The following is a 53,270-nucleotide window of genomic DNA, read 5'->3' as shown; positions in this document are numbered from 1 at the left end:
GAAGGGAATGATACAGTCTATGACGGCTCAGGAGATGACTATGCCCATGGCGGGGCTGGGAACGACCTGTTTCACGATGGGCTGGGGGATGATTTCTATCGCGGCGGCGACGGCAATGACTGGTTTGTCCTGACAACTTACGGGGGCAATAACGTCGTTCAGGGGGGAACAGGCACTGATACGCTGGTGCTCAATGGCAGCGCAGATCAGTGGAACTGGGACTATGTCCGGGAGGTTCGCCAGGTCACCAGTGGCGATGGTATTACTGCCACTGAATATGGCGTCGGGCAGTACATCTTCTGGTCTGCTGATGCCTATATCCAGGTACAGGATATTGAGCGGGTAGAGTTCAGCGGTACGGGTAGCGAGACCTACTGGTCTCATCTGGACCAGCAATCGAGCCAGGAGTTCAGCCTCGCCTATATCGCTTCCTACGGGGATCTCATTGATGCGATGGGGACGAACTGGACGCACGGGAGCATCCATTGGGACAACTACGGCCAGGGAACCAATCGCGAAGTCACCTTCAATGCGTTGCAGTATATGGCCGCCAACCCCGATATCTATAACGCTTACGGAATGGATCTTGTTCGAGCAACTGAGCATTACATTCGGTGGGGCAGGACCGAAGGGCGCAATACCGGTGATTTTGATGCTGAACAGTATCTTCGCAACTACAGTGATTTGAGAAACGCCTATGGCTCAGACCTGTCAGCTGCGACGATGCACTACATTCGGTGGGGCAGGACCGAAGGGCGGACAGACGACCCACGGAACGGAGCTCTGACAGATGCCCAATGGGCCTCCTGGTTGCAGAATAATGCCGCAGCGAGTTCAGTTGTCCTTCTCAATCATGTCAATGCTCAAGAGGACAACTCTGACACGTTCTACTGGGCAACCCATCTCGACGAAACCGACCCCAATTCCGTTATCTACGGATATGCGGGCACCGCGAATACTATTGATGGTGGCTCTGGAAACGACACGATTCAGGCAGATAACACCGGGCATTGGTACTATCTGAACCAACCTCACGGGAGCGTCGGGCGCAATGATACCGTAGCCGGAGGAGATGGTGATGACGTGATCCTGGCGGGGCTCGGGGCGGATCAGCTGGCCGGAGAGAATGGGAATGACGTTCTTCTTGGCGAGGGTGGCAACGATCGTCTTGAAGGCGGGAGCGGGTCTGATTTGCTGCGCGGCGGCGAAGGACATGACAGTCTCTTCGGTTTGGACGGGTCAGATGTTCTGGAGGGAGGCAGCGGCAACGATCAGCTACACGGCGGGGCCGGAGGGGATATCCTGAGAGGAGGAGAGGGCCTCGACATCCTCAACGGAAATGGCGGCTCAGATGCGCTCCATGGAGGGGACGGAAGCGATACCCTCAACGGTGGTGAAGGCGGAGACAGCCTTTCTGGTGACGCTGGCGCAGATCAGCTGAACGGCGGAGCTGGCTCAGACCTGCTGCTCGGCGGTGGTGACAATGACCTTCTAGACGGCGGCCTTGGTGATGATCAGCTGTTTGGTGGTGACGGCAATGATACAGTGCTGGCCGGTGCTGGCAACGACTACCTGGTTGGCGGTGCTGGCGCCGACAGCATGGATGGCGGGGCCGGTCAGGATGTGCTGATCGGGGACGGCGAACCAGGTGCGGACGGCGTTGTGATAGGTGGGGCCGATACGCTGAGCGGCGGCGATGGCAATGATATTCTGATGGGTGGCAGCGGCAACGACCTGCTGCTCGGCGGCGATGAAAATGATGTGTTGAATGGTGGCTCCGGGGCGGATACTCTGAATGGCGGCAGTGGTGTTGATGCAGTGAGCTATGCCGATGCCACGGTGGGCGTGTATTTTTCTCTAGATAATTCGGGTGCGGGGAACTTCACCGGCGAAGCCGCTGGCGATAGCTTCACTGATATCGAAAACGCCTATGGATCTGATCATAACGACCGCATCTACGGCAGCCATGGAAGCAACGTGATCTGGGGGGCAGACGGAGACGACCAGATCTATGGTCGAGGTGGCAACGACGACCTATTCGGCGCAGAAGGCAATGACTTGATCAATGGGAATGATGGAATTGACCGGCTCGATGGCGGTGCAGGGGACGATATCCTGTTCGGGGGGGCAGGTGCTGATCACCTCATCGGCGGAGAAGGGGTCGACAGGGCTCAGTATAGCAATGCGACATCGTCTGTCGTGGTAGACCTTCAGTATGCTCAGCTCAACACAGGCGAGGCAGCAGGAGACACCTTCGAGAGCATCGAGAACCTGTTTGGTTCCGCTCATGCCGACAACCTTCGCGGTGACATTGCGGGCAACGTGATCTGGGGCGGGAATGGAAATGATCATATCCATGGCCGAGGAGGGAACGATACCCTTCTGGGGGGGGATGGAAATGATATAATGTGGGGAGGCGCAGGAGCTGATCACATGGATGGAGGAGCAGGAACCGACCGTGCTCAATACTACGGGTCTGACACGGGCTTTGTAGCGGACCTGCAGTATTCGCAGCATAATACGGGCGTTGCAGCGGGGGACACCTATACCAGCATCGAAAATCTCTATGGTGGTGGCGGCAATGACAATTTGCGCGGGGACTCTGGAAACAACGTGATCTGGGGCGGGAATGGTAATGACCAAATCCATGCCCGGCTCGGCAATGACTGGATGTATGGAGGCGAGGGATCAGACTCTTTCAACTTCAATCGCGGGTGGGACCATGATCGAGTCATGGATTTTGCGGATGACGAGGACACTCTGATCTTCCGAAACTTCGGGCTAACCGATGCCCAGGACGCCCTGTCGCATGCTACTCAGAGTGGCTCAAACGTGGTGTTTGACTTCGGAAACGGGGATACGCTGACTGTCCTAAACACAGATCTGGCCGCACTAAGCGATGATATTCTAGTATTTGGGTGACGAGAATATAACCAAAAATTTCGGACTCAATTTGGACCATCTTCAGGGGCAAAGACCAAAAAACTTGGGGAACTCTCGAGCACTGTATCCTGCGCAAGGCTACGTATCTTTCACCACCGATACACCACATAATAAGAAGCAATGTTCGATACACAGCATCCGGCATTTTGGTAAATTCGGTGAGTTCGCCGAGCGACGTACGAACTGCCGCTTCCGTTGCCGGCCGTGTCGAATCCCGAAAGCGGAACCATTAAGCCGGATGAACAAAGCATCGCGCTCATGTATGATGCTATTGAGGTTGGGAAACAACGTAAGCGTCCGGTCTGGGTGCTCTGACGGTCGATAGAGTGCCTTGATAATGTCCACCATCGATAGTGGACATTATGAGGCGCATTATGGGGGCGAAGAGGGGCAGCAAGAAGCGGTTCTGGTCGGACGAGGAGAAGGTGTCGCGTTGACCACGAACCGAAGCATGTACCCGAAGGGCCTGAGCCGAAGGCCGCCAGAAAGCAGAGGCAGGCATACTCGATCCGATCTAACCGCCTTGGTGGATCAATTTGACTGCGCAAAATCGCTTGACTGAGGTTGCCCCGTTACCGAAGCCCAGATCCTATATCCACCGATGTGGAAGCGCTCGATCCGCGAATGACATTATGTCAGATCTCAGTCCTACATCACATTCGAAGACCGCTTCCCAATTGCCTGACACATAACAACAGAGCGCAAACTATATGACAGTCTCTAAATATTCACTTCCTGAAAGCGCGACTCGCAGCTATGATTTCCTCAGAAATCACTGTCCGAATGAGAACTCATCCAGGTAAACGCGTATATGGATGAAGGAATGGTCAAGATTCCTCCATCTGAATGAACTGCCAGGCGGGGAAGCCCGGCAAACCACAACAGCGGCAGGATAGCCGTAAAGGGAAAGAGGCAGAACATGTCGTTTTGTGCAGAGGGGGAATTGATTGACCTCAACAGCAAGTTCAGCTTTGGTGGTGGCGGCGGCAGCTCTGGCGTCGGGGGAGGTGGTGGCAGCTATTCTCCCACACGCAGCTACCCTGCCGAGCAAACTCAAACCGGTGCTGTTTAAGAAAAACCACCCCAATTCACAGAATGTGACACGTAATGAGTTCCCTCAAGACATTGTATGATGCTAGCTCCTACATCGATGCTACTCCATCCGGATTGGATTTTTTTGTTTTCTCGGACAGCCGGTTAATCGATGACCTGGTGGCACTGGCGCATGTGGCGCATCAAGAAAGTCTGTTTTCTGAGTATCGGTTTAGTGGAGCGAAGGTCGAGAACGCGATCAAACACGCGTTGGATAATCCTTTGACACATGGGATCCTGATCGCGAAGAAGGGCGACAGGATCGTTGGTGTGCTCTACTGCACCGTTGGCGATTACTTTCTGTCAACCAATGCCTCGATGACAACGATTCGCGCATTCTATGTTCGCAAGGACGAACGTCAATCCCTCGGGGGAGGTCGGGCGTCTCTCGGGTTGCTCAGTGGAGTGGAATCCTGGTCTCGCGCCAGAGGGATCGACAGGATCCTGTTTCATGTGACTTCAGGGGTCAATCTACACACGACCCACAGGCTCGCAGGCCGAGCCGGGTTTCAAATGCTCGGAGGAAACTATGTTAAGACTTTGGGGTAAGAAGACGCCACTAGCCGGGAGAGGCCTGATGGCCACTCTATTTGCGCTTTTCTTCACTCTGTGCAATGGCAACCTTGCCCATGCCTGGCAGGAAAATTCACCAGGCTGTTTGCAAAATGCAGACCTACTCGACTATAGGGTCGATGCAGAAGAACTTCCGACGCCGTGCTGGCCGGAAGGATATCTTTTTGGAATGGGAGTGTGGGGTGAAGAGTTCGTTCTCGCACATCCATTAGCTTCCGCCGACATCCAAGAGACAAGAGACGTAATTCAAGCGTTTGATGGTGGTGGAGGATACTATCAGAATACTAGATACTATCTATTGATTGAATCAATGGGCTGGGAGGATGTGTCTAGTGAGACCAGATTTAGCCTCCTCCTTGCGGCGCTTTTGTCCATAGGCGATGGAAATCAAAGACGGTTTGACATTTATCGTGGATGGATTGTTCGTCAGTTCATTCAGATTCCAAGCGTGGATGCAAGCTTCGCGATTGCACCTCTTTTGGACTTTGCAAGAGCATATGGGGCATCTGCTCAGCTTGAAACCATCCAAGAATACAACTGCTTCGTTCGTTCGGATATCCATAATGTCGCGCCGGAGCGTGTTTTGGAATCTGTTATGTTTCACTCATGTATGGAAAGCACCGCGCAATGACATTTTCGGTGAGTTTCAATTCCGATGGATCGGTCTCCATGGACTTCGAGGGCTCCAGTTCAGCGCCCGCAGGTAGTGCTGCCGCAATCTTCGATGACGCACTAACCCTTCAAACCAATCACCTTACCGGAAGACTGGAGACAACCGGATACAGTGGTTCACGTGGTCTATCAGATATTGCATCGCTTCAGGTCGTTGTAGGCGCAAGAGTTATTGCAAGCAGAATGAACGACCTCGTTGAGGAGTTGCATTCTGACCCTAGCAATTCGTCGCTACAGAATGAATATGACGATCTAAGGCAACAACTAGAAGCTCTTGAGCTTGCCCAAGGAATGAGTTCGCCTTGGGATGGTCTCGCTGGCGGTTTCTACGAGATCATTGCGCAATCGACTTTGGACAACATCTTTTCTGATCCCCGCTCTTACGGCTTGACAACGCAAGAAAGCATCGATTTTGTTAACCAGGTCGTTCTTGAGATTGCCACAAATGCTGCTCATGGCGGTCGTGTAACACCCTATACCTATGATGAGGCATTGATTGCACTTGATGGTGGCGTGTACCGCCTGGGAGATGAACTCTATCTCATCGATGCCGATGGCGGGGGTTTAATACCGGTCTCGGAGTACGATGGTGATACCGGTGACAACATTATCGGCGATGGATTTGCCTACGACTATACGAATGGCACTGGCACACAGCCATATGACGGAAATGGGCAGTTAATCACGGACCCGAATGGAGACGGCAACTATGCGCCGCCCACGTCTCCTCGACCCATTCCTCGGGGGATGTGATGGCAATGGAGGATTTTGTTGTTTCTATTCTTCTCTTAACAGTGTCTTTTCTTGTTTTCTCAATCATTGTGTCTAGAAGATTTAGCTCTTCTCGCAGCAGCCCAGGATCACGCCGCGCTTACTGGGTTGGATTGTTTTTTTTCTATTTGTTTTCGGCTCAGGGGGAAGCGGAGACTAATCTAGTTGCCTGGGCAATGGAGAGCCACTTCTCAGTTGCAGTGATGACATGCGTCTATTTGTTTGCACTGCCACTCAAAGAAATCAACACACACTCAACCACAAACTATGAGAAAGCTTGGGAATGCTTGTTTGGATTCCTCTTTTCTGGGGTGGCTGTAGTGCTAGTGAGTGTTATATGGAGCTGACTTATGACAACGTTAAATATTGAGGAATCGGCCAATATTCAAGAAATCAGAAGCTTCGTGGATGAGGTGCAAGGTATCTTGGGCAACAGATTGGGCGCAGCAACTAGTATTACAAGAAATGTTGTAGAGTTTTTAGGAGGGGTTCCACTTGCAATTATTGAACTCCCATTTAATTTGTTGCGTAGCGACTACACTACATTCGCTGAAATGACTCAAATTGAAGATGTTCTAAGGGATATTGAAAATACTCTCGTGGGTGAGGAGATTTCACTTGCAGAACTCGATCTTGTTGCCGAAAGACTCGTCGAATTAAGTAGTACCGGAGCTTTTCTTGAAATCATAAATACGCGAGGCGGTCCAATTGTCCGGCCACATCAGTCCTTTTTGAATGCGATGAACGCCGTGGCTGAGGCTCGATACGAGCTTACGGGTGTATTGGGAGACGGGGCGTTTGGCGACAATGCTTTTGGCGATGGATTTGCCTATGACTACACTCTTGATCTAAGTGATGATTACGATGGATGGCTTCAGGAGCAATCCACGAATAATGTGAATGGCGGTCCGTTGCCAAGCTCTCCCATTCCCATTCCAAACCCCTCGTATGGAGGAGAGACCCAAAGCGGCAAGCCTGTTATTCTTGACCTTGACGGGGATGGCGTTGAGATCGCGATTGATGGCGATGTGAGCTTCGACGTTGATGGCGACGGGTTTCTCGAACGGGGAAGCTGGGTCGCGCCGGATGATGGATTTCTGGTGATTGACCTGAACGCCAATGGCACCCGTGGTGCAGGCGATGGGATCATCGACCAAGCGCGAGAATTGGGTTTTGCGCTATGGGGAAATGCAGGAGACACCGATCTGCAGGCATTGCGACGGGCCTTCGACAACAACAACGACGGACTTCTGAACGCACAGGATAGTGTTTGGTCAGAACTCAGGGTCTGGCAGGACCTCGACCAGGACGGCGAGACCGATGCGGGCGAATTGCGCACTTTGGCGGATTGGGGGATCACTGAGATCAGTCTGGGCTATGACGATGGCTCCGCCTATGCCGATACGAGCGATGATATCTCGATCTTCGGCAACACTCTGCACGGGCTGGCCTCCTTCACCATGAACGGAACCGTCGTGGAAGGGGGCGTCGGGGACGTATCGCTTGCCTACAACAGTGCTGGTTGGCGGAGGGTTGAAACTGCGAAGGGCTATTTGATCGAGTTCGAGAATGGCCAATCCTATCAGTACGCCGTTCTGGACGGGGCGGGCAACAGCTGGGTCAACCTGGTGTCGGACTGGCTTGACGGCGCAATAGGGGATGGCCGGGCCAACCATCTGGACGCGCGCAATCACACGCGCTTGGTGCAGCTGAGCGGTGGTGACGGTGCAGACACCCTTCAGGGGGGGCAGGTCGGGGATTTGCTGTCCGGCGATGCGGGAGCGGATGCGCTCTATGGTCATGGAGGCAATGACCAGATCTTCTTCGATGAGCACGACAGCGTCGTGATGGGCGGCTCCGGCTACGACACGGCGGTTTATGCTGGGTCTGTGGGGATAACCTTTGACCTGGTGGCCAGTGAGTTCGAGGCCGCCTATGGCGGTGATGGCAATGATGTTCTTCATGGCGACTACACTGATCAGTCAGTCACAATGTATGGCGGGGGCGGCAACGACCTGCTGAATGCCAGTCGTACCGATGATGTCCTGTCTGGAGATGATGGAAACGACACCATCAATGCCCGGGCCGGAGATGACATGGTCATCGGGGGCCTCGGTGCTGACAACCTACGCGGTGATGTCGGGGACGACATGCTGCTTGGCGGAGAAGGCAGCGACACCCTGGACGGCGGCACTGGCGATGACATGCTGCTTGGTGGCGACGGCAATGATGTCTTTTGGGGCGGAACAGGAGATGACTATCTCGATGGCGGTGCGGGGGATGACATTCTCCGTGGCGCGGCAGGAGATGATCAGGTTCGCGGCGGTGATGGAAATGACTGGCTGGAAGGCCAGGCAGGAGACGATGATCTCTTCGGGGGTGAAGGGAATGATACAGTCTATGACGGCTCAGGAGATGACTATGCCCATGGCGGGGCTGGGAACGACCTGTTTCACGACGGGCTGGGGGATGATTTCTATCGCGGCGGCGACGGCAATGACTGGTTTGTCCTGACAACTTACGGGGGCAATAACGTCGTTCAGGGGGGAACAGGCACTGATACGCTGGTGCTCAATGGCAGCGCAGATCAGTGGAACTGGGACTACGTCCGGGAGGTTCGCCAGGTCACCAGTGGCGATGGTATTACTGCCACTGAATATGGCGTCGGGCAGTACATCTTCTGGTCTGCTGATGCCCATATCCAGGTACAGGATATTGAGCGGGTAGAGTTCAGCGGTACGGGTAGCGAGACCTACTGGTCTCATCTGGACCAGCAATCGAGCCAGGAGTTCAGCCTCGCTTATATCGCTTCCTACGGGGATCTCATTAATGCGATGGGGACGAACTGGACGCACGGGAGCATCCATTGGGACAACTACGGCCAGGGAACCAATCGCGAAGTCACCTTCAATGCGTTGCAGTATATGGCTGCCAACCCCGATATCTATAACGCTTACGGGATGGATCTTGTTCGAGCAACTGAGCATTACATTCGGTGGGGCAGGACCGAAGGGCGCAATACCGGTGATTTTGATGCTGAACAGTATCTTCGCAACTACAGTGATTTGAGAAACGCCTATGGCTCAGACCTGTCAGCTGCGACGATGCACTACATTCGGTGGGGCAGGACCGAAGGGCGGACAGACGACCCACGGAACGGAGCTCTAACAGATACCCAATGGGCCTCCTGGTTGCAGAATAATGCCGCAGCGAGTTCAGTTGTTCTTCTCAATCATGTCAATGCTCAAGAGGACAACTCTGACACGTTCTATTGGGCAACTCATCTCGACGAAACCGACCCCAATTCCGTTATCTACGGATATGCGGGCACCGCGAATACTATTGATGGTGGCTCTGGAAACGACACTATTCAGGCGGATAATACCGGGCATTGGTACTATCTGAACCAACCTCACGGGAGCGTCGGGCGCAATGATACCGTGGCCGGAGGAGATGGCGATGACGTGATCCTGGCGGGGCTTGGGGCAGATCAGCTGGCCGGAGAGAATGGGAATGACATTCTTCTTGGCGAAGGTGGCAACGACCGTCTTGACGGAGGGAGCGGGTCTGATCTGCTGCGCGGCGGCGAAGGACATGACAGTCTCTTCGGTTTGGACGGATCAGATGTGCTTGAGGGAGGCAACGGCAATGATCAGCTACACGGCGGGGCCGGAGGGGATATCCTGAGAGGAGGAGAGGGCCTCGACATCCTCAATGGAAATGGCGGCTCAGATGCGATCCATGGAGGGGACGGAAGCGATACCCTCAACGGTGGTGAAGGCGGAGACAGCCTTTCTGGTGACGCTGGCGCAGATCAGTTGAACGGCGGAGCTGGCTCAGACTTGCTGCTCGGCGGTGGTGATAATGACCTTCTTGACGGCGACCTTGGTGATGATCAGCTGTTTGGTGGTGACGGCAATGATACAGTGCTGGCCGGTGCTGGCAACGACTACCTGGTTGGCGGTGCTGGCGCCGACAGCATGGATGGCGGGGCCGGTCAGGATGTGCTGATCGGGGACGGCGAACCAGGTGCGGACGGCGTTGTGATAGGTGGGGCCGATACGCTGAGTGGCGGCGATGGCAATGATATTCTGATGGGTGGCAGCGGCAACGACCTGCTGCTCGGTGGCGATGAAAATGATGTGTTGAATGGTGGCTCAGGGGCGGACACTCTGAATGGCGGCAGTGGTGTTGATGCAGTGAGCTATGCCGATGCCACGGTGGGCGTGTATTTCTCTCTGGATAATTCGTGGGCGGGAAACTTCACCGGTGAAGCCGCTGGCGATAGCTTCACTGATATCGAAAACGCCTATGGATCTGATCATAACGACCGAATCTACGGCACCCATGGAAGCAACGTGATCTGGGGGGCCGACGGAGACGACCAGATTTATGGTCGAGGTGGCAACGATGACCTATTCGGCGCAGAAGGCAATGACCTGATCAATGGGAATGATGGAATTGACCGGCTCGATGGCGGTGAAGGGGACGATATCCTGTTCGGTGGGACAGGTGCTGATCACCTCATCGGCGGAGAAGGGGTCGACAGGGCTCAGTATAGCAATGCGACGTCGTCCGTCCTGGTAGACCTTCAGTATGCTCAGCTAAACACAGGCGAGGCAGCGGGAGACACCTTCGAGAGTATAGAGAACCTGTTTGGTTCCGCTCATGCCGACAACCTTCGCGGTGACAGTACAGGCAACACAATCTGGGGTGGGGATGGAAATGATCATATCCATGGCCGAGGAGGGAACGATACCCTTTTGGGTGGGGATGGAAATGACATCATGTGGGGAGGCGCAGGAGCCGACCACATGGATGGAGGAGCAGGAATTGATCGTGCTCAATACTACGGGACTGACACGGGCTTTGTAGCGGACCTGCAGTATTCGCAGCACAATACGGGCGTTGCAGCGGGGGATACCTATACCAGCATCGAAAATCTCTATGGTGGTGGCGGCAATGACAATTTGCGCGGGGACTCCGGAAACAATGTGATCTGGGGCGGGAATGGTAGTGACCAAATCCATGCCCGGCACGGCAATGACTGGATGTATGGGGGCGAGGGATCAGACTCTTTCAACTTCAATCGCGGGTGGGACCATGATCGAGTCATGGATTTTGCGGATGACGAGGACACTCTGATCTTCCGAAACTTCGGGCTAACCGATGCCCAGGACGCCCTGTCGCATGCTACTCAGAGTGGCTCAAACGTGGTGTTTGACTTCGGAAACGGGGATACGCTGACTGTACTGAACACGGATCTAGCCGCACTGAGCGATGATATTCTAGTACTTGGGTGACGAGAATATGACCCAAAATTTCGTAGTCAGTTTGGACCATGTTCAGGGGGCAAGGCCAGCAACTGAGCGAACACTCTGCTGCGAACGGACTTCCGTCCGGGGACGGAACACTCTTCAGTTGATAGACGTGAGGTTGATATAGACGACTGGAGGACCCAATGAAATCTGCACCCGAAATCCTGCCTCGTATCTCTCAGGACAAAACCAAAACCGGGCCGCATCTGGGTTGCTGCATTCAGCTCCGCCAGAAGTACAACTTCTTGATCGCTCTAGGGGTCTTCGGAAAGAAGGCAAATCTCCATACGGTTTGCCGACGCATGTATGAGACGACGACATTCCGGGAAACCGAGATCGACAAACGCAGCGGTGTGTCAAAGGAAATTCAGACCATCAATGACGCGACGGCTTACGGCAGGCTGGACAATACCTGTAGAGAAGGTCCCAACTGCAAATCTCTGATCCGGGAAGAGCTTGATTTTCTGCGGCAATGCTTTGCGAGGCTGTTCGGCGACAATGCGATGGGGCACGTCTCCGATGAGTTTCTTCTCAATGGTACGATGTTTCAACTACTGAAGAGTTTGAACGGTGCTCAAATCGACCTGGATTGGGTGGACATCGATCCAATCCTTGCACTCGAAGCCGTAGCGCTGGCAGCAGACCCTTGTCTGACGATCGAGATCGAGAACTTCACGGGAACCCGCTGGAGCAAGCAAAATGGCGGGATTCAGCCGAAACCTCCAGTATATGCGACAGACGTTTTCACCACGGAAATGGAGTATCGCCTGTTTCTGGACGAAACCATCGCCCGCGAAAAGCCGATTGTGTTTGAGTTCTTTGGCGCAGGCGAGGGCCGAACAGAAGACGGGCGCCCTGCCCGCGCGCAAATTCTACGACATGTGGTGCGGTCCGATGATCGAGAAGGCCCCTGGCGCGTTTCCGAAGAGCGAAACCAGCCGCTGGAAATGGGATCCGAGGAGGGGTGCTATGGGTTCTGCGCAATTTCTGGTCTGGGACAGGCTTTGGATGAGTTGCTTCCAACTGGATTTGATCCGTTCTGCCTGTCGGATGAGGATTTACGTTCACTGACCCGCTGTGTGCTGGAACAGTCGATGATGGCCTCACCTCCGATAGTTGGCATTCGGCGGTTTCAACTCGCTACGCCCGATGAAGTTGGAAACCGGCCCAGAAATAGGGGTGGGAAAATGGGTGGCGGCCGCCGCTAAGGTGCCCCTGCCCTTGCCTGGAAAATCTCGACTTTCCAGTGCTGATCGCATCCAGATCCCGTGCCTCAGCGTCGCGCAACCAGATTTGAGCTGCGCGCAGGGCGGCGGATACGGGCTGCCCCTGGCCGATGTATTGATAGAGGCGGTGCATCAGGTGTCTGCTGGCAACATCATCAACCGGCCATTGGGTACTGATCACTGCGCTGGCTCCGGCAACCAGGAACGCAGTGGGCAAACCAAAGGTCTCATGTGGCAAATTGGAGAAATCCGGCAGGCCGGTCTGACAGGCCGCCAGACACACCAGTGGTCCGCCCTTTAATTTAGCGTTTTCAAACACCCAACGGGCGGTCAGAACCTCGCCATCAGCACACCGGATTCCGGCACCTTCGAGATAGTCGAAATCGTGCGACCCATGCGTGGTGAAATGAATGACGTCGAACGCTGAAGAACCGGATAGATGTTGCTGCACTTTGCGCAGCGTGGAACAGGCTGTGTATTGGCGCAACTGGTCCTGCAGCGTTCTGGCTTCCTGCCGCGCCTCACAAAGATCAAAATCCACGATATGAAGCGCATGACCCAAGTCTATCGGGTGTGGCAAATATTGATCAGGACCAAAGGCGACAGACATATCGTCAATCACTTGCCTAGCAGCCCCATGCTCTCTGGGAAATTGTAACGCCGCAATCGGGACTGTGCACCAGCCTCCAAAAGCGAAGATCACGACTTCTTCGAAGTCTCGATCCCGCAAATTTGACAATACCGGGCCAAGAGCGTCAGAAATTTTGAGGATCCACTCTTCCAAAGCGATCGCCATTGGCCGACGGCGACCATGCTGAAGGAATTCTTCCATGCCAGCAAAAAACCCAGCTTCTAGACGGTCGGTTGCCTTCGTCCAGAAGGATTTCCCCACACCTTCCAGTGTGTAGCGCTCAACAAATCCACCTTCCGCCAGAAGGACGTCTGCGCAGCCTTCGACAACCGGGTTAAGGAGATACAGCTCAGCCGTTCCTTCCGGCTGTACGTTTGGTTTGGTGTTGAATCCCAGCAGTCGGCCAAAAGCTTTGCGCGCATATTCCAGCGCAGCAGCAGGACCTTTTTCTTTCAGATACGCCAGAACGCCCAAATCAGCTATGACGCTGACAAATCCTAGTTGATGAGATTGCTCCGCGAAGGTTGATGTTTGTTCGACGATGCCTCGTGTCTGCTCCAGCACATGTTCCGCGATTTTGATCACCTCAGCGAAGTCGCGCGAAATCGAGAGATATAGGGCCTCGAGTTCGTGCCACTCCAACCACCATTGCGTGGTTTCAAGGGGATCGAACTTCCCTTTGGTGGCAACGATGTCTGCCATCGCATCGCCCATCCGGTTGGCGCCATGATATTGGCAAAGCTCAATAATAAGCCCCGCGCGTACCAATCTCAAAACATCACCGCCCTCGACACCTGCCGTGTCACTGGCGGTGATTGCTTCAGAAAGCAGCGTTTCGGCCTTGCGTATGTTTGAAGCTTGCTGGCGACCACCCGAATCCGCCAGAGCGCGTGCAAGGTTACTCAACGTGCTCGAAAGCACCTCCGGCGGGAGAGTTTTCGTTGAATGCTTGAGGGATCTCCGAGCGTATTTTATCGCCTTTGGCGTGCATGCTGCATCCCCAAGGATCTGGCGCATGTTGTAAACAACCGCAAGGTTGAGATAGCCTTGTGCCATCCCCTCATCATTCTGTGCGCGACTGAACACGTGGAGGGCGCTCCGAAAAGCCTGCTCCGCCAAGCTGAGATTTTCCCATGGATCGCCCTCGACGAGGTCGAGATAGGCGCTGCCCAAAATGCTATCTACATTCGCCCGAATAATACGATCATCACCGGCGCGGAAGGAAGCTCGAACCTCTTTGAGCTCGTCGACAGCGCTTTGTGCGGCAGAATATCGTTCCGGCCCCACAATTTCACTAAGCGCATATCCACGGTAAAAGCGCGCATTGAGGATCGCAACATTGTCTTCCAACTCTTGATAGATCGCGATTGCTCGATCGAGATGCCGAATCGCTTCGAAGAGCACCTTGTCTCTGTACCCGCTGCCTTCGTCAGTCAAAGCCGCGCCAAAACCCAACAGGGCATCAGCAAGTTGACGCGGCAGTGCTTTACCCTCTTCCAAATCGTGTAGGGCGCGTTCGAAGCAGTATTTTGCTCCGAACTCACACCAAGGCGCCCGATCATACTCTAAGAGAAAGTTTCCGAGGATGATCCAGCACCCGGCCGCTCGATCCGGATCAGCGTTTGACAGGGCCGAAAAGGCGGCCTTTGCTTCCTTTTCCGTTGGAATTCTCAACCAGCCGCCCCATCCACATTGAATTCAGTTCAACGCTCGATCTTGCCGAGTACCGTTCATGAGATTGAGGCACAACGCCACCCCTGGAAACCGGTGCAGAGCTACGATTTATTCGTTGTCGTCTCGATCGTTTGAACGAATTCGTCGCCAAAGACGGACTGGGCCAACAATCGGCCCCTGCGCCCAAGCGTTTAGAGCAGAGGAGAGAGTGCTGCCCCTTTCTGCCTCCTGCTCAACATCTTGCTGAAGATCAGCAAGGTCTCCGACTACGCCGGCGCGAACGGCATCTAGCGGATCGGGGTGCTCAGAACTTGTTTCGGGGCCGTTTCGAAAAACGGCAACGCGATACGGAACCGGAGGGTTTGAATAAAGGTTTTTCATCGTTTGATTGGTTAGAAGATGATAAACCATTCTAACATAGAATAGGGGTGATTGCAAATTTGTTCGTATTTTCAATAGGTTGATCCCCATTTTCAAACCGACTTCAACCTCTCACAAAACGAAAGAGCTTTCTAACAGCGCGCGTAGCCCAGGCAAGGAAGTATCCCGCGGCGAGCACGGCCGTGAAGCCAAACACGATGAGAGGTATCGTCATATTCGGCGCACTCAAGGTTCGCATCTCTTCGCCCTGCCCGGCTTGTCCAAGGGCGCTCGTTAGAGCCACGCTCGTCTCATCCGGAAACGCATGGAGCACAAGAAGAGCGATGCACAGGAAAATCGCGCCGAATGGAAAGGATAGATTCACAGATGCTGGACTTGGCGCGTCGCTTCTAGATACGGACCGCTTTGCCCCATGAATGTTTTCTTCCTGACACTGTAGCGTTTCCTTTCCCGCCCATACGAGCCTGGGCTCGCGAAAACCAGACGTCGCTTGAGGGGGCGTCACAGGGCCGAGCGAGCTTTCCACAGTCGGCTTCCCACGTCGGTCAGATCCAAAGTTTAGCAAGGTGTAGCGAGCTCCACGCGCCTTTGCCAAATCTTTCAGACTATTATGCACCGGGGGGTCTTCATGTTCTGGTCGGTCGGACATGGTTTCATCTTTTCCTTCGCAAAAGACACAGGAGGCCTATCAGCAAGATATTCAGATAAGGGATCGCGACACCAAGGCAGAGGGCCGGGTGCCATTCGATGCTGCGAAGCCTTTGCGCGGTTGAGGAGAGATTGAGCCAGGCTGTGCCCAACAATCCCAACAACACGGCCGGTTCATTTGCTTCATCGGCAATTACAAGGATAGCGATCGCACACACGACCACAGCGACCTGTCGAAAAAAGTAGCTGAGCCGGCCAATTGTTCCCGAAAACCGGAACCAGGGCGCGTCCGTGAAAGCGGAGACGGCTGCGTTGTTTCGGCGCCTACTGGTTCTCGCCTTTGGCTTTGGAGCCACATAGGTCTGCGGTTGTCGGCGGCTTGTTCTGACCCGATTTCGTGGAGCCGTCTGGGAAGCGCTTCTCGAATTCGGTCTCTGGAGTTTCTGTGCAGGGTTCAACGCCCCAAACACCGGAGTGCTGCGCTTTGCTTCAAGGCGACACCAAGGGCACGCTTTTCCCTTAACAAAGTGGTGGCTAGCGCTTGCGGAACATGCCTCGAGCCGTCCCAGAAAACTGTGCTGTATGGCATTGGCCCATTCTGCGGCTGTGGGTCTGCCACCATTGTTCGATTTGGGATCAAAAGCCCGTTCAAAAAGCGTCGCGAGTTCATCAGGTAAGTCGCTTGGGTGAATGGCCATGTCCCTCGATGGGGGCAAGACCCCTTTCAAGGATGCGGATGTCCCAAACGCATAGAGGTTTCTCTCGACAGCCTCTGGGAGTGAGAGGTTTCCTGCACCCTTGTCCTGGCCCGAGAACGGATGACGACCATTGCAGAGAAGCAGGAATATCATCACCGCTATCGAGAAATTGTCGTGATTGGCCCTCCTGGTGATCTGTTTCAGGTCTTTGTGAAAAAGCTCTGGCGGCAAGAAATCCGGCACTCCAACTCGGCACCTGAACGTTTTTCCGCCTGCAGACACCTGAAAACTGTCTGTATCGATCAGCAGCGCCTTGGCATCTGAACTGATCAGAATATTGCTGTGATTGATGTCGCCAGCGACGTGACCAAACCGATGCACTTCTGCGAATGCCCGGGCCACATTCATTGCGGTACAGCCCAGAAACGACCAATCCGCCTGCGGAAAATGCGTTCTGCGATCTTTGGCATTGTAGAGTTTGTGGATGTCTTTGTGGTCGCCGGCCAGCGGCATAACATATCCAACGAGCGATCTGGTCCGCGCTTCAAACACCGCATCCACTGGCCATGCCGAAAACTGCAAGAGATTGTCGCGCTGGCTCGCAGGCAGCTTCAACATGGTCTTGAGCTTGGCCTTCTGGTTCTCGGATGGTGGAGAATGATAGATCTTGGCGACTACTCCGTAAGGATAGTTTTTTCCCCTATCCGCGACTTTCCACACCACACCTTCCCCGCCCGCCATTTCCTTTGCCGCAGAATCCTTCTTGAGTGGTGCATTCTTGAGGTTGAGGTATTCACCCATGCTGACGCCTCTCCGCCAGGACGAGAGACTTGTCGTCGTCTGAGGTCTTGGCAAGGTTGGGTGAGTTCAGGATCTCGGTCAGCCGCAGACAGCGGTCACGTTCGAGCTCAGACTTTCTGAAATGGTCAAAACACTTCTCAAAGAAAGGCGCATGCGCGCGACGCGAACGATCCACCAACGCCGCATGTTCAATGCCATCTGTGAACATGGCCAGCTGCGTCACCTGCAACTCGCAAATACACCCCTCAGCAACCTCCATCGCGTTCTTGGAAGTCACAAAGGTCGTCACATTGCTGTATTCTTCACCCTTGTCAGGCCAAAAGACCCATACCGGTCTCTCCGAAGATGCTCGACCTTGTTGAGAGTCAAGAACAATTGCACCATCGCCAATCTGAAAGAACATAGCGCGCCTGTCCGCGACAACGGCTAATAATGCCGTTGCTGCAAGCTGCGAAACCGATGTGGCCAGTTTCTTGGCTTCGTCTTGAAGGACGGCGCTACAGACCTCGAACCACATTTCAAAAAAATCTGAGCTCCAGACGCTGCTGGGGGCATCCCTGAGCTGCCGCGATGCCAGCGCCATGAAGGTCTCACAAACCAGCTTTGATCCGTGCTGGCTGTATTTTGCGCTTCCCGCACCATCTGAAACGGCGGCCAACAGGATCTCCGATCCTTTGGAAGTCTCGATGGTCCGGACAGCCGCTGAATCCTGACAAGGTTTGTCCCTTGCCAGATGCGACTGTCCAATCACGCTGGCACTGCCGATTGCCCATATCGACGACATTTCAGGTCGCGGCCCAGCTAACCTGAGGTAGGGCAACCGAATCCGTTCCGGGATCATCGCTGCTGACCTGCGTCAGGGAGTCCGAGAGCCACTGGAAGAGCTCTTCAAATGCAATACCGCGCAGTTTGAGCGGTGCCCGCTTTGTCGAGATACGTGACAGAACATTCATGTCGGCCTGATCCACCCCGACAGCAAAGAAAGTGAACGCGCGATTATCTTCGCCATCGCTGATCCTTGCGATTGCACTCGTAACATCATCGGTGGGGGCACCATCGGTGATAAGGAAAATCCAAGGCTTGTACGACTTAATGGCATGGCTACGATAGGTCTGCCGTCGCTGTGCGACCAAGTCGACCGCTTGCTCAAGCGCAGCACCCATCGGGGTTGCTCCGTTGGCCACCAAAGGGCTCGGAGAGAAACCATCTACGGTAGTGAATTCCTGGCTGATGTCGACATTGGCGCCAAAACTCACGATCGCAACCTCAACGCGCTTGGCAGCAAGGTCATTGCCTTCGATCGCGCTCTTGAATGTCTCAATCCCTCGATTCAGTTCGTCGATAGCGCCGTTGCTCGTCATCGAATATGAACAATCGAGAACCAGAACACATGGGCAGCGCGGCTCGGGATTGTCTGCAAAATCTTCAGCGTCGAAAGCGTCAAAATCAATCATGTCATTCATGGAATTCTCCCTCAGTTTCTGACTCAGCGGGCCAAATGGGAGCTCGCTGTCAGGGCGTTTTTGGCAGGGAGACCTCTGCGGCAACAACGGACTCAAGTCCGGCTTCGCATCCGACGTTTCAACTTTTTCTTTCGCTGCGAATGGCAGCCGCGCCCGGTCTCCGACCAGGGTTCAAATGAACCGCAGTCGGAGCCCTTCTGTTGCACTGATTGATCAGCCTTGTTGAGACAGCAGAAATTTGGCGACCTGGGGCACTTTTCTCCAGCCGGTAAGCAAAAACCGCCCATCTACCAAGCGTTCCACAACAACCTCCTGCTCGTGCTCGAAATAGACGCCAAGGGTATCAAAAATCGTCACGCGGATCGGAAACGACGCATTACGCTCGAGATGGGGGATTTCGAAGGCAATCGTCACATCTTCCGACAACTCGTCAGGAAATATATGGCGGTGATAAGTACTGACGGCCCGGCGCGTCCAGACGTTGTAGGCCTGTCCAACATCTTTTTCAAAACCGGGAACGTTGTCAGGCGCAAACGAAGAATCCCTGTACCATTGAACGATGTTGACGAACTCGTTGAAGGTCAGGAACGGTTGGAACGGAGATGCGAAGGTTTTAATCTCGCCAGGTGAGATCTGGTATTGGATCATGGGTTCATCCTCTTGTTGAGGACTCTTCCATGAAGCCAGCCATTGTTTGTGACGCGAGACGGAAATGCGTTTCCGCCCGGCAAGTGTCTCAGTTTTATCTACGCTAGGACAGACATCAGGCCCCGAAGCTCGTGTGCATTGGAGATGCCGAGTTTTTCCTTTACGCGGGACCAGACCTCGTAGGTGCGGGATCGTTGTATCCCGAGCATCTGGCCGCCTTCCTGCACACTCACGCCCTGGCTAATGGCCTCAAACAGCCTGCGCTCCTGTGGCGTCAAGCGCTCCAAAGGATACCCTATAGACTGCACTGATCGCGCCGCCCCCGTCCCGATTTCAAAGCGGAGAAGCCAGTGCTTTTCCTTTTTCATCGAATAGAGAGGATCAGGCTCGAAGGGCACGGCAGACACCGTTACGTCACTATCCGTTGCCGCGTGGCGCAGTACCGTCAGATCATCGTCATGCCCTTCAATCTTGAAACTCGCGTTCAGACACAGACTGATCCGACCAGATGGCTGAGACACTTTTGCGATGCCCTCGTCTTTCAATCGCCGAAAGGCGTCATTGGTCAAAGCGACCTCGCTGCCTGGCGACAAAATGCACGCAGGAACGCTGTGTTGGCTGAGATGATCAAGCGCAGCCTGACCGGATTGCTGACAGTGCATAACGTATTGGCTCGATTGCCATGCTTCACGAAGAATTTCGGCATGCGCTTTGCAATAGGACATCAGGTGATCGGTGGCGGGCGTATCTATCTCCGGCAGGAACAGGTTGATTGCAGTCCAATGGCCGGGCATCCGGTCAAGTTCAAAGGCAATCGTATCACGCAGACCGGCTCGTTCGAGCCACTCGAAAAACCGCCGATCAGAAGCAGTTCTGGGATCCACGATACGTGACATGACGGTCGGGATATGGGGGTAGGCCTGGATTTGGGCTTTCGCCCAGGGATCGATCGTGCGCAATTCGGTCATATAAAAAGCCACAGCTTTGAAGTCAAAGCCCTGGATCAACGGAGAATGATACTCGGCTTCGAGAGCATCATCATTGACGATCTGACAGGTTTTCTTGTCGCGCAGCGTTATGATTGCAGCTTTTGCAGGCGTTACAGAAATCAGGTGACGAAGCAGATTTTCCCATTTCCGTGGGTCTTTGACAGCTTGAAACGCCAGCCTGACCAACTCTGGATCAATGCTCACACTTGTTACCCCTTTCTAAACCCATCAAGCTTTCCATAGCACTTGAATGACGCGGCCTAATTCCGGTTTCGAAACACAAGCCCTGCAATCCCACGCAAGATCAACACAACCACGAAGTTGACGACAACTCTCACGGGCTCAACCACAACATAGACAATGACCATAATCAGCAACAGTGCCATGGGGTCGAGTACCGCCAGAAAATATACCACAGCAGGTGCGACAGCGATGCAGTATACCAAACGCAGGAAGCCATCGTTCATCCAGCCCATGTTCGCTTCCTAGATCGCCAGCATGACGCCAAACATTTCGCCTCGGTGTCTGTATAATGGATTTGGCAAACTCCAAGCGGACCTGAGTCCGGTTTTGGCGCAGGAAACCCAGTCCGGCACGTGGTTCCCAATTCGCGCGTCTTAATGAAGACTTCATGAGGCCGATATTGACTTCGTCAGCTCAAAACACTGCCAGTTTTGGTAAGCTGTGCGAAACAAATATTCATCGATCATGGATCAGTCAGAAACGGGTGCTGGTGGGGGTCGGTCGTCGCGCAGGATCAGCGCGGTGGCCGCCCGCAAAATGCTAGGAATGGTAGGCAGGAACTACTCTGGAGAGGATCTGGAGGCGGTGTTGGATTGCCTTTATGGGATCGCGGAGGCGTCGTTCGAGACCTATCTCGATCACGGCAACATGCAACCTATCGATCTCCCAAATTCAGACCCGGAAACTGACTGATTATCTCCGCCAAGTAACACTCAAAGGTGTTCCAGTGCAGGGACGTGTGGGCTACCATCTGTCTTTCATCCATCGGAAAATCCCGGTTAAACCGGTAGAGGAGTGTCAATTGGGGTGTTCCATTTTGGATTTCTTCGATGCTGGGTGGCGTTTCAAAGATGAAGCCCCAGTCACGTTCGATTTCCGGCTTGGCCACCGCATTCAGGATAGCTTGTTCGGGGTGTTCCATCCGCATCTTGGCGATTTGGAAAAAACGGTCGATATCCGCCTCATTGATCTGTGAATTTGGTGCAGCCTTTCGAGCTTCTTCAATGGCAGCTTCGATTTCTTCGACCTCATTCTCAAGCCGTTTCAGCACAATCGGTGAGGAACAGATCGCCAGTTTGTCGATCACTGAAGCCTGTTTGGTTTGAAGTAGTTGGATCTGATCTTCGACGGTCCGTTGTGCCTCAAACCGAGCGCGGTTCTTCTGAATCCAGACATCGCGCACGACCTCGCGAAATAGCCCCAGAAATCCGGGCTTTGCCTGGAGGCTTACCAGATAGTTGGCAACGGTCCCTTCGAACTCTGCTTTGGCGTAGCCCCGATGCTTGTGGCCGCGGCTGCAATGGTAATAGCCGTGATACTTACCAGATTTACTTTTGGACCGTGAGGCCAGAAACGGTTTTCCACAAACGGGGCACAAAACTACATGGCGCAGCAGGAACTCTGGATTGTGCTTGTGGTTTTTGTATTTGACCGAATTGTAGCTGACTTTCGGCGAGCCATCGCTTTGCTTCGAAACAACCACCTCGCCACGATTGGCCGCGTTGAAGAGATGTACCGAGACTAGCGGTTCAATAGGGGCCTCAACCGGTACACCATTGTTCCAAGCCTCCAACCGGATTCCGCAGTAGATTGGCTTGCGCACGAGCCGCTGTACCTGTTTGGCAGTCATCTTCGTTTGTTTAGTCATACCGACGACCTTGCGGGTCACGGGATCAAACACGCGCCGGACACGGGATTTGTAACCCATGGCATTCACATGCTGTGCAATCTGCTCGTCGGTGGTCTTGCCTTCCGCCCGCAGCTGGAAAATCCGCCGTATGAAGCTGGCCTGCTCGGGATGAGGCTCCATTATAGTTTTCTTCTTGCCGTCTTCGGTGGTGATCTTGACGTTCTGGTAGCCATAGTTGGGAGGGCGAACCTGATAGCCTTGGCGGGTCAGCTGTATTTGCTCGCCAATGGTACGGGTCAGGATATCCGATGCCTCGGCGCGGGCCTTTTCGGCCATGAAAATCTCGGCGTAGTGGCTGGGGCTTTCGACGGCCCATGAATACTCGACGCCCAGATGTTCCAGCCTGTTGCGCGAGGGTTGAATGATGCCCGTCGTGTCGATCAATTCCACGCCCATTTCATAGAGACGGCGTTTGAGGGCGAGATAGATCTCGGTTCCGCCACGGGTCAGCCTATCAATATCGCCAACGAGAACAAAACTGACATCCTTGTTGGCTTCCAAAAACGCAAACATATCGTCCAATGTTCGCCGGTCAGTTTTGCGTCCCGAATAATGTTCAACAAAGAAACTGACGATGTCGATGTGCTGGCGCTTGGCAACAAATTCGACCTTGCGGCGCTGTGCCTCGATCGATTCACCTTCCTGGAACTGCTTCTCCGTCGACACACGCAAAAGCGCCACGCCAAGGCGCTGTTGGTCTGCAGGTGGCCGGGGCATCCTCATCCATGGTTAGCGGGTTTGAATCAATTTCGGGCGGCGAGACATATTGTGCCAGCTCAGGATTTGCGGGCCGCAAAGAGTTTCTTCTGGGGCTTCGGCGATGGCACTAAGGCGGTTCAATTCTTCGTCCGAGAGCTGTTCGACCAGCAACCCGCTTGGGAGCAAGTTAAGGAACGCCTGCAAATCCGCCAATTCATCAGCGTCTCGCTGCAGGCGGGCAAGATCACCTGACGTCAGTGCTGTCAGCCGGGCATTCGGGGTTTTCATGTTTGATCATGCTACCGGACAAAGGGCAGACGTCAAACAATACGAGGCGGATCAGCTTGCCCGTCAGCCGGAATGCTTGCCAAGAGTCTAAATACTGTCGAGGTCGTCATAGTAACTGAGCGCTGGCAGGTATCGGCTTTGATGTACGATGCGCAAAATGACCGGTGCACCATTCAACGCCTCAATCGGGGCGAAAAAGATCAGATGCTTGCCGCAGGGGAGGGACCGCATGTTGTCGCCGAAAAGTTCCCGGCTACGCCCGATCAAGGGATCGTTTGTGATACGCTCAAAACTTGATGCAAGATCGCGGTAGTATTTCAACCATTGATCCCGTCCCCATCGGTCAATTGTATAATTGCGGATGTCATCCAGATCCTTGCGTGCCCGCCGGGAAAGGCGAACGGTCATTTGGCAAAGGCACTCGGCTCATAGGCCACTGGGTCGAACTCTTCGAAGTCTCCGGCTTCCACATCTTGGCGGGCCTTTTCGAGATCGGCGCGCAGGGTATAAAACTGCCGCGCCCCTTCTTTTTCCATCAAAAGGCGCACACCAGCACGCACGACTTCACTAAGATTGGCATATGCGCCTGAACGGATCTGGCCTTCGACGTAGTCTTGCATCGGTTTCGTGAGATGAACATTTGGCATGGTATTGTCCTGCGTTGCGGTCAGATAATATCAGATACTGACATATCATGTCAAAGTTATCACCGCCCTCGGGTCTGTTGCCGCAGTCGCCTTGCCAGATCCCATTCCCGGTGCTGGTTGCCACTGCGATGACCGCGCTCGTAGGTCTTGACCTCATCGTGGGACAGCCCTTTGGGTGGGGTGTCCTTGCCGTCATATCCATCTCGCCAACCGCGCTCGAACATCTTATCGCGTGGGACTTGTTCACCTGTGATCAATTTTGAGTTCTGTGCCAGTTCCCGGTCGATCGCTCTTTCATTACGTTTTTGCCGGTAGTCATAGACCCGATTGTAGGTGGTCATATAGGCTAGCCGGTAGCGATCTGACAGAAGCGAAGCAACTAGCTTGGGGTTTGGTCTGCGAGGCAGATTGTTTGCGCAGTGGAGTTCGGCATCGCGCCGGCCGTCACGTTGGCCCCGGCGATCAGCGCTCATGGCTTTTTTCCTCTTCGCGGGCCTGAATCTCAGCTTGCTGCGTTTCCCGCCACGCGATTAGCGCCCGCCGGTCAGACTTGCCTTTGGCGTACCCTTCCTCATAGCCCGCACGCCATACCGGGATCATGGCAGGTTGCAACAGGATCAGTTCAATCGGCGAGCCGAGCAATTTGAGTTCGCCTTCGCTGCCGGCGGCATATCCTGCCGTGAATCCTGAATCATAAATCTCCTTCCGGTCCATAACTGTCTCCTCAGAGCTGGATCAATCTGGGTGTCTGCCCGCCGGTTTGCGGCAGCGGTGCAGGGGTCTTACGTGCTCGCCGTCGCAGGTCCCCGCGCTGGTAAAAGCGTTTGGTTTTCAGAAGGATGGGAAGCCGGTTCGAATAAAGCATCAGCGCCTCGTTTTCTTCCATGCGGATGATATCAGTGGCGGCCATCAGCGGGGCCTTGGCGGTACGGCCAAGGCGGGCCTCAAGGTTGCGGGCGGTTTCCAGGGATGCGCCCGGCAAATATAGCTCGGTGCCGAGGCCATCGATGATGGTGCGGGCATCCTGAGCGCCATAGCGCCCTTCAAGCTGACCGAGCGATTGCAGGAACAGCGCATAGGCCACTTTGTATTTCCGTGCGGTGGTCGCAAAGATCTCAAAGCCAGGGACCGCCAAATGCCCGAACTCGTCGAGAAACAGCCAAACCGGGTTGCCGGGGTTTTGCGGGTTCTGCAGCAAGGTTCGAAACAGATCTGCATACAACAGGTTGAGCAGAAAGGCGTAGAGGCTCATCTGTGTTTGATTGACCATCACGTAAAGTGCCGTTGGACGTTGGCGCAGCTCAGCAAAATCCAGCGAGTTGGTAGCCGTGAGCGCCGCCATTTCCGGCGTGGCAACCGCATCAAGGGCCACATCCGCCGACATCAGCACCGACTGCAACGTCTTGAGATTACCTTGGACAAAGGCACGATAGCTTTGAAACGTGCTCTGATCGGCCTGGGTAGCTTGCAAAACGAACTGATCGATCTTTCCCAGCTGGCCCTTTGGCGCGACATGGGCGTCAAAGCCGGTCACGAGATGGCGCAGGTTTGCCAGATTACGGAAAGACGGGTCGGGTTGGTTGTGAAGGCACTGAGCCAAGATCCGTATCAGCTTTTCCGCCGATTGGTCCCAGAACGGATCGTGGGCGGCCTGACCACCGGCGCGCCCGCTGGCGGATCTGACAAGTGTTTTGGCCAATTCAGCCAGGTCCTGCGGCTCTGTTGCCCGGGCAAGCGGATTATAGGTTTCCGACTGCGCGGGGTTCATCAGATTCAGAGTGCGGATCACGTATCCTTGTGACGCCAAATAACCCGAACTGGCTTGGTATAGCTCACCAGACGTGTCCGAAATCACGAAGCTGGGGCGGCTTGCCGGGGGCGACAACAGATTGGGTAACACGATGGCGCTGCTTTTCCCGCGCCCCATGCCGCCTTGCACCAGCAAGCTTTCATATCCGGCTTCTTCCGATAGCCGTGAAGAGCGCCCGTCGACCAAAGGGCCCTGATGAGATGATCGCAGCAGACGCCAGCGTTCGAACCATCCCATGAAGCGTGTTTGCGGCGTGCGTGCCCCCCAAAGCCACCCGAGCGAGAGACCAAAACCCTTTAGCCCCCAGCCAAGCCCTTTGAATACGCCGGTGATGAGCAACCAGACGGCCTTGAAAACCCCGCCAAACAGGGCTGAGATCCCGCGACCTATGCCGCGAAATACGCTGTTCACTCCGCGCCGAAACGGTGCCCAGGCGAAATAGGTGATCACCGCGACCATCAGCAATCCTGCCGGGGCCAGCGACAAAAGAAACACCGGGACCAATGGCAAAAGCGACAGGATGATGATGAATTTGAAAAAACCTTGATTAAACGCTTTCATTGTTCGCTCTCCCGGAAATTCGTCCAGCTCTGCACCGGTTTGTGCAGGCAAGGTTCGGGGTAACGGGTTTGCTTCGCTCAGATGAGGGACGGAGTTCCGCCTGTCGCTGAAGTCAATGCTCGTCGCGATCGAAACGATCAATCACGTCATCGGCGCGCCGTGCCATTCGCCGCCGGAGCATTTCGTGCGCGCGTGGATCGTCATTTGTTTTGGGAGGCGTAGGTCGTTCCTTGTCTGGTAGCCTATCGAAGGATGCGATCAGCCCCAAGGTCCGTAATCGATATCGCCGTCCAGAACAGTGCTCAATGACACCCCAGTTCTGGCCGCGTTGGTAGAGCTCGAACCCAGTTTCCTGAAGCTTCTCAAACAATGCTGCCCGGTCCGGTGCATTTTCAAAAACAGGCTTCAGCCGGGTGAAGACCTGCTGTTTTCGCGATGGTTCCCCGGTTCGGCGCACAAGTTCGCCTTCTTGGATCGGTTGCTTGGGTGTCTCCTTGTCAGCAGGCTTGTCATAAACCACCCGCGCGGAAATTTCGGGCAGGTGCTCTGATCGCCATCGCTCCAGATCACGCTGAACGTTGGCAAAATAGCTTTTCTCCATCCGAACCCGGCGTTCTGACCGCACTGCATTGGCAGAAATCATCAAGTGGATATGTGGAAAGTCAGTGTCATGATGGACGTGCCCCCAAGCCAATTGGTGCGGCGCCCGTTTCTCGCAATAGCGCTCGGCCAAGTCGTGCAACGCGGCCTCGATTTCGCTTGTCGAAAGGTGCGGCTGAGGCTCCAGCACAACGACTTCATGATAAAGCGCATTGCCGCCCTTGCGCACTGGCAAGTGCCGATAGTTGTCCAGAAATTGGCCAACTACAGCGTCTCGATCCCGCCCGCTGGCATAAAGATTGCGCACAAAGGCGGTGCCGGTCTGTACATTCGAACCGCGTGCGATGTAGTCCGCCAGTTGGCCAAACGTTGGCGCCTTGCGCGACATAGATTTGATGATCATGAGCAGCAATGCCCAAAATCACTGCCGTGAGCCGTCCAGGATTTGTCCATGTTTCAACCTCAAGGATACTAGGGGGAAAGCCCCCAGCAATCCTTGTGCAGTGGGTTCATCGAAAACTGAGAGAGGCGGAGTTCCGTCCTGTCATCCTCTTCGGAATGTCCGTTTCCGTCGGATGTTCATCTGGTGCATCCAAGCCGCACAGGTAACAATCGAGCCATCATCGAACATGTCCGCAAGCCGGATCAACCCCTCAGGACTGAGGCCGCGCTCACCGTGGCGACAGGCGATCTTTGCGTACATCCTGCCACGCTCGACCCGGTCATTGTACAGGTCCATCGCCTGACCAAGATCATCAATGTCGCATTGCCGTAGAATAAAGGGCTTCATGTCACGACATCCTACCACAAATCCCGGCGTGGCGAGAGCGAACCGCGCCACTTTGGCTTGCCCCGCCTCGGGAAAGGTTATGGTTTCTATTTCTCTCGATCTTTGATCTGTTGCTCGGCCCGACGTCGCACCATTTCCCGGCGTTCCTTTCCGCGAACAAATCCCAAAGCCGCTCCTTGCTGGTAGTGCCCCTCATATTCGAGGTCGAGCGCAGCCAAAATCGGATCAGGTTCAGGTGCCTTCGCTTCGCCAGCCAGACCAGAGGTAAAACCATCTTCCCGACCTTGTGTGAATGCATCTTCGTGATCGACCGACATTGAAAACGTTCCTCGATAATTCACCCAAGCATGTAGAAATCAGCAAAGAGGGTCGAGGGGCGGAACTCCGTTCCGGGCTTGTTCAAGCGCTGATCGGGCCTTCCTCGCGCCAATCTTGAACGGGGAAATAGCGGGACCAAGTGAGCTTTCGCTGCGGCTGCGCTAAGGTCGGTATCTATTAAACTGTGGGCAACCCAAAAGAGTTGGCATAAGTTAATTTCAGCGTTGCAACTAAAAGGCGCTTTATCGAATTAGATCCTCAATGTTCGCACTTGGGCGCGGGAAGGGCACCGAAGGACAAGACGACAAATGACGTCACCAAACATCAAATTCTTGGATCGCGAACGTTTGGTGCACATGGCCGCGCCGGATCTTCCAGACGCTTATTTCGACTTTTCGTTGTTTGCCATGCGGCTGCCCGATGGGTTCAGTGGCGACAACACCGCCTCTTTTCGGTTGAACGCGCTCCCCTCTCTTCGTGTGCGCCAACAAGTGGCTCATGAATGCTGTCATGTCCTTCAGGCGTTGCAGTATCCATATTTTGGCAACTTCACAAATTACCTTTGGCGCCGAGCCGAGGCAATCTATGATGCGGTGCGCACAGCCCCAGATGAGATCAGCTTTCGCTTAGGCGAAGGTCTGGAGACCTTTAGTATGCGTACAGGAGACGCAGGACGCCAAATCTGGTCATCCGCCATTATCCAAAATCGGTATGACGCCCTCCAGCTCCGCGAATTTCACGATCAAAAACCCGCTTCCCTGGTCTCACTGACCGAGGCGATGGCCGTTTCTTTTCAGGCGGTGTCGACTAATGCTCTGCCCGAACAGGCCTTCATACAGCTGCCTGTCGTTTACACTCGAACCCATGATTTTATTGCCAGCCACAATGGGCATTCACTTGACCTGATCGATCATCATATCTTTGTTGCGGCCATCGACCCAGTTTTGCGGGCCACGGATTTTGGCGACCAAAACCGGTTCAAACAGATCACAGAGCTGGCGAAACTGTGGCCCAAATTGCGGCAAACCTATCTGCACATGGCCGAACACCCTAGTGCAAGCAAAGAGGATTACTCTGATTTCATTCTGGATGTTTTTGATGACTACGACATGCCCCGTTGGGACAGCAAGAAAGCTGCGCGCCACATTGAAGCCCTTATCCACGCCGAAGCCGCCGTGGCCGCAGCTGCCGTGGCCGTTGCCTCTTGTGTGAACCATGACATCCTCCTAGGGCGCAACCGCACCCCCAACCGCGTACGCTACACACCCCTGTCCGATGCTGTAGCCAAAGCCGTTGAAGGCACAGGATGGGGAGACGTAGCAGAACTGAATGTGCCTTTGGCGCTGTGCTCGGCTGCGATGCGAGACCAGAAATTTGGCAAGATCTTAGCTGCGACACTTGACTGCACCACATCATCCGCAGATATCGCAAGGCTTGGCGACTTCGCTCTGCGCACGTTAGAGGCTACGCCTTACGCGGCCGCTCAGGACTGGTTTTTGAATTGTGTTGATCACGGGCCTGAAGACTGGAATGATGCCTTAAAATGTAATTCTAGTCAGGGGATTAGCCGCAGCCTTCAACGGCTTGATCTGCCCCCTGGTGAGAAGGTTTTTCAACGATGACCCAAGACCCCAGAACCCTGGTTGTGGAATTCGAAACCTCGTCAGTTTTCGGGGCTTTGCTCCACGATGCCGCCGCAAATGATAGTACCCATAGGGCCGAGCTTCAGATCCTGGTAAAGACACAAAAGGCGTCCATCCGCGACATCGCGGCAGCCGTGCTGGCCTCAATGGGACTGGCCGAAGCAGGGCCAAGCTTATCGACAACATCCGGTGTTCTGGCTGCTGTCCTTTTCGCGGCCTCCGGCGTCGTCGATATACGGGTTCTCAAAGGATGGGCGGTGGACGATTTCATCGACCAGCTGGATTATGACAATGAGATCGAACAGTTCTACATCTGCAAAACCGATCTTTACGCCTATCTTGAGAACTCAGACCTTACGCCAGAGTTCTTCGAGTGGCTGATTGAGGCCGGTGTGCTGGTCGACGATGCAGGCCGTCTCAGGTGCAATAAGCTCTTTAAAAAGGGCAATATTATCAACATTATATGAGAGCAAAATGCCATATTTCCTCCATTGTATGAGATGCAACGAAGACGGCACCTATTCGAATGTGAACCTTGAGTGCGGAAAGTGTGACGGCACAGGCCGCGACTGGCGCAAAGACGACGAATTGCTAGATTTTCACAAATGGGCGGGTCTTCAGCCCCACGAATTGGCGGGGCGATTGAACGTCAAGGTCCACGACACGCACCGTGGCGACATCTGGTTTTTGTATCGCCCGCGGATCAATTCCGTCCAAGAAGACCGGGCCGAAGTGGCGGCCAACAGGGCGCGCAAAGCGGAAGAGTTCGACTACGACTATTTCACGGAACCCTGTCAGATTTGCCTTGAACGCGAACGCACCAACAGCCGGTCCTCGCTTGGCTGCGGATGGTGCGAAGACAACGGCATCGAGAATCTGTTCGGGTACCCTGGAAAACTGCTACGGTTTGAGGCCGACGAGGGCTACCCCTATTTCCAATTCCCCCACGACGACCGAAAATTCTTCAAAGACGGGCAGGAATTAACCGAACGACAAGGCTATGCGCCGGTCCATCCCGACTGCATCCGCCCAGATCCACGCGACCTACACCGGATTTCTTTGGCGACCACTGACTTGATCAAAGAAAAATACTCCAATGAGCACGAGCCCAAGTAAGCTGGGCTTGAAGATATACACTAAACCTAAAATAGCCGACATCGATCAGAGCGCAGCATCCGGAAAATGGGCTCATTCACGATCTTTCGCCGCGTAGAAAACGAGTGTTCGAACTGGTGATTTGGTGCCGGTCTGCACATTTGAACCGCGCGCGATGTAGTCCACCAGTTGGCCAAACGTCGGCGCTTTGCGAGACATGGATTTGATGATCATCAATCTTGCTGCTGGACGCGGATCGCCACCCCATCGTCGAACTTGGTGACTGCCTCTTCCAGCTTGGCCAGTTGTAGCATTGCGTCAGCGGTAATCGCATCGTCAGTTGCTTTGATGCTACCGTGTTTTCTATTCTGGATGTGCCCAAGACGAGCAAGTTGGTTCAAGTTGTTCCCAATCCGGCGCAATTCAGCAATCAATAGGCGTTGTTGATCTGCGATCTCACCAGAGGCCAGATTGCGCCCATTATTGTAAGCCTGCGCCTCGGCCCAGACCTGTCCCCAGACGGATCGTTCGGTTTCGTCAGCTCTCGACTTTACCGCTTGGTATTCTGCAGGAGTAACCGTCCCGAAGATCCGTTTGATTTTCTTGGTGTATCCTTGCCAGTAATTTCGGCGATAGGAGGCACGATCGGCCTCTTCTGCTTTTTCGCGCTCGTGGGTTTCGTCTGACGACAAATGAAGGTTCTGGCTCAGAACCCGCCCGATCCCGCTTGATTGAAGTGTCATGATATGCTGCCAATTTACCGCTGTTAGCTATTGGCGGCAAATTTTGTGCAGAATTCACGTGTCTTTTAGGGGCGGAGTTCCGTTGCGCTTGGGCTGTCGTCATAGTAGAATTTGTTATCCCTGATGCCGTCATCGATTGAACTTATTGGCTTATTTAAGAATATCGAAAAAAGAGCAATGATTGATGGTTGTCCAGCCACTTAAGAAACGCAAAATTGGCGGCGAACTCTACACGCGGCGACCGCCAACAATGCAGTACATCGAGAAGAGCGTCCAATGGCCTTTCGACGAATTGCTTAACCGCGCATCGATAAGGGATCGACGTCACAGCGAGTATGTCCCGTCTGAAGTGCTCGTCTATTATCTACGCCAGACGAAGTCGGACAATTCGGATGGTCGGTTCATTCAGCTCTACGACATTCTGCGCGATCGAGTCGAAGCGGCGTGTCCGAGGGCAAACCGGCGCATGGGTGAAAAAGTCCATGAAGATGCGCGTCTTTCTGAAATTCGTGACGCAACTGTCGATCATGTCACGGAGCTGATGTTCACCGACCGGCAGGACTATGACGAACAACTCGATATCTATGAAGTTGTCTTCGACAAGGCTGTTCGCGCGGCGCACATCACGAAGCTCCGCAAAGTAAGCCGACGGGAAAACGCGAGCGAGGACATCGAGGACGAAATCACCGGCGAGGTGCGTGCTGTCGTCGAAGCCGCTCTCGACCGATACAAGAAAGTCGGCCTCACGGCTGAAGAGGATCTCGATTACCGGATTCATCTGCGTGACGCGATTAACGCTCTACCGACAGACGAACGAGAGGTAATTGATTTGATACTCGCAGACATTCCTATTGAGACGAACAAAGATGGCGAACCCTCGATGACGGAACTTTTGGGCTGCGTTGAAAAGACTGTGCGCAACCGACGAGATCGTGCTTTTAAAAAAATTCGGCAAGCGCTGGAACTGGAGGTTGGTGATGGCCAATAGAGAAGACGTCCTCAACGACTTCACCGTGGAAGAGGAGATGTCGCCTGCAATTCTCAAGGCATACCTCCAGCGTTTCCCGGAATTCACCCAGGACCTCCTCGCGCTCTTCAACGAACTGTCGATGAGCGATTTGGCGTCGGCTGAGGCAAGTCTTCCACTTGAAACCAAGGCTGTAAGCGCGGAAGCGCTACGCGTCCAACACGTCCGACAATCCCTTTTTGGAACAGGTGTAAGGGAATTTGCCCGTGACCTCGGTCTTCCTCGAGCCTTCTTCACCGGCTTGACCGCCGAAGTTGTCCATATCGCGTCGATGCCAACGAGCCTGTTGAAAACTCTGGCAAATAAGCTCGGCGTACACATGCAGGATGTCATCAGCGGCATGCAACAAGGGGATGGGCACGCCGTTTCGATGAAATCAGATGTAAAGCCAGGAGCCGTGCCACCGATCGACTTCCAAGATTACGTTGGTCGCGCCGGGCTTTCCGAGGAGGAGCAGCGCGTGTTGCAGTCGCTGCTATCTGACGATGGATCGGATTGAAGCGATACGCGCACGGGCGACCGATCTTCATAATCACCGTGTGAACAAGGGCGGCGATCCCACACAGCCTTATGAATTCGTTTTGGCTGAAGCCGGAGTTCGCGATCTTGAGGTGAGAAGACTTCCAGCGGGTCATCCGCAGCTCAAAGGCGGCAAAGCTCTTCTGCAACGGGCATCTGCCACCATCCTGCATGAGGACACGGGCAATAAATTTCTCGACGCTTTCCTGGTCGCGCACGAAATCGGGCACCACGAATTTGGTGGTGAAGTAGACATACCTCCAACCATGGAGGTCGATCCAGCGCGGTCTGCAGACCCGTCATCTGTCGGCGCTGATCGAGTAGTCGACTATAGCAATCGCGCTCGCGAGGAGGTCCAAATGGACCTCTTTGCACGCGAGTTCCTGTTTCCACGCGCATTGGCCCGGTCGTGGCATATCGACGAAGGTTTGAGCGCTAGTGACATCACCAAGAAGCTGGGTGCCCCCTATCCGATGGTGGCGGTTCAGCTTTTTGATGCGCTCTTTCTTCCGCAGTTTGAGCCGGATGAGGATGCGGCCTCGCCGCCCAAACCCTTGAACGAAGAACAGCGACGCGCGGCTGAACATGAAGGCAAGGCCTTGCTCCTGAAAGCTGGGCCTGGCACCGGAAAAACTCAGACGCTCGTCGGCCGGCTGTCGGTATTGAAGGACCGAAGCGTCGATCCAGAGAGCATCTTGCTGCTCACCTTCTCCAACAAGGCGGCCGGTGAAATGACGGATCGTGCCATGCTGGCCTGGCCGGAAGCAGCCGGGTCTGCGTGGATCGGAACATTTCACTCTTTTGGGCTCGACCTTCTGCGCCGGTTCCATGATCGGGCAGGATTGTCTCCAGACCCGCGCTTAATCGATGCCACGGAAGCCATAGCGCTTCTTGAGGATGAATTCCCGCGCCTGAGGCTAAAGCATTTCAACGATCTTTGGGACCCAACCGACAATTTGCGATCCATCCTTTCGGCAATCTCCCGGGCGAAAGACGAAGTTGTCGATCAACATCGCTACCGCGAGCTGGCGCAGCAGATGGCTGATGCGGCGGAGGCGGAAGAAGACAAGATAGCTGCGGAGAAATGCCTCGAGATCGCCTCCGTTTACGACCTCTATGAACAATTGAAATCCGAGCGCGGTGCGGTCGATTTCGGCGATCTTGTCGCCCGCCCAACGGCCTTGGTCGAATCCGACGAGGCCGTGCGAAAGGAGTTGCGAGGGCGATATGAACACGTCCTTGTGGACGAGTATCAGGACGTGAACCGCGCAAGCGTTCGGCTTCTGCGCGCTCTCAAACCGGACGGCAAGAACCTCTGGGTCGTTGGAGATGCCAAGCAATCGATCTACCGTTTTCGGGGCGCGTCCTCATACAATATCGACCGGTTCGAGGCCGAAGACTTCCCGGGTGGGACGTCGATGCAACTCAGTATGAACTACCGATCGTCTCAGGAAATCTGCGACACGTTCAGCGCTTTCGCGGCGACGCGCATGGCGGCTACGGGTTTTCAGGCAAATGCCTTCAAGGGCAAAAGCGGTGTATCGCCCTCTTTCGTTTCTGTTGACTCCAAAGATCACGAGATTGACGAAATCGCAGCACGCATAATGGCTGCCTGCGATGATACGACCGCTTTTAGCGACCAGGCCGTGATCTGCAAGGGAAATGCACGTTTGGCAGAAATAGCTGCGGGCCTCGAGGCGCGTGGGATCCCGGTGCTGTTCCTCGGCCCTTTGTTCGACCGGCCGGAGATCAAGGAAGCATTGTCCCTCCTATCGCTCGTGATCGATCCAAGGGCTATGGGGCTGACATGCATTGCTTCGATGTCGCCATTTCAGATGTCTATCGAAGACGTCGCCATCGCCATCGAAGCAGTTCGGGCCGGCAAGAAGCCTCTGCCGCTCGACTGGCGCACCATATTAGCAACAGCACTAGGGATGGGCGAGCGGGGTCGGGCCTCAGCGAAAGCTCTTATTGATGCGTTTGAGGGAATCGAGCCTACGACAACCGCGTGGCAGGTGATCACGAAAATCTATCTGGATCGCACCCGCCTTGCCGCCGACATCGCTAAACAGGCGCGTGAGGGGAAAGCCAACCCTGCGCTTGCCCTCTGGCAATTCCAAAACTTCCTGCGCTCAACCCTTCCCGAAAAATCAGGCTACCCTATCCGCGATCTCCTGGAACATATCCGGCGTCTGGTGATCCTGTCGGACGAACGGGATTTACGCGATCTGCCTGCCGCTGCCCAGAGCATAGACGCTGTTCGTCTGATGACGATCCACGGAAGCAAGGGGCTTGAGTTCAAGGTGCTTCATCTCCCGTCTTTGACAAGCGGCTCGATCCCACGCTCGGCCAAACAGAGCCGTGGCCTTCCTCCACCCGACGGCATGATCGAGGGCCCGGTGTTTCGAGGATGCGACGCAATAGATGCTGGCCACGATGAGGAACAGCGTTGTTTGTTCTTCGTAGCGCTATCCCGGGCGGAAGACGGTTTGTTCCTGTACGCGCCCAACAAAAAATCCAATGGTCATCGGCAGAGCCGGTCCAGGTTTTTCGACGACATTTCGGGCTATTTGTCCGATCAAGCCCCGATTTCCGCGGTGAGAGATGTCACAGGCGAGGCTGAGCGCTTCACATTGGAGGTCGATGGAATTGCCCGCATGTCGCCGTCTCAACTCGCGACTTTCGACAAATGTCCGCGGCGATTCTTCTTCGCCCATGTGCTGCAGGTTGGTGGACGGCGCATGGAGTCCGCACCCATGCGCATGCACAACGCCGTACAGGCTGTTGTCGATGAGTTGACAACTCGCCCAAACTACGCCCCCGGCGAGACCGAGATGCGTACTATTATCGATGCCGCTTGGGCAGCGCACGGCCCGACTGACCACGGCTATGCCACCGAGTATCGGCAGATTTCCGATGAGTTGCTGCAATTCTTTATACAACTCCGGCAGGGCGAGCACCGGCGGGTGCCGCAATCTCTCTCTCTTCGCTTCGGGGACGCCGAGGTCTTGGTGACTGCGCATGAGCAAATCGAGACCGGTCACTCGACGGTGTTCCGGCGTATCCGCACAGGTCGCAAGACAAGCACGGCGTTGGATGCTCTTGATGCTGCCGCGTTTCAGATTGCAGCTGAAGGACGCGGGGAGGCGGAATTCGTGTACTTGACAGGCGGTGATCTGGATCGCCTGAGTATGTCCGAAGGTAAAATCAAAACCCGAAAAAAGAAGATCGCAGACGCTGCGATCTCAATCATTGAGGGCCGATTTCCACCCAACCGCAACGACCGATGTGCGCGATGCCCCTACTTTTTCATCTGTAATCCGCCACCATCCGGCACCCTCAGAAAAAAAATCGGATCAGGCTTACCGGATTCTTCCTGACGCCGCGATTGTCCTTGTGAAGGCGCAGACATGGTGTCTGTGACCTCAAAATGTACAAGGTCTAAAACTATGAAATCGCAAGGAAACACTCCTCGCTTCCCTGTCCTCATCGCCGATGAGGACCTCAACTTCAGAAAGCACGTCTTCGACGATCCAAAGGTCTTGGGGCGCCAGCTTATCGAGGCTGCAGGTGGTCGCCCCGTCGACGAGCATGCGGCCATCGCGATCCTACCCAATGGCGACTTCGAAGACATCCGGCTCGACGAAAGCTTTGACCTTCGTGGCCGTGGTGTGGAAAAGGTGCTCGTCGCCCGTTCCGATCGGAGCTTCAAGTTCAAGATCGACGACGCCGATCTCGAATGGCCTCGGGCGTGCATCAGCGGCTTCGTGCTGCGCAAGTTGGCCAAGTTGCCGCCGAACTACAACCTCTGGCAAGAAATCCCTGGGCAACACGACAAGAGGATCGCGGATACGGATGTGATCAACCTGGCCGATGCCGGGGTTGAGCGGTTCGTTTCGCTGATCGACCACACGACGGAGGGGGATGCCCTTCCGTCGAAAGATCAGATCTATCTTTCTGGTCATGGCTACGAGTTTGAAGTGGTGACGGAATGTGGCAACACAGGGATCATCCTGAAAAACCTGCCGCTGCCGGTCGGCAAATTTAACCACACGGTGGCAGATGTTCTGATCCTGCTTCCCAGGGGATACCCGGACTGCCCGCCTGACATGTTCTATGTCGCACCGAAGCTGACTTTGGCAGGCACCGGGCAAGTGCCAAAGGCTTGTACTGTTGAGCACCGCTTCGGAGGTCGCGTATGGCAGCGGTGGTCTCGGCACAATAATGCATGGCGTCCGGGCGTTGACGGGCTTCAGACTATGGTCGCCCGTGTGCAAACAGCGTTGGCGGGGGCCCGGGCGTGATGGAGGCATTGGATCTCATCCTGTTGGACCCGCACGAGGCGCAGATTCGGTCCCTGCTGGCGGCAGGGGCCGGGTCGGAGCGCTCCGGCTACATGCTCTTTGGCATTGCCGATATCGAAGTCGATCCGTGGACACGTCAATCGCGGCGTCGGCTGGTTTCGCATCATTTCCATGCTATCGGCGGTGACGAGCTTGTGTCAGCGTCAGCGCGGCACGTCACTTGGCAGACCGATGACTTCATGCACCTCCTGAACAAGGCTAAGGTGATGGGTCTCGTTCCTGCGCTGGTTCATACCCACCCCAAAGGCCAGGCCAAGTTCTCTGAGCAGGACGACCGCAACGAATCCGAGCTGGCCCGCACCGCACTTCTGAAGGGGACGCCAGGATTGATAAGTGTCGTTATCGCCGGCAATGGCGATCTCGCTGCACGGATTTGGACGCAGTCGGACAAAACAGATGACATCGATCGGATCCTCCATGTCGGACCTCGTATGCGTATCTCGGGCCTGAAAGGAACGCCGGCCGATTTTCTGGATCGCCAGGTCCGGCTCTTCGGGAAGGAAGCCTCGCGTCAAATTGCTGGGTTCCGATGTGGGATCGCTGGCGGCGGCGCGACCGGAAGTGCTGTTTTGCCCCTGCTGTTGCGGCTCGGGGTTCAAGAGGCCATCCAAATCGACAAGGACATCGTGGACGAGACAAATCTCAACCGCCTTCATGGCGCGCGGCGCTCGGATGTGGATTCCGAATTACCGAAGATCGCTATTCACACGCGAACCGTAGAGGAATCCGGACTCGGTATGACACTGGTGAGTGTGGATGCCTGGGCCGGAGACCCTGAAACCCGGGACGCGCTGAAAGCGTGCGATGTGATCTTTTGTTGCACAGATGACCACGCCGGACGGTTGTTTCTCAATCGCTTCGCGCGGTTCTACGGCATCCCCGTTATCGATGTGGGGCTTGCCATGCAGCGGCGCACCGACACAGCATATGATCTCTTCGCCCGCGTTTCGACACTTGTGCCTGGGCATCCTTGCCTGCTTTGCGGCGGTTACGTGGATCTCCGCCGCGCGCGCGAAGAAGCTACAAGACGCGACGACCCTGACGCTTACGAGAGGTTGAAAGAAGAAGCGTACGTTCTGGGCGAAGGCGATCCTTCTCCCGCCGTGGTAACCTTCACGACTGAAGCGGCGGCAATGGCGGTCAATGAGTGGTTGGACGGTGTGACTGGGCTTGCTGGAGAGGCTGGTATGGTCCCCACCCGCATGCGGCGCTTTCACGCCAGAGATGAGCGTAGACCCTTGGTCGAAACGCAGCCGCACTGCCCCTGCTGCAACCAAGCAGCTACGCTTGGTCGTGGGGATTTGCACCCCTTTCTGGACATGGTGAGCTGAAATGAAAAATATCATCTCGCGCCTTTTACGACGGCTGCACCTCCTACGTTTTGATGTTCTGACAACACGCGCATCAACCTTGCCAGACCGGTCGATGCTTGAAGCCAGTAAGCTCACCATCGTCGAAAGTGGCGATGTCAAAAAGTGGGCGTGCATGAAGTGTCCCGGTGGCTGCGGTGAAATCATCAGTCTTTCGCTCAACCCCAACCAGCGACCACGCTGGCAGGTTTCGGAAGACTTTTGGGCACGGCCAACAATACATCCGTCTATTCATCAAAAGAACGAGTGTGGATGCCATTTCTGGATTAAGACCGGGCAGATCACTTGGTGTCGGGGAGGAAGACCATCCACGCAATCGAACATCGGAATCGGTTCACGCAATCGCGGCAACGAAGAGCCGACATAGGTTTGCTTTGGGTCTTGCGGAGGCACGCAATGAGTGCGCGGTAGGTGTCAGCACTCAACAAACATCTTGAACATTTTTGTGCCAGCCAACATTCGCTGCACTTGCAGCTCTTGCCGCTCAATTCCGGGGTTCCAAGGGCCCTCCCTTGGCAAGTTGCATGTCGCGTCAAACAGCCTCGGTGCGCTCTGCGACCGGGCTGTTTGTGCAGACATGCAAACTTGCGCGGTGCAAATGCACCGCCGCTGTGGCTCTGCCAGATAAGCATCGCGTTCCGCTTTGAGGAAGGAATTCTGCTATGCTGATACAGCGCGCGGGTTCGGGCTTTGCCCGTCAATTTTCGGGGCACGCACCGATGTCATGCTTTGCACAATCCAGCGAAAGACTTGGAAGACCGCGCTGGCCATGTACGCTTGAAGGTGATCTGGACGGAACTCCGCCCCTGATGGGGGAGAGGGGCCCGTGCCAAGTCTCCTCTCATGAACAAACGCACAACCGATATCGTTTCAAGGCCGCATGCCCGAGCCGCAGAACCGGTGCCCACTTCTGCTGGGCATTTGCGGGGGCGGCTCGGGCCGGAAAACCTGGATGAGATCCGGGCCTCCATCAACTGGCAGGCGCTCTTCACCGGTCTTGGGCTGAAAAAAGCTGAGCAGAAGAGCAAGCCGAATGACTGGTGGGCGTACTCACCGTTTCATGAGGAGAAGACGCCGAGTTTCCATATGGCGGCTGGCGGGGTCTGGTACGACTTTTCGATTGGCGAAGGCGGTGGCCCGATTGAATTGGTACAGCGTCTGGAAGGCGGGAATTGTTACGAGGCTGGCCGCCAGATCCTGGAAAGCGGCTGGGCACATGCTTCGATCGAACTTGGAAAGCCTGTCACATATACCCGTGACAGCGTGCGCCGGGGCGTCACAAGCGCTGTGACAGGTGGAAACGACGCCGAACCTCCCGTGAATGATCCAATCCGGCAGGATCTGCTCAAGCTGTGCGAGTACCATCCGGCGATTGAGGCGCGGGGAATATCGGAGGAAACCTGCGCGTTTCTCGGCATCGGGTATCTGCCGCAGGGACGATCGCCGCTGAAGGGGCGGATCGTGTTTCAGGTTGCAGACGCTCGGGTGACGAAAAAGAGCAGCGGCGAACCTAATCGTGTGATCCTGAGTCATCTTGGCCGTGCGATCAGCGATGAAACCGATCCCAAATACCTTTTCTATCAAGGCTTTCATAAGTCGGCTGAGCTACACGCACAGGAGATCCTGCTATTGCACGAGGATGCAGCAGAACAGGTGAGATCAACCGGTGCAATCCTGCTGACGGAGGGGCCGTTTGACGTTGCCAAGGCTGTGGAAGCCGGGTTTCGCAATGTCGTGGGATCATTCGGCGCGGCCTTGTCCAAGGCTCAAGCTTTGAAACTCGCAGCAATGGCTAGGGAGTTGGGCGCAGACCGGATCCGCATTGCCTATGACCGCGACGAAGCCGGGCAACAAGGTGCGGCCAAAGCCGCAGAAAAGCTATCGGCGCTCGGACTGGAGATCGAGATTTTCGACTGGAACACCGCCATGGCGCGCGGTCCCAAAGGCGATGTCTTCATCCCGACTGAGGTTCAGGACCTCGCGGACTTTTCTTTGAGACAACTGCAATGGCTGCGTGATCGCGGCTGGCTGTGACAGGAGGTGACGGCATGTCACAATCTCTTTCGACCATAATCAAAGGCGTCACGTTGAACGAAGCCTTGTTCATCGCGGCGTTAGAGAAGCTGCCGACCTCGGGCTTTTCAAAAACCGAATTCGCGCAAGCATTGCTGGATGCCGGTTTGAACGAGGCCAACGATGGCGATCTGGTGCGAGGGGCGATGCAATTCCTGAAGCGGCAGGGGATCATTGAGTATGATGCCCCTTCCGGGGCTTGGTCACTGAGCACGCTCGGCCAGATGCGCCTTCCGCACAGAACTCTGCCTTTGCTTTCTACTGATCCAGCGCCGGTTGCGGTTCTGAAACCCAGCAGAACCGATTGGTGGGCTGAGCTTGGTCGATTGAGTTTCAGCGCGATTGCCTGCCTGATCCTTCTGACGGCGCTGGTTGGGTTGAACGCCAGCTTTGCCTGGGAGTTGGGGCGCGAAGCTGCGCAATTCCAGATTCTGTTCACCATGGGTGTGACGGCGCTTGACATGATGCGACCGGGCTTTGTCCTGATGGGGTTTTGGCTGAGCGGCACTGGTCACAGGGCGTTGGGTGGTTTTGCACTGGCCATCGCTCTGGTTCTGTCTCCGGTTTCGGTTCTCTCAACCACGTCCATTTTGTCTGCCTCGTTTCTTCTGGGCGCGGAGTTCAACACCGATGCCGAGACCCGCGCGGCCACTCGGGAAGCGCTTCGGGTTCAACATGAGAACCTGCTTCAACGTGCAGCCCAGAACGAAGCTGCCTGGCGGCAGGAATGCGCACGAGGGGGATGTGGTCCGATCGCACAGGAATTGGAAGCAGAATTTCAGCGCACCGTTTCTGAGGCGCAGGAGGTTCTGAATCAGATCGTGGCCTTGACCGAAGCGGAGCATGGGAATTCGGAACTTTTGGCGCGGATGGTGACCACATTCGAGGAACTCGGTTTGTTCGGCAACGGCCGCCAGATCTGGTTGCCGCTTTTTCTCGCGATCAGCCTTGAGTTGGGCGCGCTCTTTGGGCCGGCGCTGCTCCTGAGACGAAAGTGATCGCGATCTGATTTGCGTGTTATGGAGATCATATGTTATACTTTGTACAACATCTACCCAACTGGAAAATGACCCCGATGCCAAACCCGACTGTTGCGCTGCGTTTAAACGAAGACACCCAGAACCGTCTCAAGGCGCTTGGCCAGCGCCGGGATCGCTCGCCGCATTATCTGATGAAGGAGGCAGTAGAGAAGTATCTGGCGACGGAGGAGGCGCTGGAGGCCGAGCGCGATCTGATGCAGGCGCGTTGGGAACGGTTTGAGTTGACCGGAGAAACCGTTACCCATGACGATGTGAAAGCTTGGGCGGCGGGTCTGGCAGCGAAGTCTGATCATAGTCAGAGCTGATGGTTGATCTCGTTTGGTTGCCGGAGGCGCAGGACGATCTGCGTCGGCTATATGAATTCATTGCGCCCCACTCAGAGGAGGCTGCGGCACGGGCGATGATGACCTTGGTGACCGCCGCCGAAACCCTGCTCGATTTTCCGCAAAAGGGCCGACCATGGCAACCGGATCGGGCATTTCGGGAACTTTCCGTGTCCTTCGGCGCGGGCAGCTATGTTATCCGCTACCGTGAATACGCCGATCAGGTTGTGATCGTACGTATCTGGCACGCCCGGGAAGAACGATAAGCGTTCGCATTATCTGACGCAGTTCAAAAGGTCCTCGCAGTATTCATGCACGTTGTTTTCATCGTGATACGATTGGTCTACGCGGTCGTCACCCCAGAACCCTTCGACTCGGTCAAAGCGTGTATCGATCCAGATATTGGGCCCGCCGAAGGCAACCAGAATGCGGGCGCCCAAAAAATCACCTCGGCTGTTGATCGTGAACTCCAGATCTAGGGCGTTGTCGATCATATCGCGCTGAGAAGTCTTGCTCGGCGCCTCCAAGTCGTGGACGAATGCACGGCAGGTCTCGCGAAGTTGGTCAGTTGTATTGGTCATGTCAGTTTGGGTTAAAGGATAAAGACACCAACCACGCGCCACGCCCCGGAAAGGGGGCTGTCAAAACAGGCAAACGCGCGGAGAATTTCAGGAAAAGTTGCAGACTTTTCCGTCAGAAATTCGACCACAAAGGCGCGGCAAACTGTTGACTGAACCCAGGGCGTGGCAGGCTTGGTCGGTTCTTGTTCCGGCCCAAACAAGCGGGAGCAACGGGCAGCCGAACTCGAGGTGCGCATTCCGGGCTTCGCGGACTCGAGGGTTGTGCAATACTCGACGCGTATTCCAAGCCGAGCTAGGCTTACCCTGAAGCTAACCTCATCCCATGTCAGAGACTCCGGAGCGACAGACCGAAGCATCCGCAGAACTGGATCAACAGCGTATCATTCGCGAGTTGAACGACCGGCTGCGACAGACCGGGTTCGGCGGACAGATGCTGATGACCCAAGGGGTCGCCGCATTGAGCTTTGACGTGCAAGCGCGTGTCTTTGCTGCCGTGCGGAACTATGACGATTTCACACCGGAAAACGATCCCTGGGGTACGCATGAGAAGGGCTTCTTCGAGATCGATGGTGAGCGGATGATGTTCGCCATCGACGCTTATGATCGCAATCTGGAATACGGCTCCCCGGATCCCACCGACCCGGAAGTGACCACCCGCGTGATGACCGTATTACTGATGTCAGAATACTAACCTGCCTTTTACTCATCAAACCCATGGGCCTTGACCAATACGCCTACACCCGGCTGCCGGAACAGAAACCATGTGAAGTCGAGCCAAAGTTCGTCTGGCGCAAACACGCCAAGCTGCAGGAGTTCATGGAACGGCTTTATGAAGCCCGGACCGGCCAGTCGCGGGATCAACTGAACTGCGGCGAACTGGAACTTCAGGCCGAAGATATTGCCACTTTGCAGGACATGGTCGAGCGGGGTGAACTGCCCCAAAGTCCCGGCGGATTCTTTTTCGGCCATCAATGGCAGGACGAAAACGCCGCCGACTACCGGGAAAAAGACCTCGAGTTCTGCGCCTGGGCACACACCATCCTGCAAACACGCCGACAGGTCTTCTATTCCTGCTGGTGGTAGTTTTTCTTTTCACCCGCTTTCCTATGACAGCCTGGTACAACGAGATCGACCCGTTCGCGGCAGACTGGCTGCGACGGCTGATCAAGGCCGGGCACATCGCGCCGGGCGTGGTCGACACACGCGATATCCGAGACATTTCACCCCAAGACCTTGATGGTTTCACACAACTCCACTTCTTCGCAGGCATCGGCGGCTGGTCCCTCGCGCTCCGCCAGTCCGGATGGCCCGATGACCGACCCGTCTGGACCGGATCCTGCCCCTGCCAGCCTTTCTCAAGCTCTGGTCAGCAGCGTGGCTTCGATGACGACCGCCACCTCTGGCCCGTCTGGTTCAGGCTCGTCCAAGCCTGCATGCCGGCAACAGTCTTTGGAGAACAGGTTGCATCAAAACCTGCGCTTGACTGGTTCGATCTTGTATCGGCTGACCTGGAAGCGGCGGGTTACACCGTCGGGGCGGCAGATATCTGCGCTGCGGGCCTTGGCGCCCCGCATATCCGGCAACGGCTCTGGTTCGGTGCCGAATTGCTCGGGCTGGAGAACGCCGATGGCGCACGGATCTCGAACAGGCTGCAAGACGTTCAGGCAGTTTCAGGAGCGGAAGAAGATCGGTCGCCAGATCGGGTTGCAGGATCAGATCGTTCTCGTCGGCTGGGCAACACCAACCGCCCGCGATCACAAAGACGGGCGCAAAAGCAACGTTACCACAAACGGCCTGCTCGGCCGACAAGTCTGGCTGGTCGCGCCCCGTGGGATGCCCCGGACTGGATCTGGTGCCAGGACCATAAATGGCGACCGGCTGAACCCGGGCTTTGCCCGTTGGCTGATGGGTTTCCCAGCCGCGTGGGACGATTGCGCGCCTACGGTAATGCCATCGTCCCGCAGGTCGCTGCCGCCTTCATCCAAGCCTTCGAAGAAAGCTCTTAACCCCAAGTAACATGTCCACCCGCGCCACCATCACCGTTGCTGACGAGAAAGACAGCTTCGACATCTATCAACACCATGACGGCTATCCTGACGGTCCTTTCGGCCTTGTCCGTCATGTCGCCATGGCAAGGCGGCTGGCTTGGGATCCTCCGCGATTTGAAGCGGCAGACTTTGCGGCAGCCATCATCGCCGTTCTGAAAGATCGCGGCGGCTCGACCTATCTGACCAAAGACGCCGAAGCGCATGGTGACCGGGACTTCCACTACCGGATCGAGGCACTGCGTGAAAACTGTGTGTCGCGCGTGATGCTGACCATTACCCGCCCAAGCTATGAGCGTGGTCGCGGTGATGTCGAAGTTTTTGCAGGGGAAATCCAGGAGGCAGTCGCCAAATTCAACGCCGTGCCGGACACCTCGGTGCGGCCCCGTGAATGGCAGATTCTGGCCGATCTCGAAGGCGCACTCTATCGTGCTGAAGAAGAAATCGCCGCACTCTGCGGAAACCGGCCAGACGAAGACACAGAAAAGGTGCTGGAAGACATTGATGATGCGGGGCGGGCGGTTTGCCTTCTTCGTCACCATCTGGACCAAAATGATCCATGGACGACACTTACCCGCTTGGAAGGCGCCCTTGAGCGCCTTCGCGCTTCAGGCCAACCAGCCCAGGTTACCGCGTTGCCATCTGTGGACGTCAAACTTGCGATGGACGCCCACAGACGGTTTCAGCGGGATTGACCCGTCTGCTTCAAAAGCGCTTGTCGAGATAGGAAATCAGCTCACACGGCAGATAGTCACGCGGATCATCATATCCGATCTGAAACTCTCTAACGTCTTCGGGGATCTGTTCACGCCCGTCGATTTTGATCGAAGTGATGATTTCGTTGTGCATCACCCACTGTTCTGTCTCAACCTCGGCACCAAATGCCTCCAAGGCATGAACAACAACCTCTGTGAAACAGTGATCGCCATCGTCGAAGCCAAATTTGGAAAACGCGTCTTCCCAAGAATACGGAAAGTCAAATGCCGGACAATGATTTGCAAAGCTCATGATAGTTAGGGTTAGGAAATACTGAGCACGTCGGCCTTTGCACGGCGTTTCAGTGAGAAAGTCGAAGGAGGAACCCGAGGCACGAGGGGCAAATCCTTGACTTTCGAGCGCGCCGGGCAGTGTCCGAAACGTGCGGTTTTCCGAACCTCAGAATGAGATGGATGACACGCGAACACCGGCAATGAGCTATAGATCGACTTGCTATACGCCATGAATTGGCTAAATTATGAGCTATAGAAACGCATCCTATGGCTCATGACGCAAAACACACCCTGGCTTTGGCAACTTCCGGACTGGCCCCAGTTTACCTGGGATGAGCAAGATTTGACGTCCCTGGAAAAACGGTTTCTGACTGGATCCGGGCGGTTAGTGGGGGCGTCAGCACATCTGGATGAAAAGGACCGCGATGACCTCGGATCGATTGGCTCAGTGAAGAGGCCATGGAAACCTCTGCCATCGAAGGGGAGTTGCTGGATCGGGACGCGGTGCAGTCTTCGGTGCGTCGCCAATTTGGTTTGAAGACGGATCGCCGCCGATCGGGGCCGCGTGAGGCAGGAATTGCCGAAATGATGGTCGCGCTCTATCGGGAGTTCGATGTGCCGCTGACAGAGGCGACTTTGTTTGACTGGCACCGCATGGTGTTGAACGGTCGGCGCGATGTGGATGTCATTGGCGGTTGGCGACAACATGCGGAACCGATGCAGGTAGTTTCGGGGGCGGATTACGCGCCAAAGGTTCACTATGAAGCGCCGCCCCCAGCAGCAATGGAGGCGGAAATGGCCGCCTTCATCGGCTGGCTCAACGCCAGTCGCGATCTACCGGCGTTGACCCGCGCAGGGATCGCTCATTTCTATTTCGTCTGCGTCCATCCATTCGAGGACGGCAATGGCCGGATCGGACGCGCGCTGTCAGAAAAGGCATTGGCGCAAAGCCTCGGCCAGCCCAGCCTGATTGCACTTTCTCAAATGATCGCCCGCAATCAGCGCGGATATTATGACGCCCTTGAGGCTGCAAATAGGTCTCTGGAGATCACGCCGTGGCTGGTGTGGTTTGGCGAAACCGTGCTGCAAGCGCTGACCTACAGCGAAAACAAGCTCACGCGCCTGATCGACAAGGTGAAGATGTTCGACCGGCTTCGCGGACAGCTCAACGAACGGCAGGAAAAGGTGCTCCTGCGATTGTTCCGCGCAGAGCCCGACAGGTTTGAGGGTGGCTTGAGTGCCGCAAACTACCGCCAGATCACTGGTGCAATCGCCACGACAGCTACACGCGATCTGACCGATCTCGTCGAGAAAGGCGCGCTGCAAAAAACCGGCGAACGGCGCTACACGCGGTACTATCTCAATCTTCCTACCCTCTAGCGCCGCCCACGCTTGCGATTCACCCGCCCTTGTTTGCGTTTCTTTTTCAGCAACGCACGGACTGCTTGGCCATTTGGCTTAGCTGGTTGAGGTTGCGGTGGGTGGTATTTGTCGATCCAGGCGGACAGGGCTCTGAAAGATATCTGGCCATTGATAGAGAAGACCTTCTTGGTGATGAGCCGCACCTGCGCAAGATTGGCATGGCCCGCCTCATTGACCAGTCCAAGGCGGCGGTAATCGGACCAGTGAAGGACGGAGTTGCCGCTTTCTGCTGCGTCCAGGGGTGTGCTTCGCGTTGCTGTTAGCCAACGTTCCACCAGTTGGCCCGCCTCAGACACGGACAATTCTGCGTCATTCGGCAGGCTTTTCATCTCCAGATAGGCCTCTATCACGACTTGCATGATGTCACGCCCGCGACCCGAGGGTTTGATCAGCCTCCCATCTGGACCAGTTGAGGCTGAAATCGACCGGATAATATCTGGGGTGCTCATGCCGCGCCGCCATAGACTCGCGACCAGACCGGGCCCCAGGCCGAGGTTCTGACGCCCCTCCCAATAGGCCTGAACAATCGAAAACACCGCTTCTGTTTGCTTGGGGAGTAAGCGTCCCTGTTCGTCCCGCAAACGGAGGTAATCAAGATCGGCAAAGGGCAGTCGGACCTTGGCCGAGTTTGCCTCACTCGCCCCCGTCATGTCAGTCGCTTTGATATGCGCAATCATGGCCTCCGAAGAGATCAACACCAAATTCGCCAGTTCGAAGTACTGGCCGATTTTTTGCGAGGGTTTTACCTCGTCATAAGGCATGCCTCTCAAAGCCTCTGGCAGGATCAGATCCAGTTTCATCAGGCACTTGCTTTCACCAAAGCCGATGTAAACAAGCCCATCTTTGCCATGGTACAGATGCGGTTGGTTCGGATCTTGGATGATATGCAGGGTTAGTTGTGCCTATTATGCCTTGAGGCGCGAAACAGGCAAATCGGAATGCCCTAAGCTGCCTGTGCCGTATGGCTGAAGTTCTCCTCCGTCCACAGGTTCATGCGGTTAGCTTCGACCATTTCCGCGAAACGATCCCAGTCGAGTTGATTTGAGGCGTCGACCAGGCCTTGCTGCCGATAGTCTGCCATCATGCGCTCCGGATCGACATCGCCGATCACGGCGTCACCGCGTTCGTTCTGGAACTGCATCAGGTAGGGGATGCGGTTCAGGTCGGATTGATCCAGCAATTCGCCATCATGCCCGGCCAAACCACCAAAGAAGATCTGGCTCAACCGTTGGGCGCGGTGGAAGTCGCCCGGCATGCGGATGTCCAACGTTCCACCGCCGCGTTCCAATTGAGAGCGTCCAGGGAAGAAGATCTCACCCATATTCACCGCGTGCAGCCGACTCATCATCTGGCCAGTCAGGCCGTAGAGTGCCATGTCCTCCGCCGTGGCATTGTCGGGTAACCGGATGGTGAAATCCCCAGCCTCTTCCTCAAAGCGCATGGCACGGTCGCCGGTCGGGGTCAGTCCTATGGATTGCCCATCACGAATTTCTTCGAATTCGCCCGGTTGCAGAAATATCGGCTCTTCGCGGGTTTCGCCGGTTTCCGGATCAACAACGGTGCGCGTGCCGACACCGTTTTCAAACACATCGGTCATGTCGCTGCCGGTGGTCACATCGAGTGCAGGACGCTCGATGCCGAGCGTTTCGGCAATCGCCGCCTGCGTGGCCTCAGAAATACCCGATGACAGCTGGCTGTTTGGACTGTCGAAAATGAACGCCCGAGCGAAGCCTACGGGGTCCGGCGCGCCCTGGCTCAAATCAAGCTGGTTCAAACGCGTTGCAATGACGGCGTGGTCTTCTGGCGCTGCTGCTGCGATGGACAAGATCCGACCGAATGATTGCCACTTCGCTCGTTCGCTCTCTGGCACGTCGGGGTGGTTCGACATCATTGCGATCTTTTCGGCGTTTGAGGCGTTGCGGTACTCAACTGACCCTAGCAACGCACGGTAGCTCTCTTCATTTGTCTCCGCTTCTTCGGTGGCACTGGCTTCAGCCTCTGTTGCGCTAACCTCGGCGGCAGTCTCTGCCACTTCAGTTTCGGCCGCCAACTCCAGAGCTACCTCGTCGCGTTCATCCGCCGCTGCCGCTATGCCACGCTCAATTACCCGATCCAGCCGCCGCCGGTCTTCATCGGTGACATCGTACGCGTCACGACCACGCTCGTGCTGTCTGTTTTCGTGGTCATACAAAATTTGGGTGATCTGATCCGCGACGGGATCATTCTTCGGCTCAATCCCAAAGTAATCACACTCGGCCTCAACCCAGATTTTGATATCGGCACAACGGTGCTCAGGGTCTTCGGCCAAAGCGTTGCTCACTTCCATCTCATGCAAAGCCACCGCTGCCGCTTCGCCCTCCGCGATAACCTCATCGTGGGGGCGGCGTCGCTCTGCACCACCGGGAGCAACATCTCCGGAGCCGGGTACTATTTCGTTCATAAAGAAAGGCTAAGTCATTATATTTTAACATAACTTACCCAAACATCCAAATCGACCTACAACCCTTCCTCTTGGATTTCTGCCATTGCACCCTCTGTCAAAGCGCTAATGGCTGCATTGGCTTCGTTTCTTCTCGCAATCAGTGCCGCTTGTTCATCACGCAACTCCGATTGCTCGGCATTCGCCATCTGGATTTCTTCGCGCAAGGCAGCTTGTCGGAAATCGCTTCGTGCGCTCTCCGCGCAAAAACCACGCTCATCATCCCAGTCAAACTGTTCATCGCCTTCAATTTGCTGGTTGCCATCGGCATCCGCAAATTCAAAGCCCTCCTGCAAACAGGCCTGCAGCTGTTCCAGAATCTGCATTTGTGTGTCCAAAGCCACGCGCGTCACGTCGATCACGATTTCACCATCGGGGTGAGGTAGCGCCAGCTCACTCGCTTGAGCGTCTGCCTGTTCGGCCGCACCCGCCGCGACGGTAAGAGCAAGTGCTCCGGCAGCCAGAGTTCCAAATTTTGCCATAGAGAGTAGTGAGGAAACGATCTTATTATCTAACGAAAACAGCGATTTCGTCAAATTTTCTTGACAGAAAATAGTTTGACGCCGACGAGTTTTAACCAGTCGGATTCCCAAGCGGGCCGCTTCGTTCTTGCCAGCTTGACGCAATTGCCCGATTAACGATTGGTGATGTTCTGCCTTCCGCCCATCATCGAATGTCGAAGCGCAGCTGCCTCCGCTTTGTGTTGCGTGATGCCCAGATACTCGATGGTGTTGGCGATCGATTTGTGACCCAGAAGGCGCGAGATCAGGGCGATGTCCTCGCCCTGCCAATACATGTGAGCGGGTTTGCTGCGACGGATGGAATGGCTCGAAAACTCGGCAGGTTCGTGACCCAGCCAGACCGCCCAAGTCTTGATGATTTCGGCATAATGCGGGCGGCTGATCGGCATTGCGCCGGTCGGTTTGCTGCGCGTGAACAGATAATCTTGGGGTTTCTTGCCACTCGCTTCGATCCAAGCCAGCAAATACTGCCTTGTCGCAGGCGTCAGCACCGGATTGACGATGTGCCGTGTCTTCTGCTGCCTTCGAGCAATCAATGACCGGATGGGGCCACTCGGATACTTGACCTGCCACACCTGCGTGGTCAGCAGGTCGCTGGCACGGAACATGGTATCCAGGCCAAAACTGAGCAACGCCAGATCGTGCCGGTTCTCTTCGGTCAACAAACGGGCTTCGATGACGGCAATCTCGTCCAACGTAAACGCCCGCTTCTGGCCCACGATCACGCCCGCATTCCATGCCTTTTTTTGTGGCCGGAGAGGGGTGCTCATTTGGAGAGGGGGTCAGAGTTTCGCTTTTGTCAAAAGCGAAAGTATTTTGATATTTTAAGTCCGGAGCAAAGGCGCTGTTTTGCCGCTCCAGCACTGGAGACAGGCCCATGATACATGAAGATTACATGAAGAAACAGGCTCAGACCGATTTCGCTTTTGACAAAAGCAAGGGTATCGTCGGGCTGTCATGTTCACCCAAGCCTACAGTTTCGAAGCCCGGTCCGATATTACCATCATGACCGAAGCCCAGCTGGATGATCTGGTGGAGGAACGCCGCAAGCGAGGAATGAGCCCGGACTTGTTGGAACAATTCCGAAATTGGCATCTCGCTCGCCTGCAAAGAGAGTAGACCAAAGCGGAACTCCGTCTCTGCTGGCGTTCTTGGGGCTGCGTTAGACCCAATGCATGCGACCAATCACACAGACGGAATTCGCGGCGATGGAGCAATTGCTGGCTGACCTTATGGGCAGCTGCGACCCGAGCGAGGAAGCCATGCTTTTGCGCCTGCATGCTCGACTGGTGAGTATTCAGGCCGAGCGAAGTGGCCTGGGTGTCTCTCGAAATCGGCTTAAGGCGCTTCAATCGCGAAGGGGGCAATGATGTCGCGCAATTCGGCCAGATCCTTGCCATAGCCGTATTTTGGGCGCTGGAACTTGTGACCCATCAGTTGCGCCTGCGCCCGATCAACGACATCGCGTTTGGTCAGTTGGTCCTGAAACCAGTGCCGCAGAGAATAGAGGCTCTGGCGCTTGTCCGTCACGATGCCACTGTCACGCAGGTTCCGGTTGATCACGCTGGTCGCGTACATGTTCTTGCCCAACCGCTTGCCCCAGCCACTGGCCGCAATCAGTTCTTCTGCGGCCTGCATAGACACGCCCAAAAGCGGCAGGAGCCGTTCCGAGTGATCGGTCTTAAGGCCCCGGACAGAGTTCTTGCGCACATGTACATGCGGCACGTCGTGATCAAGGATCACGTCGCCCAACTCCAATCCGATCGCCTCAACCGGTCGCATGCCAGTATTCACCAGCAAGCGGATCAGCAATTTGAAACTGTCATCCAGCTTGGGCATTGCAATGGGTCTCAGGATTGTCTGGATTTGTTCGGTTTCGAAAGGGATCCGTGACACCTCTGCAACTTCCTTCAATCGGACTCCGCTGAAGGGGTTGGTTTTGGACAATCCAACAATATCAAAGTTCACCGAATACATCCGGCGCAGGGAGTTGATTTCCCGATTGGCTGTGTACGGCTTAAGGCCTTTGGCCTGCACCCGATCCACCCACCAACTGCGGAAGCGAACCGCATGCCCGCGCTCCACCTTGTGAAAGGAGAGTGGGCCGATGGCCTCCTCGAAATTGCGGATTGCCTTGAGGTAGATGTTGCGTTTCACGCGCTGTTGATCGCGGCTGAGTAGCGTCCATTCATCCTTGATGTAATCCCAGAACCGGTCAAAGGCATCCCCCAGGGAAAACTCTGGTTCCTCGACCAGACCCAGCACGGCTTTTTGTTCCGGTGCCGTCTCATGGCCGTTGATCAGGACCCGAAGGCGGTCGAGCAATTCTGCATCCGACAAGTCCATTGCGGTCCGTGGCTCAAACCCAGCGTTTCGCTGAACCTGGCACGCCGCCCGATACCGTTCCGCCGCATCCTGTGCGCAAAGTGAAACACCTCGCGCTTTGGCCTCTCGCCAGTCTTGCTCCATCTGAGCAGAAATTTCTGCCGCACGGCGGCGAGCTTCAACAAAATCGCCGGTCTTTAGGGTAAAGCTGATCAGGCGCTTGCGTTCGACGTCATGAAATTCTCGAGGCACCGCACGATAATAGTGCCACCAGCGACCTTTCTGTTTGAGATGCGTACCCCACATGAGACGGGAATCCCTTGTCCAGAATTTGTCCAGACTGGCCGATTCCAGCTGAACGCGGGATCACACTGCATCTAATGAAATCAAGCCTTTAGGGGCGGAAGTCCGTCTGTATTTTGGACAAATGGTGCCCGGGGGCGGAATCGAACCACCGACACGAGGATTTTCAATCCACTGCTCTACCCCTGAGCTACCCGGGCACGGGAGCAGGAGAGTCTCCTGCGGGTGGGGGCG

General features: G+C 55.3%; 53 protein-coding genes and 1 tRNA gene. 27 read left to right on the top strand and 27 right to left on the bottom strand.

Going from position 1 to position 53,270, the window contains the following annotated elements; translation table 11 throughout:
* The 7 genes from RBB16_RS13155 to RBB16_RS13125 form a co-directional block, all read left to right on the top strand.
* A partial coding sequence (locus RBB16_RS13155) for a hypothetical protein (RefSeq protein ID WP_306046605.1) occupies positions 1-2,922 on the top strand: 2,922 nt, incomplete at its 5' end.
* Between the two features lie 968 nt (positions 2,923-3,890).
* Positions 3,891-4,076: a hypothetical protein gene (locus tag RBB16_RS13150; protein ID WP_306046604.1), complete on the top strand. Its 186-nt coding sequence runs from the start codon at positions 3,891-3,893 to the stop codon at positions 4,074-4,076.
* Positions 4,051-4,584 (top strand): hypothetical protein, encoded by a 534-nt coding sequence (locus RBB16_RS13145; protein WP_306046603.1) that lies wholly within the window; start codon positions 4,051-4,053, stop codon positions 4,582-4,584. Before RBB16_RS13150 ends, RBB16_RS13145 begins: the two co-directional genes overlap by 26 nt.
* Before the next feature lie 28 nt (positions 4,585-4,612).
* The gene (locus tag RBB16_RS13140) at positions 4,613-5,239 is read left to right on the top strand and encodes a hypothetical protein (RefSeq protein WP_306046602.1); all 627 of its coding nucleotides are present in this window, start codon (positions 4,613-4,615) and stop codon (positions 5,237-5,239) included.
* An 8-nt stretch (positions 5,240-5,247) separates the two neighbouring features.
* Complete coding sequence (locus RBB16_RS13135) at positions 5,248-6,033, top strand: hypothetical protein (protein WP_306046601.1); 786 nt, start codon at positions 5,248-5,250, stop codon at positions 6,031-6,033.
* A gap of 368 nt (positions 6,034-6,401) precedes the next feature.
* Positions 6,402-11,354 carry a hypothetical protein gene (locus RBB16_RS13130; RefSeq protein WP_306046600.1) on the top strand — a complete coding sequence of 1,651 codons (4,953 nt, stop codon included), beginning with the start codon at positions 6,402-6,404 and terminating at the stop codon, positions 11,352-11,354.
* 158 nt (positions 11,355-11,512) lie between these two features.
* Positions 11,513-12,577: a hypothetical protein gene (locus RBB16_RS13125; RefSeq protein ID WP_306046599.1), complete on the top strand. Its 1,065-nt coding sequence runs from the start codon at positions 11,513-11,515 to the stop codon at positions 12,575-12,577.
* Here the strand turns inward: RBB16_RS13125 and RBB16_RS13120 are convergent.
* From RBB16_RS13120 to RBB16_RS13040, 17 genes are all read right to left on the bottom strand, one after another.
* Positions 12,510-14,900: a CHAT domain-containing protein gene (locus tag RBB16_RS13120; protein ID WP_306046598.1), complete on the bottom strand. Its 2,391-nt coding sequence runs from the start codon at positions 14,898-14,900 to the stop codon at positions 12,510-12,512. The genes RBB16_RS13125 and RBB16_RS13120 overlap by 68 nt on opposite strands.
* A gap of 1,034 nt (positions 14,901-15,934) precedes the next feature.
* On the bottom strand, positions 15,935-17,428 hold the full coding sequence (locus RBB16_RS13115) for a hypothetical protein (RefSeq protein ID WP_306046597.1): 1,494 nt from the start codon (positions 17,426-17,428) through the stop codon (positions 15,935-15,937).
* Positions 17,421-18,212, bottom strand: a complete 792-nt coding sequence (locus RBB16_RS13110; RefSeq protein ID WP_306046607.1) for a PP2C family serine/threonine-protein phosphatase — start codon at positions 18,210-18,212, stop codon at positions 17,421-17,423. Before RBB16_RS13110 ends, RBB16_RS13115 begins: the two co-directional genes overlap by 8 nt.
* 1 nt (position 18,213) lies before the next feature.
* Positions 18,214-18,891, bottom strand: coding sequence for a VWA domain-containing protein (locus RBB16_RS13105; protein ID WP_306046596.1), 678 nt, complete (start codon positions 18,889-18,891; stop codon positions 18,214-18,216).
* A 213-nt stretch (positions 18,892-19,104) separates the two neighbouring features.
* The gene (locus RBB16_RS13100) at positions 19,105-19,539 is read right to left on the bottom strand and encodes a hypothetical protein (RefSeq protein ID WP_306046595.1); all 435 of its coding nucleotides are present in this window, start codon (positions 19,537-19,539) and stop codon (positions 19,105-19,107) included.
* Positions 19,540-19,637: 98 nt separating this feature from the next.
* The gene (locus RBB16_RS13095; RefSeq protein ID WP_306046594.1) at positions 19,638-20,732 is read right to left on the bottom strand and encodes a hypothetical protein; all 1,095 of its coding nucleotides are present in this window, start codon (positions 20,730-20,732) and stop codon (positions 19,638-19,640) included.
* Between the two features lie 56 nt (positions 20,733-20,788).
* A complete protein-coding gene (locus RBB16_RS13090) occupies positions 20,789-21,004 on the bottom strand; it encodes a hypothetical protein (RefSeq protein WP_306046593.1) in 216 nt (71 codons plus the stop codon).
* 422 nt (positions 21,005-21,426) lie between these two features.
* Complete coding sequence (locus RBB16_RS13085; RefSeq protein ID WP_306046592.1) at positions 21,427-23,178, bottom strand: recombinase family protein; 1,752 nt, start codon at positions 23,176-23,178, stop codon at positions 21,427-21,429.
* A gap of 12 nt (positions 23,179-23,190) precedes the next feature.
* Positions 23,191-23,448 carry a hypothetical protein gene (locus RBB16_RS13080; RefSeq protein WP_306046591.1) on the bottom strand — a complete coding sequence of 86 codons (258 nt, stop codon included), beginning with the start codon at positions 23,446-23,448 and terminating at the stop codon, positions 23,191-23,193.
* Between the two features lie 87 nt (positions 23,449-23,535).
* Positions 23,536-23,856, bottom strand: coding sequence for a type II toxin-antitoxin system RelE/ParE family toxin (locus tag RBB16_RS13075; RefSeq protein ID WP_306046590.1), 321 nt, complete (start codon positions 23,854-23,856; stop codon positions 23,536-23,538).
* On the bottom strand, positions 23,853-24,095 hold the full coding sequence (locus RBB16_RS13070; protein WP_306046589.1) for a type II toxin-antitoxin system ParD family antitoxin: 243 nt from the start codon (positions 24,093-24,095) through the stop codon (positions 23,853-23,855). Before RBB16_RS13070 ends, RBB16_RS13075 begins: the two co-directional genes overlap by 4 nt.
* A gap of 59 nt (positions 24,096-24,154) precedes the next feature.
* On the bottom strand, positions 24,155-24,568 hold the full coding sequence (locus RBB16_RS13065; protein WP_306046588.1) for a hypothetical protein: 414 nt from the start codon (positions 24,566-24,568) through the stop codon (positions 24,155-24,157).
* Positions 24,558-24,809: a hypothetical protein gene (locus RBB16_RS13060; RefSeq protein ID WP_306046587.1), complete on the bottom strand. Its 252-nt coding sequence runs from the start codon at positions 24,807-24,809 to the stop codon at positions 24,558-24,560. The genes RBB16_RS13065 and RBB16_RS13060 overlap by 11 nt, the downstream gene beginning before the upstream one ends.
* Positions 24,810-24,819: 10 nt before the next feature.
* Positions 24,820-26,466, bottom strand: coding sequence for a type IV secretory system conjugative DNA transfer family protein (locus RBB16_RS13055; protein WP_306046586.1), 1,647 nt, complete (start codon positions 26,464-26,466; stop codon positions 24,820-24,822).
* Positions 26,467-26,578: 112 nt separating this feature from the next.
* The gene (locus RBB16_RS13050; protein ID WP_306046585.1) at positions 26,579-27,469 is read right to left on the bottom strand and encodes a relaxase/mobilization nuclease domain-containing protein; all 891 of its coding nucleotides are present in this window, start codon (positions 27,467-27,469) and stop codon (positions 26,579-26,581) included.
* A gap of 141 nt (positions 27,470-27,610) precedes the next feature.
* On the bottom strand, positions 27,611-27,856 hold the full coding sequence (locus RBB16_RS13045) for a hypothetical protein (protein WP_306046584.1): 246 nt from the start codon (positions 27,854-27,856) through the stop codon (positions 27,611-27,613).
* Between the two features lie 86 nt (positions 27,857-27,942).
* Entirely contained in the window at positions 27,943-28,173 is a 231-nt protein-coding gene (locus tag RBB16_RS13040; RefSeq protein ID WP_306046583.1) for a hypothetical protein, read from the bottom strand.
* 309 nt (positions 28,174-28,482) lie between these two features.
* Here RBB16_RS13040 and RBB16_RS13035 point away from each other — a divergent pair, with 309 nt between their 5' ends.
* Genes RBB16_RS13035 through RBB16_RS13025 form a run of 3 tightly spaced genes read left to right on the top strand, consistent with a single transcriptional unit; the run spans position 28,483 to position 30,933 of the window.
* Positions 28,483-29,796 carry a hypothetical protein gene (locus tag RBB16_RS13035; RefSeq protein ID WP_306046582.1) on the top strand — a complete coding sequence of 438 codons (1,314 nt, stop codon included), beginning with the start codon at positions 28,483-28,485 and terminating at the stop codon, positions 29,794-29,796.
* A complete protein-coding gene (locus RBB16_RS13030) occupies positions 29,793-30,284 on the top strand; it encodes a hypothetical protein (RefSeq protein ID WP_306046581.1) in 492 nt (163 codons plus the stop codon). The genes RBB16_RS13035 and RBB16_RS13030 overlap by 4 nt, the downstream gene beginning before the upstream one ends.
* A gap of 7 nt (positions 30,285-30,291) precedes the next feature.
* The gene (locus RBB16_RS13025; RefSeq protein WP_306046580.1) at positions 30,292-30,933 is read left to right on the top strand and encodes a hypothetical protein; all 642 of its coding nucleotides are present in this window, start codon (positions 30,292-30,294) and stop codon (positions 30,931-30,933) included.
* A 72-nt stretch (positions 30,934-31,005) separates the two neighbouring features.
* Here RBB16_RS13025 and RBB16_RS13020 read toward each other — a convergent pair whose 3' ends face one another.
* Both RBB16_RS13020 and mobC read right to left on the bottom strand, forming a co-directional pair.
* The gene (locus tag RBB16_RS13020; protein ID WP_306046579.1) at positions 31,006-31,146 is read right to left on the bottom strand and encodes a hypothetical protein; all 141 of its coding nucleotides are present in this window, start codon (positions 31,144-31,146) and stop codon (positions 31,006-31,008) included.
* On the bottom strand, positions 31,146-31,655 hold the full coding sequence (gene mobC / locus RBB16_RS13015) for a plasmid mobilization relaxosome protein MobC (protein ID WP_306046578.1): 510 nt from the start codon (positions 31,653-31,655) through the stop codon (positions 31,146-31,148). Before mobC ends, RBB16_RS13020 begins: the two co-directional genes overlap by 1 nt.
* Positions 31,656-31,839: 184 nt before the next feature.
* Between mobC and RBB16_RS13010 the strand changes: the two genes are divergently transcribed.
* From RBB16_RS13010 to RBB16_RS12965, 10 genes are all read left to right on the top strand, one after another.
* Positions 31,840-32,643, top strand: a complete 804-nt coding sequence (locus RBB16_RS13010) for a hypothetical protein (protein WP_306046577.1) — start codon at positions 31,840-31,842, stop codon at positions 32,641-32,643.
* A complete protein-coding gene (locus tag RBB16_RS13005; RefSeq protein ID WP_136439366.1) occupies positions 32,633-33,181 on the top strand; it encodes a hypothetical protein in 549 nt (182 codons plus the stop codon). Before RBB16_RS13010 ends, RBB16_RS13005 begins: the two co-directional genes overlap by 11 nt.
* Positions 33,168-36,581, top strand: a complete 3,414-nt coding sequence (locus RBB16_RS13000; protein WP_306046576.1) for an ATP-dependent helicase — start codon at positions 33,168-33,170, stop codon at positions 36,579-36,581. The genes RBB16_RS13005 and RBB16_RS13000 overlap by 14 nt, the downstream gene beginning before the upstream one ends.
* A 69-nt stretch (positions 36,582-36,650) precedes the next feature.
* Positions 36,651-37,505, top strand: a complete 855-nt coding sequence (locus RBB16_RS12995) for a multiubiquitin domain-containing protein (RefSeq protein WP_306046575.1) — start codon at positions 36,651-36,653, stop codon at positions 37,503-37,505.
* The gene (locus RBB16_RS12990; RefSeq protein WP_306046606.1) at positions 37,505-38,896 is read left to right on the top strand and encodes a ThiF family adenylyltransferase; all 1,392 of its coding nucleotides are present in this window, start codon (positions 37,505-37,507) and stop codon (positions 38,894-38,896) included. Before RBB16_RS12995 ends, RBB16_RS12990 begins: the two co-directional genes overlap by 1 nt.
* 1 nt (position 38,897) lies before the next feature.
* Positions 38,898-39,302 (top strand): DUF6527 family protein, encoded by a 405-nt coding sequence (locus tag RBB16_RS12985; protein WP_306046574.1) that lies wholly within the window; start codon positions 38,898-38,900, stop codon positions 39,300-39,302.
* A 476-nt stretch (positions 39,303-39,778) separates the two neighbouring features.
* The gene (locus RBB16_RS12980; RefSeq protein ID WP_306046573.1) at positions 39,779-40,969 is read left to right on the top strand and encodes a toprim domain-containing protein; all 1,191 of its coding nucleotides are present in this window, start codon (positions 39,779-39,781) and stop codon (positions 40,967-40,969) included.
* Positions 40,970-40,983: 14 nt separating this feature from the next.
* Complete coding sequence (locus tag RBB16_RS12975) at positions 40,984-42,006, top strand: hypothetical protein (protein WP_306046572.1); 1,023 nt, start codon at positions 40,984-40,986, stop codon at positions 42,004-42,006.
* 77 nt (positions 42,007-42,083) lie between these two features.
* A complete protein-coding gene (locus tag RBB16_RS12970) occupies positions 42,084-42,353 on the top strand; it encodes a CopG family transcriptional regulator (protein ID WP_306046571.1) in 270 nt (89 codons plus the stop codon).
* Positions 42,353-42,637: a type II toxin-antitoxin system RelE/ParE family toxin gene (locus RBB16_RS12965; protein ID WP_306046570.1), complete on the top strand. Its 285-nt coding sequence runs from the start codon at positions 42,353-42,355 to the stop codon at positions 42,635-42,637. Before RBB16_RS12970 ends, RBB16_RS12965 begins: the two co-directional genes overlap by 1 nt.
* A gap of 9 nt (positions 42,638-42,646) precedes the next feature.
* Here RBB16_RS12965 and RBB16_RS12960 read toward each other — a convergent pair whose 3' ends face one another.
* A complete protein-coding gene (locus RBB16_RS12960; RefSeq protein WP_306046569.1) occupies positions 42,647-42,952 on the bottom strand; it encodes a hypothetical protein in 306 nt (101 codons plus the stop codon).
* A 322-nt stretch (positions 42,953-43,274) separates the two neighbouring features.
* Here RBB16_RS12960 and RBB16_RS12955 point away from each other — a divergent pair, with 322 nt between their 5' ends.
* The 4 genes from RBB16_RS12955 to RBB16_RS12940 are packed head-to-tail and all read left to right on the top strand — an operon-like array spanning position 43,275 to position 45,692.
* Positions 43,275-43,643, top strand: a complete 369-nt coding sequence (locus RBB16_RS12955) for a DUF3768 domain-containing protein (protein ID WP_306046568.1) — start codon at positions 43,275-43,277, stop codon at positions 43,641-43,643.
* A gap of 23 nt (positions 43,644-43,666) precedes the next feature.
* On the top strand, positions 43,667-44,035 hold the full coding sequence (locus RBB16_RS12950) for a hypothetical protein (protein ID WP_306046567.1): 369 nt from the start codon (positions 43,667-43,669) through the stop codon (positions 44,033-44,035).
* A 23-nt stretch (positions 44,036-44,058) separates the two neighbouring features.
* The gene (locus tag RBB16_RS12945) at positions 44,059-44,958 is read left to right on the top strand and encodes a DNA cytosine methyltransferase (protein WP_306046566.1); all 900 of its coding nucleotides are present in this window, start codon (positions 44,059-44,061) and stop codon (positions 44,956-44,958) included.
* An 11-nt stretch (positions 44,959-44,969) separates the two neighbouring features.
* Positions 44,970-45,692: a hypothetical protein gene (locus tag RBB16_RS12940; RefSeq protein WP_306046565.1), complete on the top strand. Its 723-nt coding sequence runs from the start codon at positions 44,970-44,972 to the stop codon at positions 45,690-45,692.
* A gap of 10 nt (positions 45,693-45,702) precedes the next feature.
* Here the strand turns inward: RBB16_RS12940 and RBB16_RS12935 are convergent, their stop codons facing one another.
* On the bottom strand, positions 45,703-46,005 hold the full coding sequence (locus RBB16_RS12935; protein ID WP_306046564.1) for a hypothetical protein: 303 nt from the start codon (positions 46,003-46,005) through the stop codon (positions 45,703-45,705).
* 255 nt (positions 46,006-46,260) lie between these two features.
* On the opposite strand from RBB16_RS12935, the gene RBB16_RS20695 reads away from it, so the two are divergent.
* Both RBB16_RS20695 and RBB16_RS12930 read left to right on the top strand, forming a co-directional pair.
* Entirely contained in the window at positions 46,261-46,524 is a 264-nt protein-coding gene (locus RBB16_RS20695) for a DUF4172 domain-containing protein (protein ID WP_371931247.1), read from the top strand.
* Positions 46,446-47,366, top strand: a complete 921-nt coding sequence (locus tag RBB16_RS12930; protein WP_371931246.1) for a Fic family protein — start codon at positions 46,446-46,448, stop codon at positions 47,364-47,366. The genes RBB16_RS20695 and RBB16_RS12930 overlap by 79 nt, the downstream gene beginning before the upstream one ends.
* Here RBB16_RS12930 and RBB16_RS12925 read toward each other — a convergent pair.
* The 4 genes from RBB16_RS12925 to RBB16_RS12910 all read right to left on the bottom strand — a co-directional run bounded on the left by RBB16_RS12925 (position 47,363) and on the right by RBB16_RS12910 (position 51,178).
* Positions 47,363-48,208 (bottom strand): hypothetical protein, encoded by an 846-nt coding sequence (locus RBB16_RS12925; protein ID WP_306046563.1) that lies wholly within the window; start codon positions 48,206-48,208, stop codon positions 47,363-47,365. The genes RBB16_RS12930 and RBB16_RS12925 overlap by 4 nt on opposite strands.
* Positions 48,209-48,351: 143 nt before the next feature.
* Positions 48,352-49,728 (bottom strand): hypothetical protein, encoded by a 1,377-nt coding sequence (locus RBB16_RS12920; protein WP_306046562.1) that lies wholly within the window; start codon positions 49,726-49,728, stop codon positions 48,352-48,354.
* Between the two features lie 176 nt (positions 49,729-49,904).
* Positions 49,905-50,423: a hypothetical protein gene (locus RBB16_RS12915; RefSeq protein WP_306046561.1), complete on the bottom strand. Its 519-nt coding sequence runs from the start codon at positions 50,421-50,423 to the stop codon at positions 49,905-49,907.
* A gap of 98 nt (positions 50,424-50,521) precedes the next feature.
* The gene (locus RBB16_RS12910) at positions 50,522-51,178 is read right to left on the bottom strand and encodes a tyrosine-type recombinase/integrase (RefSeq protein ID WP_306046560.1); all 657 of its coding nucleotides are present in this window, start codon (positions 51,176-51,178) and stop codon (positions 50,522-50,524) included.
* Positions 51,179-51,365: 187 nt separating this feature from the next.
* On the opposite strand from RBB16_RS12910, the gene RBB16_RS12905 reads away from it, so the two are divergent.
* Positions 51,366-51,527, top strand: a complete 162-nt coding sequence (locus tag RBB16_RS12905) for a hypothetical protein (protein ID WP_306046559.1) — start codon at positions 51,366-51,368, stop codon at positions 51,525-51,527.
* Between the two features lie 219 nt (positions 51,528-51,746).
* Here RBB16_RS12905 and RBB16_RS12900 read toward each other — a convergent pair whose 3' ends face one another.
* A complete protein-coding gene (locus tag RBB16_RS12900) occupies positions 51,747-53,039 on the bottom strand; it encodes a DUF6538 domain-containing protein (RefSeq protein WP_306046558.1) in 1,293 nt (430 codons plus the stop codon).
* Positions 53,040-53,161: 122 nt separating this feature from the next.
* Positions 53,162-53,236: transfer RNA gene (locus tag RBB16_RS12895), tRNA-Phe, on the bottom strand.
* Positions 53,237-53,270 lie beyond the last annotated feature (34 nt).

The organism is Nioella sp. MMSF_3534 (genome assembly GCF_030732985.1).
In the GTDB taxonomy this organism is placed as follows: Bacteria; Pseudomonadota; Alphaproteobacteria; order Rhodobacterales; family Rhodobacteraceae; genus Nioella.
Note: the sequence above shows the minus strand (reverse complement) of the source record. Positions and strands in the feature narration are given on the sequence as shown.

What these genes read in the sequence shown, in the direction of transcription:
- RBB16_RS13085 (WP_306046592.1), bottom strand. Translation starts at nt 23,178, where the DNA reads ATGCCCCGGCCACCTGCAGACCAACAGCGCCTTGGCGTGGCGCTTTTG.
- RBB16_RS12965 (WP_306046570.1), top strand. Translation starts at nt 42,353, where the DNA reads ATGGTTGATCTCGTTTGGTTGCCGGAGGCGCAGGACGATCTGCGTCGG.
- RBB16_RS13090 (WP_306046593.1), bottom strand. Translation starts at nt 21,004, where the DNA reads ATGGGCTGGATGAACGATGGCTTCCTGCGTTTGGTATACTGCATCGCT.
- RBB16_RS12930 (WP_371931246.1), top strand. Translation starts at nt 46,446, where the DNA reads ATGGAAACCTCTGCCATCGAAGGGGAGTTGCTGGATCGGGACGCGGTG.
- RBB16_RS12970 (WP_306046571.1), top strand. Translation starts at nt 42,084, where the DNA reads ATGCCAAACCCGACTGTTGCGCTGCGTTTAAACGAAGACACCCAGAAC.
- RBB16_RS13080 (WP_306046591.1), bottom strand. Translation starts at nt 23,448, where the DNA reads ATGAAAACCCCGAATGCCCGGCTGACAGCACTGACGTCAGGTGATCTT.
- RBB16_RS12925 (WP_306046563.1), bottom strand. Translation starts at nt 48,208, where the DNA reads ATGAAACTGGATCTGATCCTGCCAGAGGCTTTGAGAGGCATGCCTTAT.
- RBB16_RS13130 (WP_306046600.1), top strand. Translation starts at nt 6,402, where the DNA reads ATGACAACGTTAAATATTGAGGAATCGGCCAATATTCAAGAAATCAGA.
- RBB16_RS12935 (WP_306046564.1), bottom strand. Translation starts at nt 46,005, where the DNA reads ATGAGCTTTGCAAATCATTGTCCGGCATTTGACTTTCCGTATTCTTGG.
- RBB16_RS12940 (WP_306046565.1), top strand. Translation starts at nt 44,970, where the DNA reads ATGTCCACCCGCGCCACCATCACCGTTGCTGACGAGAAAGACAGCTTC.
- RBB16_RS13065 (WP_306046588.1), bottom strand. Translation starts at nt 24,568, where the DNA reads ATGAGCGCTGATCGCCGGGGCCAACGTGACGGCCGGCGCGATGCCGAA.
- RBB16_RS12955 (WP_306046568.1), top strand. Translation starts at nt 43,275, where the DNA reads ATGTCAGAGACTCCGGAGCGACAGACCGAAGCATCCGCAGAACTGGAT.
- RBB16_RS12990 (WP_306046606.1), top strand. Translation starts at nt 37,505, where the DNA reads ATGGAGGCATTGGATCTCATCCTGTTGGACCCGCACGAGGCGCAGATT.
- mobC (WP_306046578.1), bottom strand. Translation starts at nt 31,655, where the DNA reads ATGACACTTCAATCAAGCGGGATCGGGCGGGTTCTGAGCCAGAACCTT.
- RBB16_RS13005 (WP_136439366.1), top strand. Translation starts at nt 32,633, where the DNA reads ATGGCCAATAGAGAAGACGTCCTCAACGACTTCACCGTGGAAGAGGAG.
- RBB16_RS13060 (WP_306046587.1), bottom strand. Translation starts at nt 24,809, where the DNA reads ATGGACCGGAAGGAGATTTATGATTCAGGATTCACGGCAGGATATGCC.
- RBB16_RS13125 (WP_306046599.1), top strand. Translation starts at nt 11,513, where the DNA reads ATGAAATCTGCACCCGAAATCCTGCCTCGTATCTCTCAGGACAAAACC.
- RBB16_RS13100 (WP_306046595.1), bottom strand. Translation starts at nt 19,539, where the DNA reads ATGATCCAATACCAGATCTCACCTGGCGAGATTAAAACCTTCGCATCT.
- RBB16_RS12975 (WP_306046572.1), top strand. Translation starts at nt 40,984, where the DNA reads ATGTCACAATCTCTTTCGACCATAATCAAAGGCGTCACGTTGAACGAA.
- RBB16_RS13140 (WP_306046602.1), top strand. Translation starts at nt 4,613, where the DNA reads ATGGCCACTCTATTTGCGCTTTTCTTCACTCTGTGCAATGGCAACCTT.
- RBB16_RS13040 (WP_306046583.1), bottom strand. Translation starts at nt 28,173, where the DNA reads ATGTCGGTCGATCACGAAGATGCATTCACACAAGGTCGGGAAGATGGT.
- RBB16_RS13050 (WP_306046585.1), bottom strand. Translation starts at nt 27,469, where the DNA reads ATGATCATCAAATCTATGTCGCGCAAGGCGCCAACGTTTGGCCAACTG.
- RBB16_RS13020 (WP_306046579.1), bottom strand. Translation starts at nt 31,146, where the DNA reads ATGATCATCAAATCCATGTCTCGCAAAGCGCCGACGTTTGGCCAACTG.
- RBB16_RS13000 (WP_306046576.1), top strand. Translation starts at nt 33,168, where the DNA reads ATGGATCGGATTGAAGCGATACGCGCACGGGCGACCGATCTTCATAAT.
- RBB16_RS13055 (WP_306046586.1), bottom strand. Translation starts at nt 26,466, where the DNA reads ATGAAAGCGTTTAATCAAGGTTTTTTCAAATTCATCATCATCCTGTCG.
- RBB16_RS13025 (WP_306046580.1), top strand. Translation starts at nt 30,292, where the DNA reads ATGCCATATTTCCTCCATTGTATGAGATGCAACGAAGACGGCACCTAT.
- RBB16_RS12960 (WP_306046569.1), bottom strand. Translation starts at nt 42,952, where the DNA reads ATGACCAATACAACTGACCAACTTCGCGAGACCTGCCGTGCATTCGTC.
- RBB16_RS13045 (WP_306046584.1), bottom strand. Translation starts at nt 27,856, where the DNA reads ATGAAGCCCTTTATTCTACGGCAATGCGACATTGATGATCTTGGTCAG.
- RBB16_RS12985 (WP_306046574.1), top strand. Translation starts at nt 38,898, where the DNA reads ATGAAAAATATCATCTCGCGCCTTTTACGACGGCTGCACCTCCTACGT.
- RBB16_RS13115 (WP_306046597.1), bottom strand. Translation starts at nt 17,428, where the DNA reads ATGGGTGAATACCTCAACCTCAAGAATGCACCACTCAAGAAGGATTCT.
- RBB16_RS13070 (WP_306046589.1), bottom strand. Translation starts at nt 24,095, where the DNA reads ATGCCAAATGTTCATCTCACGAAACCGATGCAAGACTACGTCGAAGGC.
- RBB16_RS12950 (WP_306046567.1), top strand. Translation starts at nt 43,667, where the DNA reads ATGGGCCTTGACCAATACGCCTACACCCGGCTGCCGGAACAGAAACCA.
- RBB16_RS13110 (WP_306046607.1), bottom strand. Translation starts at nt 18,212, where the DNA reads ATGTCGTCGATATGGGCAATCGGCAGTGCCAGCGTGATTGGACAGTCG.
- RBB16_RS13075 (WP_306046590.1), bottom strand. Translation starts at nt 23,856, where the DNA reads ATGACCGTTCGCCTTTCCCGGCGGGCACGCAAGGATCTGGATGACATC.
- RBB16_RS20695 (WP_371931247.1), top strand. Translation starts at nt 46,261, where the DNA reads ATGACGCAAAACACACCCTGGCTTTGGCAACTTCCGGACTGGCCCCAG.
- RBB16_RS12900 (WP_306046558.1), bottom strand. Translation starts at nt 53,039, where the DNA reads ATGTGGGGTACGCATCTCAAACAGAAAGGTCGCTGGTGGCACTATTAT.
- RBB16_RS12910 (WP_306046560.1), bottom strand. Translation starts at nt 51,178, where the DNA reads ATGAGCACCCCTCTCCGGCCACAAAAAAAGGCATGGAATGCGGGCGTG.
- RBB16_RS13145 (WP_306046603.1), top strand. Translation starts at nt 4,051, where the DNA reads ATGAGTTCCCTCAAGACATTGTATGATGCTAGCTCCTACATCGATGCT.
- RBB16_RS12980 (WP_306046573.1), top strand. Translation starts at nt 39,779, where the DNA reads ATGAACAAACGCACAACCGATATCGTTTCAAGGCCGCATGCCCGAGCC.
- RBB16_RS13030 (WP_306046581.1), top strand. Translation starts at nt 29,793, where the DNA reads ATGACCCAAGACCCCAGAACCCTGGTTGTGGAATTCGAAACCTCGTCA.
- RBB16_RS12945 (WP_306046566.1), top strand. Translation starts at nt 44,059, where the DNA reads ATGACAGCCTGGTACAACGAGATCGACCCGTTCGCGGCAGACTGGCTG.
- RBB16_RS13105 (WP_306046596.1), bottom strand. Translation starts at nt 18,891, where the DNA reads ATGAATGACATGATTGATTTTGACGCTTTCGACGCTGAAGATTTTGCA.
- RBB16_RS13035 (WP_306046582.1), top strand. Translation starts at nt 28,483, where the DNA reads ATGACGTCACCAAACATCAAATTCTTGGATCGCGAACGTTTGGTGCAC.
- RBB16_RS13010 (WP_306046577.1), top strand. Translation starts at nt 31,840, where the DNA reads ATGGTTGTCCAGCCACTTAAGAAACGCAAAATTGGCGGCGAACTCTAC.
- RBB16_RS12995 (WP_306046575.1), top strand. Translation starts at nt 36,651, where the DNA reads ATGAAATCGCAAGGAAACACTCCTCGCTTCCCTGTCCTCATCGCCGAT.
- RBB16_RS12905 (WP_306046559.1), top strand. Translation starts at nt 51,366, where the DNA reads ATGTTCACCCAAGCCTACAGTTTCGAAGCCCGGTCCGATATTACCATC.